This window comes from Halobacillus sp. A1-3 (assembly GCF_050971765.1).
Lineage (GTDB): Bacteria > Bacillota > Bacilli > Bacillales > Halobacillaceae > Halobacillus > Halobacillus mangrovi_B.
The window spans coordinates 172,735-230,405 of sequence record NZ_JBPCEO010000007.1 but is presented as its reverse complement, the minus strand read 5'-3'; the positions used below and the strand labels follow the sequence as shown (position 1 = coordinate 230,405).

At 40.8% G+C, this 57,671-nt stretch carries 58 protein-coding genes (2 of these 58 only partly in view); 10 read left to right on the top strand and 48 right to left on the bottom strand.

Annotated features, from left to right (window positions below):
- On the bottom strand, positions 1-1,566 hold the 5' portion of the coding sequence (locus ACRYKC_RS14055) for a M20/M25/M40 family metallo-hydrolase (RefSeq protein ID WP_433807396.1). Its footprint begins 51 nt before the window's first position; 1,566 of the gene's 1,617 nt are visible here — the first part of the coding sequence; it begins with the start codon at positions 1,564-1,566; its stop codon lies beyond the left edge, outside the window.
- A 71-nt stretch (positions 1,567-1,637) separates the two neighbouring features.
- Between ACRYKC_RS14055 and ACRYKC_RS14050 the strand changes: the two genes are divergently transcribed.
- From ACRYKC_RS14050 to ACRYKC_RS14030, 5 genes are all read left to right on the top strand, one after another.
- A complete protein-coding gene (locus tag ACRYKC_RS14050) occupies positions 1,638-2,378 on the top strand; it encodes a glycerophosphodiester phosphodiesterase (RefSeq protein WP_433807394.1) in 741 nt (246 codons plus the stop codon).
- A 26-nt stretch (positions 2,379-2,404) separates the two neighbouring features.
- Complete coding sequence (locus ACRYKC_RS14045; protein WP_433807392.1) at positions 2,405-3,559, top strand: glycosyltransferase family 2 protein; 1,155 nt, start codon at positions 2,405-2,407, stop codon at positions 3,557-3,559.
- Positions 3,560-3,561: 2 nt separating this feature from the next.
- A complete protein-coding gene (gene namA, locus ACRYKC_RS14040; protein ID WP_433807390.1) occupies positions 3,562-4,578 on the top strand; it encodes an NADPH dehydrogenase NamA in 1,017 nt (338 codons plus the stop codon).
- A 116-nt stretch (positions 4,579-4,694) separates the two neighbouring features.
- A complete protein-coding gene (rnz, locus tag ACRYKC_RS14035; protein WP_433807388.1) occupies positions 4,695-5,618 on the top strand; it encodes a ribonuclease Z in 924 nt (307 codons plus the stop codon).
- Positions 5,619-5,635: 17 nt separating this feature from the next.
- Positions 5,636-6,997 carry an aldehyde dehydrogenase gene (locus ACRYKC_RS14030; protein WP_433807386.1) on the top strand — a complete coding sequence of 454 codons (1,362 nt, stop codon included), beginning with the start codon at positions 5,636-5,638 and terminating at the stop codon, positions 6,995-6,997.
- 160 nt (positions 6,998-7,157) lie between these two features.
- On the opposite strand, the gene ACRYKC_RS14025 is transcribed toward ACRYKC_RS14030, so the two are convergent.
- The 11 genes from ACRYKC_RS14025 to ACRYKC_RS13975 form a co-directional block, all read right to left on the bottom strand.
- Positions 7,158-9,383, bottom strand: a complete 2,226-nt coding sequence (locus ACRYKC_RS14025) for an ABC transporter permease (RefSeq protein ID WP_433807384.1) — start codon at positions 9,381-9,383, stop codon at positions 7,158-7,160.
- 26 nt (positions 9,384-9,409) lie between these two features.
- Complete coding sequence (locus ACRYKC_RS14020; RefSeq protein ID WP_433807476.1) at positions 9,410-10,120, bottom strand: ABC transporter ATP-binding protein; 711 nt, start codon at positions 10,118-10,120, stop codon at positions 9,410-9,412.
- Between the two features lie 161 nt (positions 10,121-10,281).
- Positions 10,282-10,506, bottom strand: coding sequence for a DUF3892 domain-containing protein (locus ACRYKC_RS14015; protein ID WP_433807382.1), 225 nt, complete (start codon positions 10,504-10,506; stop codon positions 10,282-10,284).
- 50 nt (positions 10,507-10,556) lie between these two features.
- Positions 10,557-11,111 (bottom strand): DUF421 domain-containing protein, encoded by a 555-nt coding sequence (locus tag ACRYKC_RS14010; RefSeq protein WP_433807380.1) that lies wholly within the window; start codon positions 11,109-11,111, stop codon positions 10,557-10,559.
- 176 nt (positions 11,112-11,287) lie between these two features.
- The gene (locus ACRYKC_RS14005; RefSeq protein ID WP_433807378.1) at positions 11,288-11,440 is read right to left on the bottom strand and encodes a small acid-soluble spore protein P; all 153 of its coding nucleotides are present in this window, start codon (positions 11,438-11,440) and stop codon (positions 11,288-11,290) included.
- 22 nt (positions 11,441-11,462) lie between these two features.
- On the bottom strand, positions 11,463-11,591 hold the full coding sequence (locus ACRYKC_RS14000; protein WP_433807376.1) for a YpzI family protein: 129 nt from the start codon (positions 11,589-11,591) through the stop codon (positions 11,463-11,465).
- Between the two features lie 47 nt (positions 11,592-11,638).
- Positions 11,639-12,886 (bottom strand): DNA polymerase IV, encoded by a 1,248-nt coding sequence (locus ACRYKC_RS13995; protein ID WP_433807374.1) that lies wholly within the window; start codon positions 12,884-12,886, stop codon positions 11,639-11,641.
- Between the two features lie 120 nt (positions 12,887-13,006).
- The gene (locus ACRYKC_RS13990; RefSeq protein WP_433807372.1) at positions 13,007-14,131 is read right to left on the bottom strand and encodes a M20/M25/M40 family metallo-hydrolase; all 1,125 of its coding nucleotides are present in this window, start codon (positions 14,129-14,131) and stop codon (positions 13,007-13,009) included.
- Between the two features lie 68 nt (positions 14,132-14,199).
- Positions 14,200-15,747, bottom strand: a complete 1,548-nt coding sequence (locus tag ACRYKC_RS13985) for an acyl-CoA carboxylase subunit beta (protein WP_433807370.1) — start codon at positions 15,745-15,747, stop codon at positions 14,200-14,202.
- A 6-nt stretch (positions 15,748-15,753) separates the two neighbouring features.
- On the bottom strand, positions 15,754-16,566 hold the full coding sequence (gene mce, locus ACRYKC_RS13980) for a methylmalonyl-CoA epimerase (RefSeq protein ID WP_433807368.1): 813 nt from the start codon (positions 16,564-16,566) through the stop codon (positions 15,754-15,756).
- A gap of 17 nt (positions 16,567-16,583) precedes the next feature.
- Positions 16,584-18,239, bottom strand: coding sequence for an acyl-CoA mutase large subunit family protein (locus tag ACRYKC_RS13975; protein WP_433807366.1), 1,656 nt, complete (start codon positions 18,237-18,239; stop codon positions 16,584-16,586).
- A 175-nt stretch (positions 18,240-18,414) separates the two neighbouring features.
- On the opposite strand from ACRYKC_RS13975, the gene prli42 reads away from it, so the two are divergent.
- Positions 18,415-18,555 (top strand): stressosome-associated protein Prli42, encoded by a 141-nt coding sequence (gene prli42 / locus ACRYKC_RS13970; RefSeq protein ID WP_433807364.1) that lies wholly within the window; start codon positions 18,415-18,417, stop codon positions 18,553-18,555.
- A gap of 54 nt (positions 18,556-18,609) precedes the next feature.
- Here the strand turns inward: prli42 and ACRYKC_RS13965 are convergent, their stop codons facing one another.
- The 12 genes from ACRYKC_RS13965 to ACRYKC_RS13910 all read right to left on the bottom strand — a co-directional run bounded on the left by ACRYKC_RS13965 (position 18,610) and on the right by ACRYKC_RS13910 (position 31,468).
- Positions 18,610-19,131 carry a L,D-transpeptidase gene (locus ACRYKC_RS13965; protein WP_433807362.1) on the bottom strand — a complete coding sequence of 174 codons (522 nt, stop codon included), beginning with the start codon at positions 19,129-19,131 and terminating at the stop codon, positions 18,610-18,612.
- 44 nt (positions 19,132-19,175) lie between these two features.
- A complete protein-coding gene (locus tag ACRYKC_RS13960; protein WP_433807360.1) occupies positions 19,176-20,126 on the bottom strand; it encodes an aromatic acid exporter family protein in 951 nt (316 codons plus the stop codon).
- 89 nt (positions 20,127-20,215) lie between these two features.
- Positions 20,216-20,653 carry a BrxA/BrxB family bacilliredoxin gene (locus ACRYKC_RS13955; protein WP_085031918.1) on the bottom strand — a complete coding sequence of 146 codons (438 nt, stop codon included), beginning with the start codon at positions 20,651-20,653 and terminating at the stop codon, positions 20,216-20,218.
- Positions 20,654-21,061: 408 nt separating this feature from the next.
- Positions 21,062-21,217 (bottom strand): hypothetical protein, encoded by a 156-nt coding sequence (locus ACRYKC_RS13950; RefSeq protein ID WP_433807358.1) that lies wholly within the window; start codon positions 21,215-21,217, stop codon positions 21,062-21,064.
- Between the two features lie 182 nt (positions 21,218-21,399).
- On the bottom strand, positions 21,400-22,704 hold the full coding sequence (locus ACRYKC_RS13945) for a dihydrolipoamide acetyltransferase family protein (protein ID WP_433807356.1): 1,305 nt from the start codon (positions 22,702-22,704) through the stop codon (positions 21,400-21,402).
- Between the two features lie 17 nt (positions 22,705-22,721).
- Positions 22,722-23,705: an alpha-ketoacid dehydrogenase subunit beta gene (locus ACRYKC_RS13940; protein WP_085029594.1), complete on the bottom strand. Its 984-nt coding sequence runs from the start codon at positions 23,703-23,705 to the stop codon at positions 22,722-22,724.
- Between the two features lie 15 nt (positions 23,706-23,720).
- On the bottom strand, positions 23,721-24,713 hold the full coding sequence (locus ACRYKC_RS13935) for a thiamine pyrophosphate-dependent dehydrogenase E1 component subunit alpha (protein ID WP_433807354.1): 993 nt from the start codon (positions 24,711-24,713) through the stop codon (positions 23,721-23,723).
- 20 nt (positions 24,714-24,733) lie between these two features.
- Positions 24,734-26,155, bottom strand: coding sequence for a dihydrolipoyl dehydrogenase (gene lpdA, locus ACRYKC_RS13930; RefSeq protein WP_433807352.1), 1,422 nt, complete (start codon positions 26,153-26,155; stop codon positions 24,734-24,736).
- 16 nt (positions 26,156-26,171) lie between these two features.
- Positions 26,172-27,257: a butyrate kinase gene (gene buk, locus ACRYKC_RS13925; RefSeq protein WP_433807350.1), complete on the bottom strand. Its 1,086-nt coding sequence runs from the start codon at positions 27,255-27,257 to the stop codon at positions 26,172-26,174.
- Between the two features lie 23 nt (positions 27,258-27,280).
- Positions 27,281-28,375: a branched-chain amino acid dehydrogenase gene (gene bcd / locus ACRYKC_RS13920; RefSeq protein WP_433807348.1), complete on the bottom strand. Its 1,095-nt coding sequence runs from the start codon at positions 28,373-28,375 to the stop codon at positions 27,281-27,283.
- A 14-nt stretch (positions 28,376-28,389) separates the two neighbouring features.
- Entirely contained in the window at positions 28,390-29,289 is a 900-nt protein-coding gene (yqiS, locus tag ACRYKC_RS13915; RefSeq protein ID WP_433807346.1) for a phosphate butyryltransferase, read from the bottom strand.
- A 100-nt stretch (positions 29,290-29,389) separates the two neighbouring features.
- On the bottom strand, positions 29,390-31,468 hold the full coding sequence (locus ACRYKC_RS13910; protein ID WP_433807344.1) for a sigma-54 interaction domain-containing protein: 2,079 nt from the start codon (positions 31,466-31,468) through the stop codon (positions 29,390-29,392).
- A gap of 134 nt (positions 31,469-31,602) precedes the next feature.
- On the opposite strand from ACRYKC_RS13910, the gene ACRYKC_RS13905 reads away from it, so the two are divergent.
- The 3 genes from ACRYKC_RS13905 (at position 31,603) to ACRYKC_RS13895 (ending at position 34,519) form a co-directional block, all read left to right on the top strand.
- Entirely contained in the window at positions 31,603-31,836 is a 234-nt protein-coding gene (locus tag ACRYKC_RS13905) for a DUF2627 domain-containing protein (protein ID WP_085029587.1), read from the top strand.
- Between the two features lie 35 nt (positions 31,837-31,871).
- The gene (locus tag ACRYKC_RS13900; protein WP_433807342.1) at positions 31,872-33,779 is read left to right on the top strand and encodes a DUF294 nucleotidyltransferase-like domain-containing protein; all 1,908 of its coding nucleotides are present in this window, start codon (positions 31,872-31,874) and stop codon (positions 33,777-33,779) included.
- A gap of 77 nt (positions 33,780-33,856) precedes the next feature.
- Positions 33,857-34,519 carry a 3'-5' exonuclease gene (locus ACRYKC_RS13895; protein ID WP_433807340.1) on the top strand — a complete coding sequence of 221 codons (663 nt, stop codon included), beginning with the start codon at positions 33,857-33,859 and terminating at the stop codon, positions 34,517-34,519.
- Positions 34,520-34,642: 123 nt separating this feature from the next.
- On the opposite strand, the gene ACRYKC_RS13890 is transcribed toward ACRYKC_RS13895, so the two are convergent.
- The gene (locus ACRYKC_RS13890) at positions 34,643-36,031 is read right to left on the bottom strand and encodes an aspartate kinase (protein ID WP_433807338.1); all 1,389 of its coding nucleotides are present in this window, start codon (positions 36,029-36,031) and stop codon (positions 34,643-34,645) included.
- A 193-nt stretch (positions 36,032-36,224) separates the two neighbouring features.
- Between ACRYKC_RS13890 and ACRYKC_RS13885 the strand changes: the two genes are divergently transcribed.
- Entirely contained in the window at positions 36,225-36,491 is a 267-nt protein-coding gene (locus tag ACRYKC_RS13885) for a hypothetical protein (RefSeq protein WP_433807336.1), read from the top strand.
- A 4-nt stretch (positions 36,492-36,495) separates the two neighbouring features.
- Here ACRYKC_RS13885 and ACRYKC_RS13880 read toward each other — a convergent pair whose 3' ends face one another.
- The 23 genes from ACRYKC_RS13880 to spoIIIAE all read right to left on the bottom strand — a co-directional run.
- Complete coding sequence (locus tag ACRYKC_RS13880) at positions 36,496-36,993, bottom strand: hypothetical protein (RefSeq protein ID WP_433807334.1); 498 nt, start codon at positions 36,991-36,993, stop codon at positions 36,496-36,498.
- 697 nt (positions 36,994-37,690) lie between these two features.
- On the bottom strand, positions 37,691-38,119 hold the full coding sequence (locus ACRYKC_RS13875; protein ID WP_433807332.1) for an endonuclease domain-containing protein: 429 nt from the start codon (positions 38,117-38,119) through the stop codon (positions 37,691-37,693).
- Between the two features lie 692 nt (positions 38,120-38,811).
- Positions 38,812-39,591, bottom strand: a complete 780-nt coding sequence (gene spo0A / locus ACRYKC_RS13870) for a sporulation transcription factor Spo0A (RefSeq protein ID WP_433807330.1) — start codon at positions 39,589-39,591, stop codon at positions 38,812-38,814.
- A gap of 234 nt (positions 39,592-39,825) precedes the next feature.
- Entirely contained in the window at positions 39,826-40,689 is an 864-nt protein-coding gene (locus tag ACRYKC_RS13865; RefSeq protein ID WP_433807474.1) for an IS3 family transposase, read from the bottom strand.
- Positions 40,653-41,216, bottom strand: coding sequence for a helix-turn-helix domain-containing protein (locus tag ACRYKC_RS13860; RefSeq protein ID WP_433807328.1), 564 nt, complete (start codon positions 41,214-41,216; stop codon positions 40,653-40,655). Before ACRYKC_RS13860 ends, ACRYKC_RS13865 begins: the two co-directional genes overlap by 37 nt.
- Before the next feature lie 66 nt (positions 41,217-41,282).
- Positions 41,283-42,515 carry a SpoIVB peptidase gene (gene spoIVB / locus ACRYKC_RS13855; RefSeq protein ID WP_433807326.1) on the bottom strand — a complete coding sequence of 411 codons (1,233 nt, stop codon included), beginning with the start codon at positions 42,513-42,515 and terminating at the stop codon, positions 41,283-41,285.
- A 226-nt stretch (positions 42,516-42,741) separates the two neighbouring features.
- Positions 42,742-44,472: a DNA repair protein RecN gene (recN, locus tag ACRYKC_RS13850; protein ID WP_433807324.1), complete on the bottom strand. Its 1,731-nt coding sequence runs from the start codon at positions 44,470-44,472 to the stop codon at positions 42,742-42,744.
- A gap of 16 nt (positions 44,473-44,488) precedes the next feature.
- The gene (ahrC, locus tag ACRYKC_RS13845; protein ID WP_085029578.1) at positions 44,489-44,938 is read right to left on the bottom strand and encodes a transcriptional regulator AhrC/ArgR; all 450 of its coding nucleotides are present in this window, start codon (positions 44,936-44,938) and stop codon (positions 44,489-44,491) included.
- Positions 44,939-45,128: 190 nt separating this feature from the next.
- Positions 45,129-45,947, bottom strand: coding sequence for a TlyA family RNA methyltransferase (locus tag ACRYKC_RS13840; protein ID WP_433807322.1), 819 nt, complete (start codon positions 45,945-45,947; stop codon positions 45,129-45,131).
- A gap of 4 nt (positions 45,948-45,951) precedes the next feature.
- On the bottom strand, positions 45,952-47,841 hold the full coding sequence (dxs, locus tag ACRYKC_RS13835) for a 1-deoxy-D-xylulose-5-phosphate synthase (RefSeq protein ID WP_433807320.1): 1,890 nt from the start codon (positions 47,839-47,841) through the stop codon (positions 45,952-45,954).
- An 18-nt stretch (positions 47,842-47,859) separates the two neighbouring features.
- The gene (locus ACRYKC_RS13830) at positions 47,860-48,459 is read right to left on the bottom strand and encodes a hypothetical protein (protein ID WP_433807318.1); all 600 of its coding nucleotides are present in this window, start codon (positions 48,457-48,459) and stop codon (positions 47,860-47,862) included.
- 709 nt (positions 48,460-49,168) lie between these two features.
- On the bottom strand, positions 49,169-50,047 hold the full coding sequence (locus tag ACRYKC_RS13825; RefSeq protein WP_433807316.1) for a polyprenyl synthetase family protein: 879 nt from the start codon (positions 50,045-50,047) through the stop codon (positions 49,169-49,171).
- Positions 50,044-50,283 carry an exodeoxyribonuclease VII small subunit gene (locus ACRYKC_RS13820; RefSeq protein WP_433807314.1) on the bottom strand — a complete coding sequence of 80 codons (240 nt, stop codon included), beginning with the start codon at positions 50,281-50,283 and terminating at the stop codon, positions 50,044-50,046. Before ACRYKC_RS13820 ends, ACRYKC_RS13825 begins: the two co-directional genes overlap by 4 nt.
- On the bottom strand, positions 50,270-51,625 hold the full coding sequence (gene xseA / locus ACRYKC_RS13815; RefSeq protein ID WP_433807312.1) for an exodeoxyribonuclease VII large subunit: 1,356 nt from the start codon (positions 51,623-51,625) through the stop codon (positions 50,270-50,272). The genes ACRYKC_RS13820 and xseA overlap by 14 nt, the downstream gene beginning before the upstream one ends.
- A gap of 12 nt (positions 51,626-51,637) precedes the next feature.
- Complete coding sequence (gene folD / locus ACRYKC_RS13810) at positions 51,638-52,492, bottom strand: bifunctional methylenetetrahydrofolate dehydrogenase/methenyltetrahydrofolate cyclohydrolase FolD (RefSeq protein ID WP_433807310.1); 855 nt, start codon at positions 52,490-52,492, stop codon at positions 51,638-51,640.
- A gap of 23 nt (positions 52,493-52,515) precedes the next feature.
- Positions 52,516-52,893, bottom strand: a complete 378-nt coding sequence (nusB, locus tag ACRYKC_RS13805) for a transcription antitermination factor NusB (protein ID WP_433807308.1) — start codon at positions 52,891-52,893, stop codon at positions 52,516-52,518.
- A 140-nt stretch (positions 52,894-53,033) separates the two neighbouring features.
- A complete protein-coding gene (locus tag ACRYKC_RS13800) occupies positions 53,034-53,438 on the bottom strand; it encodes an Asp23/Gls24 family envelope stress response protein (RefSeq protein ID WP_433807306.1) in 405 nt (134 codons plus the stop codon).
- Between the two features lie 18 nt (positions 53,439-53,456).
- Positions 53,457-54,812 carry an acetyl-CoA carboxylase biotin carboxylase subunit gene (gene accC, locus ACRYKC_RS13795; RefSeq protein ID WP_433807304.1) on the bottom strand — a complete coding sequence of 452 codons (1,356 nt, stop codon included), beginning with the start codon at positions 54,810-54,812 and terminating at the stop codon, positions 53,457-53,459.
- 15 nt (positions 54,813-54,827) lie between these two features.
- Entirely contained in the window at positions 54,828-55,334 is a 507-nt protein-coding gene (accB, locus tag ACRYKC_RS13790; RefSeq protein ID WP_433807302.1) for an acetyl-CoA carboxylase biotin carboxyl carrier protein, read from the bottom strand.
- A gap of 184 nt (positions 55,335-55,518) precedes the next feature.
- Positions 55,519-56,079 (bottom strand): SpoIIIAH-like family protein, encoded by a 561-nt coding sequence (locus ACRYKC_RS13785; protein ID WP_433807300.1) that lies wholly within the window; start codon positions 56,077-56,079, stop codon positions 55,519-55,521.
- A 12-nt stretch (positions 56,080-56,091) separates the two neighbouring features.
- Complete coding sequence (spoIIIAG, locus tag ACRYKC_RS13780) at positions 56,092-56,709, bottom strand: stage III sporulation protein AG (protein WP_433807298.1); 618 nt, start codon at positions 56,707-56,709, stop codon at positions 56,092-56,094.
- Positions 56,702-57,304 carry a stage III sporulation protein AF gene (spoIIIAF, locus tag ACRYKC_RS13775; protein ID WP_433807296.1) on the bottom strand — a complete coding sequence of 201 codons (603 nt, stop codon included), beginning with the start codon at positions 57,302-57,304 and terminating at the stop codon, positions 56,702-56,704. Before spoIIIAF ends, spoIIIAG begins: the two co-directional genes overlap by 8 nt.
- A gap of 12 nt (positions 57,305-57,316) precedes the next feature.
- Positions 57,317-57,671: the final stretch of a stage III sporulation protein AE gene (spoIIIAE, locus tag ACRYKC_RS13770; protein WP_433807294.1), read on the bottom strand. It continues 821 nt past the right edge of the window; the window shows 355 of its 1,176 coding nt (coding positions 822-1,176); the start codon falls outside the window, past its right edge; its stop codon occupies positions 57,317-57,319.

The following is a 57,671-nucleotide window of genomic DNA, read 5'->3' as shown; positions in this document are numbered from 1 at the left end:
CTCAAAGCTATAGGTTAATTCAAGTCTCTCCGTCCATTGATGTGGATCTCTGCCGACGGGGCCGATATTGATAATCGGCATGGCAAGGGTTTCCATTACTTTAGTCGGCAGCTCGAATCCATTTCCCTGAAGCGGCATTTGCTTAAGCAAATCATCAATCGGGGACTTTGCTGATACGGGGCCGATAAAACTGAGATCTGATAAGCCTGGAAAGTACTCAACCTCTTCCAAATCCACATTATACTGTTGTTTTGCATAATCCATTGCTACTTTAGCTATTTCTTGAATCATCGGATCGTGATGAGAGGATACAGCTGGATAAAATGGAGGACTATAAAACAACACAATCATCGGACTGATGTCTTTACAAAGACTTGCTAAGCTTTGAACAAGTGTTGTAGAGAAGTCCCTATCTCCTTGGTCACGTTGATAAATCAGTCGATTCTGTCTTCGAGCCACCTCTTTCTCTCCATATCGTTTAACCGCCTCTTTGTACAATTGTTCGTAAGTGAAGATTCGAATGTCAGGAGAGTAAGTTGACGTTTGAGTCCCTTTTAAATAAAAAGAAGCCTGATGATGATAATGGTTAATAATTTTCGCCCGGGCGCGCTGAGCTGCATTTAACAGTTTTTCATTCAGTTCATCAATGGTTTGCTTCATATATAGGACGTTGTACATGGCAACGGCAGCTTGCGGAGTCTGCACAGAATATTCAAATTTTAAATCACGTTGCATCAAACTGCTTGGAGGAGGAGTTCTCTCATCATTCACTTGTTCGATAAAAGCTTCGTTCAGCTCCATTTCCTGTGCGAGATAACTCACCATTAAATTCGCATTAAGTCCGGAAAATGGTTCACCTGCGTGGGTCTCTTTTCCATAACATAAAAAACCTGGGAGAGTTTTGCCGATTGAACCTGTATATAAGTAATATGCAGGGTCACCAGGATACTTACTGAACATCGGCTCCCCGTTGAAAGCTGCCTTATAAGTGAGTTCGTGCTTATCTTTAATTTCTGATAGCGCAGGGAGAGCTGCGAGCATACCTTCAGAGTTTACTTCCTCATCCGGAACCGCTACGAGAAGCAAGTTTCCATCGAATTGACCTTCCATCGCTTTTTCAAGAAGTGATAGATGAATCGTAAGCCCAGCTTTCATATCCATTGTCCCTCTGCCGAAAAGCCAGTCTCCAGTTAAAAGATCCTTTGATGCTCCTCTTGGCAAATCGTCAATATTCTTATGAAGTTCCTGAGTAAGTTCTTTTGGATAAAAAGCCAGGTTCTCATAAGATCCATAATCCTCCACTCCGACTACATCTGCGTGGGCAATTAGCACGATAGTATCTTTTTTCGAATCCTTTTTCACTAATGCAGTCAATAGCTGCCGCCCATCCTCAAGAGGATAGAGATTCAAGTGTTCGGGGTGTTTTTTATAATAATTGCAGTCTTCTAAAATATAATATAAGTATTCCATGATCGCTATCTCAGCGTTACTGCCAGTAATACTAGGATATTCTACTAGCGAACATAATAAATCAGTCAGTTGATCTTTTGTCTGCCATTGACCCATGAGCCACACTCCTTATTGACTTTTTCTGTATTATCTAACACAATCAAACTCAAGTCCATATGGATTAAGAGGTGAATGTTTTGGGAAAAACTCTGATCTACGCCCACAGAGGCGCAAGCAAGCTGGCACCAGAAAATACAATGAACGCTTTTAAACTAGCTGCATCAGCAGGAGCCGAAGGAATTGAAACCGATGTTCAACTCACCAAAGATCAAGTCCCCGTACTTATTCATGATGAAAACTTAAGAAGAACTACAAATGGCACAGGATTTGTACAAGATTATACATACTCTGAACTGCGTCTTCTTGATGCCGGCAGCTGGTTTAATCCTAAGTTTTCTGATTCTTCTATTGTATCACTGGACGAATTTCTAGTGTGGTTTAGAGATCAGGGTATGTTTCTAAATGCAGAACTTAAAACGAACGTCATAGAGTATAAAGATATAGAAGCTATCGTATATGAATCTTTAAAAAGTAAGGGCGTTCTTGATCGTACTGTCATTTCCAGCTTCAATTCAAATAGCATTACTAGATTAAAAGACATCAACCCTTCCATCAAGACTGCATTTCTCACATCAACAAAAATAAGAAACCTCCCTGATTATGCAAAATCCATGGGGGCAGACGGCCTTCATGTCAAACATCGCCTGCTTGATAAAAAGCTCGTTAAAAAGTGCCGAAGAGAAAGACTGGATTTACGCATTTATACAGTAAATCGGCCATCCATGATGAAAAAGTGTTTCAAGCTCGAAATCGATGGACTGATTACCGATGTCCCTCATCAAGCCATAGAATATAGATCTTTATCATAAATAAACGGAGTAAAGGATAATCTTTTATGTTTTGGCTGTTATTCATTCTATCCATTTTTTGGTTCATTATCCTCCTTGATTTTATTAGAGGCTTTCGTAAAATCACTTCCATCGAAAATGTATTACCTGAACGTTCCAGCGAGGTTATATCTGTGATCCTAGCCGCAAAAGATGAAGAAGCTTCGATTCAACAAACGATAGAGTCCTTAGTCAATCAAAAGCAGGTGGAATTAGAAATTATCGCGGTTAATGATCGTTCTAATGACGATACAGGAACGATTCTTCAAAAACTTTCGAATAAATACAATCAAATGAATTGTATTCATATTGAAAGCTTACCGGAGGGATGGCTCGGAAAGACCCATGCCCTTTGGCAAGGAGCCAAAATCACGTCAGGGAACTATCTCCTTTTTACAGGTGCAGATATTCATTTTTCTCCTGACATAATTTCTAAGGCCATCACCTATATGAAAAAAGAAAAAGCGGATCACCTTACGGCTGCACCAAACCTTGAAGCCCAATCCGTCCCTTTAAAAGGGTTGATTTCCTTCTTCCTTTTTGGATTCGGATACCTTAAAAGACCCTGGACAGCAAACAATACGAAAAACAAAGGTGGAATGGGGATCGGTGCCTTCCAATTGATGACTAGAGAATGTTACCAAAGTGTAGGTGGTCATTACAGTATTCGGTTACGTCCAGATGACGACCTTGCTCTTGGGATGAGAGTAAAGAAAAGTGGGTATAACCAGCGACTTGTTACAGCTCTTAAAAGCCTATCCGTAGAATGGTATCCCAGTTTAGCTGCTGCTCTCAGGGGTTTTGAAAAAAATGCTTTTGCTGGATTAAATTATTCAATTCTGAGGGCTTTGACCGCCATGGCAGGGGTCATTATTTCGCAAGTCCTTCCCTTTTTGTTTCTCTTCAGTTCTTTTCCAAAAGTACAAATAATTAGCGCAGTGAACGTCATTTTGTTATTTTATTTATATGCTTTAACTACAAAATACCTTACTACCTACTCAAGATGGATAATTGTTGGATTACCCTTCTTCATTTTGTTATTTATCTATATGTTAGGAAGGGCCCTGATCCTTACTTGGGTTCGCGGAGGGATTATGTGGAGAGGTAGTCACTACTCTCTAAAAGAGCTGAAGCAGAACTTTAAAGACACCGAGGAGGACTGAACTTGAAACATAAACTCTTTTCACCTTATACAATTAAGAACATAACTTTAAAGAATCGCATTGTCATGTCGCCAATGTGCATGTACTCCTCCCATGAACAGGATGGCCATATTCAACCTTTCCATTTTGCTCATTATGAAAGCCGTGCAGCTGGACAGGTGGGCCTTATTATGACTGAAGCCACTTCTGTGCTTCCTGAGGGGCGTATTTCCCATGAGGACCTTGGTATCTGGGAGGATTCTCACGTGGAGGGTCTACTTAAAGTAACAGACGCTATTCATCGTCACGATGCAAAAGCGGCCATTCAATTAGTCCATGCTGGTCGGAAAGCAAATTTGCGTGATGAGATATTTGCCCCAAGTGCCCTTGCCTTTAATGAAGTATCTAAGGTCCCAACGGAAATGTCGGAAAGAGACATTTCTCAAACTGTCACTGCATTTAAGCATGCAGCGGAACGATCTAAACAAGCAGGATTCGATATCATCGAATTACATGCAGCTCATGGCTATCTTATCAATCAATTTCTATCCCCGTTGACCAACAAACGAAACGATAATTATGGGGGTTCCAGAGAAAACCGCTATCGATTCTTAAGGGAAACCATTGAAGCTGTATATGAAGTATGGGAGGGACCTTTGTTTGTCCGTATCTCAGGAGCGGAGTACAATGATGATGGGAATTCCATAGATGATTTCGTATATTTTGCACAAGAGATGAAAGCTCAAGGTGTAGATTTGATTGATGTAAGCTCTGGTGGTGTTGTACCCGCCGCAATTGAACCCTACCCCGGGTATCAAGTCAAATACGCAGAGCAAATCAAAGAAAGAGTTAATATTGCTACAGGAGCAGTAGGACTGATCACCAGCGGAAATCAAGCTGAAGAAATTTTACAAAATGATCGGGCAGATTTAGTATTTCTTGCTCGGGCTTTATTAAGAAATCCTTATTGGCCTAAGCAAGCTGCCGATGAACTTGGCTATGAACTGGAAGGACCAAGACAATACACAAGAGCCTGGTAATTGATAGGACCAATACATTAAAGATGAACTGTCGAGAAGAACTCGGCAGTTTTTTCTTATGAAGTGCCTTCAAAGCTGTCTGATGGTATGATGGGAATATTAGGAGGTTGTTCTTAATGGAACTGTTTTTTTTAGGCACTGGATCCGGTGTCCCTTCCAAAGAACGCAATGTTTCCTCCCTTGTACTCCGTATGCTGGAAGAGCGAGGTACAACATGGGTATTTGATTGCGGAGAAGGGACACAGCACCAAATATTAAATACAACAATTAGACCAAGACGAATCGAAGTTATTTTTATCACTCATTTACATGGGGATCACATTTATGGACTGCCCGGTTTGCTCAGCAGCCGGTCCTTTCAAGGTGGAGAATCACCCGTAACGGTTTATGGACCAAGAGGTTTGAAAGAATATATTGATATCAGCCTGCGGTTGAGCGGCACTCATTTACGATATCCTCTCTATGTGGAAGAAGTTGAAGAAGGTCTTCTCTTTGAAGATGAACAGTTCATTGTAGAGGCGGTTTCATTGAAACACGGCCTTGAAAGTTATGGATATATTCTTAAGGAAAAAGATAAACTTGGGGAGCTTCAACCTGAAAAATTGAAAGCGCTTGGAATTAAGCCAGGACCCATTTATCAAAAAATTAAAAATCAATCTCAAACTCGGCTTTCCGATGGACGAGTGATTCAGCGTGATGAAGTCATCGGACCTCCTAAAAAGGGACGAAAAATAGCCATTCTCGGAGATACACGCTACATATCAGCTTTAAAAGAACCTATATATGGAGCTGATGTTCTTGTCCATGAAGGTACTTTCGCAAGTGATGAAACGCAAATGGCTTACGATTATTACCACTCGACCGTCAAGCAGGCAGCTACGCTTGCAAAGGATGCAGAGGTAAAGGAATTAATTCTCACTCATATCTCATCAAGATATCAAGGAGAATCCATAAGACAACTAGAAGAAGAAGCTCGTGAAGTATTTGAAAACACAAAGATCGCACATGACTTTTTTCAATACCAAATTAAGCGCAACTAATTAAGGAGGTAAACATTGTGAATACTATCGTCCAGCAGCAAAAGGAATGGTTCAAGGAAGGTCATACTAGAAGCTATGAATTTAGAAAGGAGCAGTTGAAACGCCTTAAAAAAATGTTGACAACTTTTGAAAAACCGATCATCAATGCCCTTAAATTCGATCTTAATAAATCTGAATTCGAAGCTTACGTTGCGGAGATCGCCTTTCTTAAAACAGAAATTGATCACCATCTTAAGCATTTGAAACAATGGATGGCACCAAAAAAAGTAAAGACCCCTCTCACCCATACCGGCTCAAAGAATTATATTCAAAAAGAACCCTATGGAACGGTGCTTGTCATTGCTCCCTGGAACTATCCTATTCAATTAGCGCTCGCTCCTGTCATTGGAGCTCTAGCTGCTGGAAATACCGTAATTATCAAACCTTCTGAATTGACACCAACAGTTTCATGGGTACTCAAGAAAATGGTCGAACAGTACTTCTCTCCACACTATCTAGCTGTAATTGAAGGGGATAAAGAGGTGACCCAGGATTTGCTGGACCAGCCCCTCGATTACGTATTCTTTACAGGCAGTGTCCCAGTAGGAAAAATTATTATGGAAAAAGCGAGTAAACGACTGATCCCTGTTACCTTAGAGTTAGGCGGAAAGAGTCCTGCGATCGTTCATAAGGATGCCAATATAGATTTAGCGGCCAAACGAATCGTTTGGGGAAAATATACAAACGCCGGCCAGACATGTATTGCGCCTGACTATTTATTCGTGCACCACGAGGTTAAAGCCTCGTTGATAAAAAAAATGAAAGAATACATTCATCAATTTTATGGAGAATCTCCATTGGAGAACTCTGATTACGTAAAAATCGTTAACCGTCAACATTTCGATCGCGTTTCTGCTTACTTGGAAGATGGAACCGTCGTAGTTGGTGGAGGTCTGGATGAGAAAAAACTGATGATTGAACCAACCATCCTTGATCAAGTGTCCTGGTCAGACCCTGTCATGAAAGATGAGATTTTCGGTCCTATACTTCCCGTCCTTACCTATGACACCTTACATGAGGTCACCGAGCAAGTGAATCAACGTCCTAAGCCGCTTGCCCTGTATTACTTTGGGGAAAACGAACAAGACCAAAAGGAAATTACACAATCGATTTCTTATGGTGGGGGCTGTATCAATGACACCCTCTATCATATCATCAATCCCCATCTGCCATTCGGAGGTGTTGGGGAAAGCGGAATAGGAAGCTACCATGGAGAATCAAGCTTTTATACATTTACCCATGAGAAAAGTATTACTAAGCAAACAACAAAATTCGATCAGAACTTTCGTTACCCTGGCTCCTCCTTCGGACTTGCCATCATAAAAAGAGTCATTGGCTAAAGAACAAAAGTACAAATGCATCGAGGGAATGTAAGACAAGCAATGGAGTATAAATAGCTTTTTATAAACAAAGTCTCAGACACCACCATTAGTTTTCCAAACAAATCATTTACTAGACAATTAAGTAAGTCCCTATCACGAAAATGTGATAGGGACTTATTTAATCCTGTTGTTTTTTTAAGGCCTCTTGCAAAGACACTTGCTTCAGTTTACGTTTTGAAAAATATAGTGAAATCCAGTAGGTCAGAATAATGACTCCAAATCCTATTACCACCATCCACCATGTAATGTCCGTAGGCAATAAAAACCCCGTCTCTTCAACTAAGCTGTTCATGGTCTGCTCGAGGGCTAGACCACCAAGAGGAATGGATAGAAAATAAGAAATTAAAACAACTGGTGTGTAAATACTCAAAATGAGCCTTGAAACCTCTTTATCTTGGTACCCCATTACTTTGAATAAGGATATTGAAGGAGAGTTTTCTTCCACTATTAAATTGGTCAGTAATGTAAGTACTATGACACCGATCAAGATAGCAATGACGGACATTGCAATTACGGAATACCTCGTTGCACCTGAAGTCGATTCAAAACTTTCGATCACTTTCTGCTTATCTTCGATCATGAACACATTTTCACTTTCTTTCGGGGCTTTATCCTGCCACACGGCTGTATAGCTTCCTTGAGGAAATCCTAAAAATTCGTTTACCCTTTCTTTAGGCAAATACATACTGCTTCCAATGAATACATCAGCGATACCAGCAATTTCTGTCTCCATTTCTTTTTCATTTAGAGCGTTCGTTAAAACTAAACGGTCGCCTGACTCGACATTAAATACAGCTGCCAGCGGTTGAGAGATGATAGCCCCATCAGTCAATTGGCCATTTAGGAGCATTCCCTCATGATTAGAAAGCTGAAGCTGTTCGGTCTCTGGGACGATCCCATAAAGATTTATTTTCTCTTCTTTGTCCTCTTTAACAACCGTAACTTCATTCATTGTAAAAGGGCTGCCCTCTTCACTGGGCTGATCTGTTTGCAGAGCATTAAAGTGTACCGCATATTCATACGTTTGGATCTCTTTATAAGTTGTTTCTACTAAACGGTCCATCGAGTTAAAGGTGATTAAACCAAATAACAAAAGCACGGTTGAAAACATAACACCAAGGAAGATGTATAAGCTTCTCGCCTTGCTTCTTGCCATTAGGCGCAATTTAAATCTTCTGAAGAACCCTCCCTTAATAAACCATGGGATTCTCTCTATCCAGGACTTCTTACCGGTCGCTATTTCTTTGGGTCGAAGCAATGTCAATGGGTCTGTACTGAGTGAACGTGTGATAACAAGAGCGGTTAAGGTTAGAATAAGAGTAATAGGAATCAAGAAACCGATCACCAGTACCCAGGGATCAAAATCGAACATGGAAATCTGAGGCAAGTTAAAATAATTCGCATATAGGTTGGAAAGTGGAATGGATAATCCTCCCCCAGCAAGTATACCCAGTATCGTCCCTGTTAGGCCCGTTACCCAAGCATAACCTAAATAATGGCGCATCAATTCACCCTTTCGATATCCAAGGGCCATCAGCGTACCAATTTCTTTTCGTTGCATATCCATGCGTCTCTTTAACAGCATAAGTACCATTACTACAGAAAGGGCAAGGATGAATAAAGGAAGTGTAGTAATCATCGTCTTAGCGCCTTCAATTTCGCTCTCGACAAATTGGATTCTCGCATTTTCCTCACGACTGATGAACTTAAGAAGAGAAGTTTGTTTATTAATTCCCTTTCGAAGCCCTTCAGGTACTTTCCCGTCAGAGCTTATTCCAAGAACTTGAGATTGTTGGGATCCTTCCATTTCACCTAGCGTTTCTTTTGTAGACACTCCTATACCAAACTTCTCTGCATCGCTAAGGATATCTGTTTGCCGCTCAACCATATAAATGTAGTCCGGAAGATACACAAATCCTGATACCTCCGCATTCACTCCGTTAAGCTTAATTCGATCACCGATCTCATACCCATTCTTCTGAGCAAAAACTTTGGACAATGCTATCTCACCAAGCTGGTTTGGCATCGTGCCAGAGGAAATATAAGGGAGATTTACTTGATCGGTCGGTTCAAACAAACGAAGCGTCTTATCCCCATTGATCCTGACATCCTGATAGCTTCGCTTCTCTAGTGTTACTGTATAGTTTTCTTCCCATGTTTTTAATTGGGATTCAGATACATTCTCTCCCGTAACAAAATGAAAGGTCTCTTGTTTATACTTTTTTGAAAAGTGTTCATTACGTTCTTCCAGCGTACTAATTGCCATTGATAAAGATACATAAAGCATGACAGCTAACAATAAAAGAGTAATAACTCCTGCATATTGAAACTTCTTATCTTTCATTGTTCTTGATATGGATTTTCTGAGGATCATGCCCACGTCACCTGCTCTGGTTCGATCGGAAATTCATTATCATAAGTCTCCACAATTTCTCCACTGCTCATTTTAATAACACTATGAGCCATTTCTCCGATCCCCTGATTGTGGGTAATGATTAACACTGTTGTTCCATATGTTTCATTGACAAACTTGAGAAGGCTCAGGATTTTCTTTCCAGTATCTTCATCCAAGGCTCCTGTCGGTTCATCACATAATAAAAATTCCGGATTTTTAATTAAAGCTCTTGCAATCGCAACCCTTTGTTGCTCTCCACCACTTAGCTGGTATGGAAACTTATCTTTCTTGTCAAACATTCCTACTTTTTCTAATGTATCCTTCATGTCAAGCGGATTTTTGCTCAATTCACGTCCAACCTCAATGTTCTCTTCTACCGTCAAAGTTGGAATTAAATTATACTGCTGAAAAATAAATCCTGCATAATTTCTTCTGAATTCAGTAAGGGCGGAGTCTTTCATAGAGGATAATTCCTGACTTGATACTTGGATCGTACCAGATTCAAAGCGGTCAATTCCTCCAATTACATTCAGTAATGTTGACTTACCTGAGCCAGATGGTCCTAGTATGGTGACAAATTTATGGTCAGACACCTTTAGTGATGCATTTCTAAGTGCATGAATCGTTACCTCTCCACTAACATAAGTTTTGTTCACATCATTAACGATAATAGCCAATGAAATCATCTCCATTTGTAAGTTATGAAATAAAACAATTAATATATTTCATTTTAAGTTTACACCACCTCTTTATTTTCTTCAATCATTTTTTGAAATAAATTTATGATTTTATTTCATATTATATATCCTAGAAAATATAAAAACCCGGGAAATTCCCGGGTTAAAGGTTAGAAGGAAGGAAGGTTATCCAAGTTATTCGTAGGATCTCCATCCGGTACACTTCGCAGATGGAGTTCACCATCCTTGCCGTTGATCAACTGAACATGCTCTAATTGACCATTTTGAGCCATTTCATGGGCTTTGTGATAATCGACCACTTGGCCAGAAGACAACTTCATCTCTTTAATACTTCCTTGCCCGTTTTTTCGAACGGCAATAATACGGTCTGTCATAAGATCCCCTCCTCATTTTTAGTATGAGAAGAAATAAAAAAAGTATGAGTTTATTCGTCAGATGTAAAAGAAACAAGGTCTGTTTTAGTGTCAATATAGAAATTTCCCACGGGGTCCACTTGCGCAATCATGACATTCGATATATTATCAATCCCATTCTTTCGAAGGGTTCGAGTCAACCACCGCTTATCCTTCCCGATTACTTTTAGACTAAAATCAAGAATATTACCCTCAATGACTACAATTTGTGGATGTTCTCTTACAGATTTATCATTTAACGGATTTCTGAATGAAGAATGGGTAAGGTTAGTTTTTTTCATTACACTTAAACTCCCATCAGTCTCAAGAATCGCGCTCTCTACCTCACTCAAATGAAATACATCTTTCTTTCTCAACTGAGAAACAAGTTCATCTACATTGTAGCGTACTTTTCTCAATTCCTTTTCGAGGATTCGTCCATTGGTCATAATAATAACTGGTTCATTATTAATGAAATATCGTAATCGAAAGTACTTCACAGGACTCCCCTTCGTCTGAAGCACAACAAAGACGATATATAAAATGGTAACAAGCAAAATTAATCTATAGATAAGTTCATAGCTCATTGCCCTGCTCCTTTTATCCCAAATTCTGATCTACAGTAGTATGTGTCAAAAGAAGAAAAACATTCCATATCTTTTTGAGTGTAATCTGAACAAAAGTGTTCGCTATACGTCGATTAGCGTCACAACACAATAAAATTGTTCTAACAGAAAAAGAAGACGGCCAAGGCCGCCCTCAATTACATATCGTGAGAAGATTTTTGTTTGTCTCGTGAATGATTCGCTTGCTTTACTTTATGGGAACCTGCCATTGGATCCCCGTATTCTTGTTGAGGTCCCTTAGGCAAATTCGGGGATTTTTTCTGCTTTGGTCCCATTCGTCTTGAAGACATGGAATCTCTCCTCTATATAAATTTATCTGCGTTTTCTCGCTGGTTCGGGTCCTTCCATGGCAGTAGCACCATGGTGACTTAAGCTTTGGTCCCTATCAGACTGAACTTTTCCTGACCTTTTTAGCTTCTTCTCTTGACGATCTTTACCCATAAAAAAACTGCCTCCCTTCTTCTTTAGTATGAGAAAAAGAGAAGCAGCTATTCTTTTTTATAATCATCTAGGAAATCTTTTTGAAAACTGGTGGTCACGTTCCCTTCAGAGGGGACTGAAATTGCTTTAAATGGGTTTTCCCCATACTTATCAGTTAAGTCGTCAATTGCTTTATAAAGCTTTTCTTTATCCGCATGTTCTTTGTAATTGAATAAATCAAGCTGCTGGGTCACTTCCGATTGTTCGGCAAGGTCTGAAGCAGTGACTCCTAAAAGCCTTACTGGATCCTGGCTCCAATGCTGATCGAATAACTGAATGGCTGCAGTGAACAAGTCGTCGGAAGTGTGAATGAACTCTTTCAGTTGACGACTTCTAGTTACGGTTTTCCGGTCGTGATAGCGGATCATTAATTGTACATTTCTTGCTACTACTTTTTTATTTTTCATTCGAGCTTCCACTTTGTTCGAAAGCCTTCGTAACACCGCTCGTACTTCTGTGTCTTCAGTAGTGTCATGCGGAAGGGTCGTTGAAGTACCGATGCTTTTAAATTCATGAACAGCATCAGGATCAACAGGTCTTTGATCCAGTCCATTTGCTCGATTCTGTAGTCGCTCTCCGTTAATTCCAAGCAGCTGCTTTAGCTCAAGAACAGGGTGATTCGCTAAATCTCCAATGGTTTGAATATGAATTTTTTTAAGCTTGTCAGCTGTTTTTGAACCAACTCCATACATTTCTTCAATCGGCAGAGGCCAGAGCTTCTTCTCTATATCCCTTAATCTAAGAATGGTTATGCCCATCGGCTTTTTCATGTCTGATGCCATTTTAGCTAAAAATTTGTTTGGAGCAATTCCAATACTGCATGGAAGGTCAAGTTCTTCATAAATACGTTTTTGAATCTGCTCCGCAATGTCAGGGGGTGAACCTTGATTCTCACATTTTGTAATATCCATATACCCTTCATCAATGGAGACAGGCTGTACGTTAGAAGTCACATCTGATAAGATCTTAAACATTTCCTTAGATGCGGTTCGATACCTTTCAAAATTGGGCCTCATAACAATAAGGTCTGGACAAAGTCTTTTTGCTTCTCCCACGGGCATGGTTGTTTTTACACCGTATTTTCTTGCTTCGTAACTGCTTGTGACAACAATTCCTCTTCTTTCTTCAGGATTTCCTGCAATAGCTAGCGGTTTACCTTTTAAAGAGGGATCGAATGCCATTTCGACTGAAGCATAGAAACTATTCATATCAACATGAAAAATGACCCGACCATTTTTAGGATACCATCTTGACACAGCAATCCTTCCTTTTCTACGAACTCTTGTTCTTCTATTATACCATAATTTATAATATTTCTGTTTGGATAGAGCTGTAAAACCACGTAAAAACGCCTCCGATTTCGGAGGCGTTTTTAATTATTCAGCTACTTCTTTTATAATGGCTGTCACGAGTTCTGCTACTTTTTCAAGCTCAGCAACTGGCATACGCTCATTCGTCGTATGAATATCCTCATAACCTACAGCCAAATTAACGGTCGGAATACCATAACCTGCGATAATGTTTGCATCGCTTCCGCCTCCGCTCGTCAATAGTTCACTGTCACGTCCTATTTTTTTAGCAGCAGATCTGGCAACTTCGACTACTTCGTCCCCAGCTTTTTGTTTAAACCCTGGATACATCACTTCCACATCAAGTTCAACTTCGCCGCCCATTTCTTCGGCTGTTTCGTAAAAAGCTTTCTTCATTTTTTCCACTTGATCTTCCATTTTTTCTGGAACAAGAGAGCGAGCTTCAGCTAAAATTTCTACATGGTCACAAACGATGTTTGTTTTTTGACCGCCTTCAAATCGACCGATATTTGCTGTGGTTTCATCATCGATCCGGCCTAGCGGCATCTTCGCGATTGCTTTAGATGCTAGTGTAATAGCAGAAATTCCTTTTTCCGGCGCAACGCCTGCATGTGCAGTCTTCCCTTTGACGACTGCATTCAATTTCGCTTGAGTTGGTGCAGCGACGATGATATTTCCTACTTTCCCATCACTATCAAGCGCATACCCAAATTTTGCCTTTAAAAGCGAGCTGTCGAGCGCCTTGGCTCCGACTAATCCGCTCTCTTCTCCAACCGTAATAATGAACTGTAAATCACCGTGGTCAACATCATTTTCTTTAATAGAACGGATAGCTTCAAGAATCGCAGCTAGTCCCGCTTTGTCATCGGCTCCTAGAATGGTGGAACCATTTGTTACGACATAACCGTCTTCCACACTTGGTTTCACCCCGTTACCTGGCACGACCGTGTCCATATGGGAGGTAAAATAAATTGTGTCGGCACCTTCTTTTGTACCTTTTAAATTACAGATTAAATTATTTGCTCCGTGCCCTGTGATAGACTTGGCGTCGTCCTCCAGCACTTCAAGGCCCAGGCTTTCAAACTTCTCTTTTAGTACCTCTGCAATTTTTTCTTCTTGAGTGGTTTCAGAGTCGACCTGAACCAATTCTAAAAATTCTTCTAATAAACGCTCTTTATTAATCGATCCCATTCGTGATCCTCCTTCATATGTAAACACATTCCCCTTAGTACGTTAGCGGAATGAGTCTGACGTGTCAATTAGAGAGGAATATTCCCATGCTTTTTATATGGCCTGTCTTCTTGCTTGTTTTTCAGCATATCTAACGCTTTAATTAACGTTGACCTTGTCTCCCGTGGATCAATGACATCGTCAACCATTCCTAAGCCCGCTGCTACATAAGGATTAGCAAAACGTTCTCTGTATTCATTAATCTTATGTTGACGAGTTTCTTCGGGGTTAGCACTCTCTTTAATCTCTTTTGCAAAAATAATATTGGCAGCCCCTTCTGGTCCCATAACAGCTATTTCAGCGTTAGGCCAGGCATAAACAAGATCAGCTCCAATAGACTTACTATTTAGAGCGACATAAGCTCCGCCGTAAGCTTTCCTTGTAATGATTGTAAGCTTTGGTACAGTTGCCTCAGAATATGCATAAAGGATTTTCGCGCCATGGCGTATAATACCTCCATGCTCTTGTTTGATCCCGGGGAAGAAACCTGTAACATCTTCAAACGTAATTAATGGAATATTGAAGGAGTCACAGAATCGAATAAACCTGGACGCTTTATCACTGGAATCTATATCCAGCCCTCCTGCCATATATTTCGGCTGGTTGCATACAAGTCCAATTGTTTTTCCTTTTAAACGCCCAAATCCAACAACAATGTTTTTAGCAAAATCTTTATGAATTTCAAAAAACGAGTCCTGATCGACTACCTCATCAATGATGACCCTTACATCATAAGGGCGAAGAGGATCAAAAGGAATTTTATCTGTAATGTCCGGTCTATAATCATCCTCTTCTTCCACTTCAATTTCGGGAGTTGGATCCATGTTACTTTGCGGAAGATAACTAACCAGGTCTTTTACGGCATCTAACGCAGACGCCTCATCTTCTGTCTTCAAATGGGCATTTCCACTTAACGTATTATGTACGTGTGCACCGCCAAGGTCCTCAGCAGAAATCTGTTCACCCGTCACTGTCTCAATCACCTTCGGCCCTGTGATGAACATTTGGGAGGTTTTCTCTACCATGATGACAAAATCCGTGATGGCAGGAGAGTAGACCGCTCCGCCTGCGCATGGCCCCATAATGACTGAAATCTGAGGAATAACCCCAGAATATATGGAATTCCGATAAAAGACTTGACCATAACCATCCAGCGAGGAAACACCTTCCTGGATTCTCGCACCGCCTGAATCATTCAATCCTATAAAAGGCGTTCTATTTTTAACCGCCAAATCCATAACAGCGGCAATTTTCTTCGCATGCATTTCCCCTAACGCTCCACCATAAACAGTAAAGTCCTGGGCAAATAAATAGATATCTCTTCCGCCAATTTTACCAAATCCAGTCACTACTCCTTCGCCTGGTGCCTGTTTGTCGTCCATCCCAAAGGCATCGTGACGATGTTCGATGAATGGATTCAACTCAATGAAGCTGTCCTCATCCACTAAATAATCGATGCGTTCACGGGCAGTCCACTTTCCTTTTTCATGCTGCTTGTCGATGCGTTCGTCCCCGCCTCCAAGTTCTACTTGACGACGTTTATCATAAAGTTCATTAATTTTATCAAAAATGTCCATATGCGATTACTCCTTTCCCTCAGGCTGACACAGTTCAAACAATACTCCATTGGCTGCCTTTGGATGTAAGAAGGCTATTTGACTGTTATGAGCTCCTGCCTTAGGTTCTTCATGGATCAGTCTTATCCCTTGTTGTTTATATTGCTCTAATCGGTGATGAATATCATCAACTTCTAGTGCAATATGGTGAATTCCTTCTCCTCTTTTACTTAAGAACGATTGAATTGGAGAAGCTTCACTAATAGGTTCTAATAATTCAAGCTTTGTTTCACCGATTTTCAAAAAGGCGACACGCACCTGTTCAGATTCAACAACCTCGACAGCTTCAAGCGATAACCCTAAGCTATGCTGGTAAAAGGGCAGGGTTTGATCGATATTTTCAACTGCGATGCCAATGTGAGCAATCTTCGCAGGGGCATCGATAGTTTCTTTATGAATTAACTGTTTAATGTAGACAGCGATGGCATCAGTCGGAGAACCACTCGTAAAAATTTTGGCAACTCCTTTTTCTTCAAGATAAGGGATATCTTCTGCAGGAATTACCCCTCCTCCGATTACAGGGATATCTCCTGCGCCTTGTTCTTGCAACGCTTCAACTACTTTTGGAAATAAGGATTTATGTGCACCAGATAATGAGGAAAGGCCGACGACATCTACGTCTTCTTGTATGGCAGCCCTTGCAATTTGAACAGCCGATTGACGTAAGCCTGTATAAATCACTTCCATCCCGTGGTCTCGCAATGCCTGGGCGATGATTAACGCTCCTCTGTCGTGTCCGTCTAATCCTGGCTTAGCTATGAGTACTCGTATTGGTTTCATCACTTTTCCATCCTTTCTTACATTCCGGTATATTCGCCAAATTCATCGCGTAATACATTCGCGATTTCACCGACGGTTGCATACACCTTCACAGCATCAACAATGTAAGGCATAACGTTTTCTGAAACACTTGCTGCTTGTTTCAATCGTTGTAAGGACTGGTTTACTCTATCTTGATCTCTTGCAGCTCTTACATTATTTGTTTGTTCGATCTGAGATTTTTCCAGTTCTTCATCGACTCGCAATAGATCTTCATTAATTTCTTCTTCGAGCTGATATTCATTTAAGCCAACGATGATATCCTCTTGTGATTCGATTCGTTTTTGGGCGTCATAGGCTGCTTTGTGGATTTCTCTTTGCATATACCCATCTTCCACTGCCTGGACCGCTCCACCCAGCTCTTTGATTCGTTCAATATATTGATTAGCTTCCTTTTCGATTTGATCGGTTAAAGATTCCACATAGTAGGACCCTGCTAACGGATCGATTGTGTCTGCGACTCCGCTTTCGTTTGCGATAATCTGCTGAGTCCGGAGGGCAATTCTTGCAGAGTCTTCTGTTGGTAACGCAAGTGCTTCATCTCTTGAATTTGTGTGAAGACTTTGAGTACCTCCCATAACTGCAGCAAGCGCTTGCAAAGTCACTCGTACAATATTATTATCCGGTTGTTGAGCGGTTAAGGTACTTCCTCCGGTCTGGGTATGGAATCGTAATTTCCAGCTTTTAGGATTCTCAGCCTGATAATGTTCCTTCATGATTTTCGCCCACATCCTTCTTGCAGCTCTGAATTTTGCCGCCTCCTCGAAGAATTGATTATGAGCATTAAAGAAGAAAGCTAGACGTGGAGCAAATTGGTCCACTTCAAGACCAGCTTCAAGTGCGGCATCGACATAAGCCATTCCATTGGCAATCGTAAACGCCACTTCCTGCACTGCCGTTGAACCAGCTTCTCTTATGTGATAACCAGAAATACTGATTGTATTAAATTTCGGTAAGTTTTCTTGGCAATAAGCAAAGATATCTGTAATAAGGCGCATCGAAGGTTTTGGAGGATAGATGTATGTGCCCCTGGCAATATATTCTTTTAAGATATCGTTCTGAATGGTACCAGTGAGTTTCTCAGGTGCCACTCCTTGTTTTTCACCGACAGCAATATACATCGCAAGCAAGATCGATGCAGGGGCATTTATAGTCATCGACGTACTCACCTGATCTAAAGGAATTTGATCAAAAAGCTGCTCCATATCTTTTAAAGAATCAATGGCAACACCGACTTTACCTACTTCCCCTTCAGCCATAGGATCATCTGAGTCGTAGCCAATCTGGGTTGGTAGATCAAAAGCAACCGATAGCCCTGTTTGCCCTTGTTTCAATAAATAGCGGAATCGTTTATTAGTCTCTTCAGCAGATCCAAATCCCGCATATTGACGCATTGTCCAATAACGGCTGCGATACATGGTCGGTTGAATCCCTCTTGTATATGGATATTGGCCTGGAAAACCAATTTCCTCTATGTAACTCTCATTGGTTTGATTCGGAGTATAAAGACGTTCTATGAAAAGGTCTGAGCTTGTAGTAAAAGCTTCTTTTCTTTCTGGAAAACGACGTGTGGCCTTTTCAACATCCTTTTCCCAATTTATTCTTGATTCGTCATAGTTAGATGAATGGCTCATGTGTAAAATGCCTCCTTCAGTATGGTCCCCTTCTAGCATACCAGAAATAAAGCGCTTACCTGTTGTAAAATTAGTAGAATTCACAATTATATTGTAATTGATTTTGCTCCCTTGTCCAAATGAAGTTTTTTCGATAGAATGTGAATAGGATTGACTGAGAAGGAGGTTTCTGACCTTGGCCGCAAATAAACAACAAAAACAACCTATGAAGAAGAAAAGATCTAAACGAGAGCGCCGTATGAAAGTAGTCATTTATTTAATGATCATTTCTATGGTCCTTTCCACACTCCTAGCTGGAGCAAGTTTCTTCTTATAAAAATAGCTTCAACTTCATGTAAAAAGCCGAGAGATCTTAGTCTCTCGGCTTTTTTTATGTGGAAGGAGAAAGTAATTCTTCCAACTTTTCTTTCTCCCACTGCTTATACAATTCTTCTATCGTTTGATTACTGCTCACAATTAGAACATCTGAACCTGAGGGAACAAGCTCAAAAAGCTTTTCCACATCACGATTTTTTAATCTTATGCATCCTGCTGAGACAGACTTGCCAATCGAATTCGGCTGATTTGTTCCATGTATACCGTAGATCCTGCCATCTGTACCTCTTGCATCAAAGCCGATCCATCGTGAGCCAAGAGGATTTTCCGGATCTCCTCCAGGGATATTTTTCTTTCTATAATAAGGATCCTTCGCTTTCACTTTAATACGGAATTGGCCCTCCGGAGTTAGCTCTCTTGTTTTTCCCACGGCTGCTTTAGCGTGAAAAACGATTTTTCCACTTTTTATCAGAGTAACTTCGTGAGTTGTCTTATTCACAAGAATGACGGGTTCACCTGCGACATGAGGGGTCATAAATGAGCCAACAATTAAAAACAGAAGTGTAAGGATTTTCATATGGAAAACTCCTTTTAGTGCAAGTTTCCCCTTTGAAAGTAAGCCTATACATCGCTTTTCTTGAAAGATCGTTTTATGATCAGGTACTGTTCGATTTCATTCAACAAATGAAAGAGACTTGCTCTCACTTCAAACTCTTCCCGAGACTGAGGGAGTCTGGTTTGACGAAACTCTTCTTTTAATTCTTTTAGCTTCTTTAAGTAAATAACTGCCGTATTCCCAGGATGGACAGCTCCTGCCAAATCATCAAAAAAGCTTGCTATTGAGTGTCTCTGCTCATAATCTGCAGTAATTCTGCTGACAAGGGGGAGCATACGCTCGAGCAGTTCAAATTGTTTCATCCTCATATGAAAATAATGATAATACCTGTTGTGAGTGCGGAGAAGATGGTTTTCAACATCTCTGAACGATAACGATTTTGCTTTTTCAAGTAAGTCTGAGGTATAAGTCAACTCCTGCCCCGTCCACGTATCGTTTCCTTCTCTCAAAAATTTAGCGAGCTCTTGTAAAATTACTGAGAAATTGTGCTCCACTTCCTGCTGGTACTCTTCAAGCTTATTTTCTAAACTTGGCATATATAAATTCAAGAGCAGTGCTGTACCAATACCAACAATAATAAGAAGGATTTCGTTCCATATCGTATCCCACCCGATGTTGCCTGAACCATACAGGTGTAAAATGATAACAGAACTTGTAACGATTCCAGGTGTAATTTTTAACCATACGGTAACCGGAATAAATGCAAATAACATTAATCCAATTGATAATGGGTTGTAGCCAAATAATTCGAAGAATACAAAAGAAAAAACCATGGCTACTAAGCAGGCAGAAAAACGGTGCCAGGCCGATAGGAAAGAGCGTTTTCTAGTGATTTGTATACATAGGATTGTCAGGATACCCGCGGAAGCAAAGTTATCCAACTGAAGCATTTGGGCAATCCAAATGGCAAAAGGCGTCCCTATTGCTGTTTTTATTGTTCGATATCCAATTTTCACGGCCTAATCACCTCACTATTCGTTTATCTATGATATTTAACGTAAAAAGGGACCTTTGCCTTAACAAAGATCCCCTGCATATCTAAGTACTAGACTTCTTCGCAATACTCTTCAAAACTGCGTTGAAGCTTCCCGATGACTTCCATTGGTTCGAACCCTTCAATGTCATGGCGTTCAACCATCGTTTTGATTTTCCCATCTTTTAAGAGGGCAAAGGATGGGGAAGAAGGTGGGTAACCTTCAAAGTATTCTCTGGCACGGTTTGTAGCCTCACGGTCTTGACCAGCGAAAACCGTAACTAAGTGATCTGGGCGCTTATCGTAATGAATTGCATGAGCAGCTGCCGGGCGTGCAATTCCACCTGCACAACCGCAAACGGAGTTGATCATAACAAGAGTTGTGCCTTCTTTATTCAAGGCTTCATCAACTTCTTCAGGCGTAGTAAGTTCTGTGTATCCCGCTTTGGAGATTTCATCGCGTGCTTGTGTGACAACATCATTCATGAAAATATTAAAATCCATCTGCATGGCTCCTTTACTTGATGTACTAATGAACATTTTACCAAGTTCTACAATGCCTTTCAAACGTTAACTTCGTTCTTCCTAAGTATTAAATTGCTAATATTCAACTATATAGCAGAATACTTGAATACTCGATTTCGAGATATTTTAGGTTTGTATTTGTAATAGGGTAAGGGATGGCTGGAAAATAACTCGCTTTCCTGTGGGTGAACTGCCGAGCCTCCTCGTTCGCTGCGCTCTCTGTGGGGTCTCGCCTAAGTCCTTCTCCCACGGGAGTCTCGTCATTTTCCAGCCATCCCACCTGTCATTAATCTCACAAACCCACCTAGTATCAGTAATTAGAGTGATGCTAATTGAAGTTCTATAATGAAAGCATCTTGAAGGCCATTAAAATCCTATTCTGACAGGATACTTTCAAAGTGAATCTCCAGAGACAGTTACTACTTTTGCATATGTTTCCGTTCCGCCAAAACTAGCAAGGTGAGAGGGGAAATGGTGAGACTCCTGCGGGAATGGAGTGGCTGGCAAGACCCCACAGAGAGCATAGCGAACGAGGAGGCTTGCCGTCATCCCCGCGGAAAGCGAGCCATTTCGCCGAACACCTTTCCTGGAACTAGAAAACGGAAACAATCTCACCAAAGTTTCAAAGTATTCTTAAAACTGAGTCTTTAGAATAAGGAGGCTTAATTGGAATAGGGAATAGTTTTATAAAAAAATGCTTCCCACGGTAGTGAGAAGCAGTGAAATTCTTATTAGTAAATGGATGTGTTCTCTTCTGACATTTTCTCAAGAATTTCTTTGACACGAGCAAGGAAATTCCCAGCGACAAGTCCATCAAGTACACGGTGGTCAAGCGAAAGACACAAGTTGACCATATCTCTTGCCCCAAACATTCCATTTTGGAACACAGGTTTTTTCACAATCGACTCCACTTGCAAAATAGCTGCTTGCGGATGGTTAATTACACCCATCGATTGGACAGAACCAAATGAACCGGTGTTGTTTACCGTAAAGGTACCGCCTTCCATATCCTGAGATGTCAGTTTGCCTTGACGAGCTTTATTGGCTAGCTCGGTGATATCTTTGGCAATTCCTTTAATACTTTTCTCGTCTGCATCACGTATTACTGGAACAAACAATTGATCTTCCTTAGCTACAGCAATGTTTAAGTTAATCGCTTTCTTCTGGATAATTTTATCCCCTGCCCACATACTGTTTAATTGAGGATATTCTTTTAACGCTTGGGCGACAGCTTTGACGAAGAATGCAAAATAAGTCAGGCTATAACCCTCTTGCTGTTTAAACTTGTTTTTCTTCGCGTTACGCAGTTCTACAAGATTGGTGACATCGACTTCAACCATCATCCACGCATGAGGAATCTCCGTTTTCGATTTCACCATATTTGCTGCAATTGCTTTACGTACACCAGTTACAGGAATTTCGACATCCCCTTCACCCGCTTGCACATTAGCTGAAGGTGCAGCTGTTTTATCAGCTGACGGTGCTGGTGTTTCTTGCTGTTGTGGTTCAGGTGCTGGAGCTTGATCTGCGGTAGGTATTTCTCCGCTTTCAATAATCTTCTCAATGTCTTTACGGGTGATACGGCCCCCGCGCCCAGAACCTTCTACTTGATTTAAGTCAATATCATGGTCCTGAGCAAGAGTCATAACTGCAGGTGAATAGCGTTTCTTGTTTCCTTTATCCTGCTTCGGTTTACTATCTTTTTCAGTTTTGGATGGCTCTTTTTCCTTCGTTGTTTCTTCCGGAGGTTCATGTTTCGGTGTCGGTGCTTCTGGCTTGGACTCTGAACCTGCTCCTTCAACCTCTATATGACACATTAAATCGCCAACTTCAATAGTATCGCCTTCCTGTGCAACTAGCTCTTTGATGACTCCAGTAAAGGAAGATGGGACTTCTGCATTTACTTTGTCGGTCATGACTTCAGCAATTGGATCATATTTGTTAACTTTGTCACCCGGCTGGACGAGCCATGTACTAATTGTTCCTTCAGTAACACTCTCACCAAGCTGGGGCATATTAATTTTTTCTAAACCCACTGGAACTCCTCCTTCAATTAAAATTCAGCGAGATCGCGCATCGCTTTTTCCACTTTATCTGGATTCATCATAAAGTATTTTTCCATTGTTGGAGCATAAGGCATGGATGGCACATCAGGGCCTGCCAAACGCTGAACGGGAGCATCTAAATCAAACAAGCAGTTTTCACTGATAATCGCTGAGACTTCAGAAATGATCCCGCCTTCTTTGTTATCTTCTGTTACCAGGAGAACCTTACCTGTTTTTGAAGCCGCTTCAATAATACCTTCTTTATCAAGCGGATAGACCGTTCTCAGATCAAGAATGTGCGCATCAATTCCTTCTTCCGCAAGTTTCTCTGCCGCTTGAAGAGCAAAGTGAACACATAATCCATAAGTAATGACCGTAATGTCAGACCCTTCACGTTTTACATCGGCCTTTCCGAGAGGCAGTGTATAATCTTCTTCAGGTACTTCTCCTTTAATCAAACGATAAGCGCGTTTGTGCTCAAAGAACAGAACGGGGTCATTATCCCGAATGGATGCTTTTAAAAGCCCCTTTACATCATACGGGGTAGAAGGCATGACAATTTTCAGGCCAGGCTGATTTGCAAAAACCGCTTCAACGGATTGAGAATGGTACAAAGCTCCATGGACTCCGCCACCGTATGGAGCACGAATAGTAATAGGAGCATTCCAGTCGTTGTTAGAACGGTAACGGATTTTTGCAGCCTCTGAAATAATTTGGTTTACAGCTGGCATAATAAAGTCTGCAAACTGCATTTCAGCAACCGGACGCATTCCGTACATAGCTGCGCCGATCCCCACACCTGCAATAGCCGATTCAGCAAGTGGTGTATCTAGCACACGATCTTCACCGAATTCATCATAGAGGCCGTCTGTGGCACGGAAGACACCTCCGCGTTTCCCAACATCTTCTCCTAGCACAAAAACTTTATCATCACGTTGCATTTCTTCCCTCAACGCCTGCGTTACAGCTTGAATATAAGATATTACAGCCATGTTATCTCCCCCTCCTTACTCTTCAAATACATAGTTCAATGCGGATTCAGCTTCAGCATAGGCTGCATTTTCAGCATAATCTGTCGCTTCATTGACTAGTTGATCAAGTTCTTTAATCATTTCTTCTTCTTTCTCTTCAGTCAAAATATTCTGTTCTCGTAAGTAGTTTGCAAACGTTACGATAGAATCCTTCTTCTTGGCTTCCTCTACTTCTTCTCTTTCTCGATATGTCCTGTCATCGTCATCACTGGAGTGCGGAGTCAATCGATAGGAGACGGTTTCGATCAGCGTAGGGCCTTCTCCGGTACGTCCACGGTCAGCCGCTGCTTTAACAGCTTCATATACTGCCAATGGATCATTTCCATCAACTGTATATCCAGGCATTCCATAACCAATGGCACGGTCGGATACTTTTTCACAAGCCAATTGCTTCGACACGGGAACAGAGATGGCATACTTGTTGTTCTCAACCATAAAAATGACCGGCAACTTGTGTACACCCGCGAAGTTTGCCCCTTCATGGAAATCACCCTGGTTAGATGAGCCTTCCCCAAAGGTTACAAGAGAAACGAAATCCTTTTTCTCCATTTTGCCAGCAAGTGCAATTCCAACAGCATGAGGAACTTGTGTGGTTACAGGGGAAGATCCTGTTACGATACGATTTTTCTTTTGCCCAAAGTGGCCTGGCATCTGGCGACCTCCAGAATTAGGATCTTCCGCTTTCGCAAATCCTGAAAGCATGAGATCCTGCGCAGTCATTCCAAACGAAAGCACGACTCCCATATCCCGGTAGTAAGGAAGCGCATAATCTTTCTCACGATCAAGAGCAAATGAAGCTCCAACTTGGGCTGCTTCTTGCCCCTGACAAGAAATGACGAACGGGATTTTACCTGCTCGGTTTAACAACCACATACGTTCATCGATTTTTCTTGCTAATAACATTGTTCTGAACATGTCCAATACTTCTTCATCACTCAATCCTAATGATTTATGGCGATTTTCAGCCATCTTATTCCCTCCTTTAATCCTTATCCGTGAATTTGGTTTCCATCTACTGCCATAGCAGCTTCGCCAATGGCTTCAGCCAATGTCGGGTGTGGATGAATACTTTCAGCAATCTCCCAAGGAGTTGCATCCAGTACTTTAGCAAGACCTGCTTCAGAAATCATGTCAGTGACGTGAGGACCTACCATATGGACACCTAATAAATCATCTGAGTCCTTATCTGCAATGATTTTGACAAACCCATCTGTTTCACCAAAAACAAGTGCTTTTCCAATTGCTTGGAATGGAAATTTCCCAACTTTGATTTCATAACCTTGATCTTTTGCCTGCTCTTCTGTTAAACCGACACTCGCCACTTCCGGGTTTGAATAGATACAAGTCGGCACTTGTTCAGGATTCATTGGATGAGGGTTTTGGTTGGCCATATGCTCAACAGCAATCATCCCTTCATGGGAAGCCACATGTGCAAGCTGCATGCCTCCAATGACATCTCCGATTGCATAAATGTGGGATTCTTTCGTTTGATAATATTTGTTCGTTTCGATCACGCCATTTTCGACTACAATATCGGTATTCTCTAGCCCTATGTTTGTTACGTTTGCTGAACGCCCCACAGATACGAGCATTTTCTCCGCTTCGTAAGTAACGGTTTCACTGTCCACTTCAGCTTGAATGGATACGCCTTCATTTCTATTAAGCGTGTCGGCCATCACTTTCGCACCTGTGATGATGTTGACTCCTTTTTTCTTCATTTGCTTCTGCATATCTTTAGACACTTCATGATCTTCGGTAGGCAAGATTTTTGGAAGGTATTCCAGTACAGTCACTTCTACTCCAAAATCAGCAAGCATGGATGCCCATTCGATACCAATGACACCACCACCTACAATGATAATAGACTTTGGAAGCTCCTCCATTTGGAGTGCATCATCAGAAGTCATTACAAAATCCCCATCCACTTCCAAACCTGGTAATGACTTTGGACTGGAACCTGTCGCGATTAGTACATTTTTAGGGATTAGCATTTCGTTTTCTTCTCCGTTGTTCATTTCCACCGAAATTGTCCCTGCCGTTGGGGAAAATATGGAAGGTCCCAGAATTCTGCCAAAACCTTCATAAACGTCAATTTTCCCTTTTTTCATAAGGCCTTGAACACCTTTATGTAATGTGTCCACAATCGACTGTTTTCGTTCTTGTACTTTTGTGAAATTGAGCGTTGGCTGTTCTGTCATTATTCCGTAATGGCCTGCTTCTTTCGTTTGGCGAAAAACTTCAGCACTTCGAAGCAAAGCTTTTGAAGGAATACAGCCTCTGTGCAAACATGTTCCTCCTAGCTCTCGCTTCTCAACCATTGCTACTTTCAATCCCAGCTTGGAGGCACGTATGGCTGCAACGTAACCGCCTGTCCCTCCACCGAGCACAACTAAATCGTATTCTTGAGCCATGTAAGGACTCTCCTTCCTATTCTGCGAAATTAGGATATTGTTTAGGAACTTCTTCATTGTTCAAGATGCGGAGTGTTCCTTCATTTAATGCTTCTAATTCATTTTCACCTGGATAAACAAGGACGTCAGCAATCCAGTGAACCCGCTTCGATATTTCTTCTACAAAAGCCTTTCCGTAAGCAAGGCCTCCAGTTAAAGCAATCGCATCGACTTTTCCTTGTAAAACAGCACTCATACTACCGATCTCTTTTGCAATTTGATAGGCCATAGCATCAAAGACAAGCTTTGCTTTCTTATCACCGTGTTCTACCATTTTTTCAACTTCCCGAGCATCATTCGTGTCAAGATAAGCCATTAATCCTCCTTGACCAACGAGCTTTTTCATCACTTCATCCCTGTAATACTGTCCTGAATAGCATAAGGAAACAAGATCCCCTGCAGGAACCGTCCCAGCTCTTTCTGGCGAAAAAGGACCATCCCCATGAAGACCATTATTTACATCAATGACACGTCCGTTTTCATGGGCACCGACCGTGATGCCACCTCCCATGTGAGTAACAATAAGTCGGGACTCTCGGTAACTCATGTGCAAATCCTTAGCTGCTCGTCTAGCCACTGCTTTTTGATTTAATGCGTGGAAGATACTTTTTCGCGGGATTTCAGGAACACCTGAAACTCTAGCTAAATCTTGGAGCTCATCGACAACAACAGGGTCGACGATGTATGCTCCTATATTTAACCCTTTGGCGATTTCATTAGCGATGATACCTCCTAAATTCGAGGCATGCTCACCATTATATCCGTTTTTCAAATCTTCTAGCATAGCGTCGTTAACTTCATAAGTTCCGCCCTCAATTGGACGAAGCAGACCGCCTCGTCCACACACCGCGCTGAGTTTGCTTATATTAATGCCTTCTTTATCTAATTCACTAAGAATGACATTTTTTCTAAATTCATATTGATCAATGATCCGCTTGTATTGATTAACTTCCTCAGGCTGATGCCTAATCGTTTTCTCAAAAACTACTTCTTCATCGTCAAAGACGCCGATCTTGGTTGAAGTGGATCCTGGATTGATCACTAGGATTCGATGTTTTTGCACAGCCTTTGACCTCCGATACTTGTTTATTTTCTACTTAGTATGTGGTGACCATTTTGAAGGAACTGACTGCGAGAGCGACGCAGGCGTTCGATACGTTCTTCTGCCATTCGATCTGCTGCTGCATAGGTTGGAATGTCATCGCGGCGTGAGATTTCGAAAACGCGAGACACATTATCATAGATCGTTTCCACTCGTTTCATTGCACGATCTTTGTTGTATCCATGAAGTTCATCCGCAACGTTTATAACACCACCTGCGTTGATGACGTAATCTGGAGTGTAAACGATGCCTTTTTCGTGCAGGATGTCACCATGAGTAGTGTTCTTCAGCTGATTGTTTGCTGCACCTGCAATGACTTTTGCTTTTAACTGAGGGATTGTTTCATCATTTATAGTAGCACCAAGCGCACAAGGAGCGTAAATATCACATTCAACACTGTAGATATCGTCAGGATCGACAGCTTTCGCACCGAACTCGTCTACTGCCCGCTGAACAGCTTCTTTATTGATATCCGTTACAATTAATTGAGCTCCTTCTTCATGCAAGTGGCGACATAAGTTGAAGGCCACATTTCCGACACCTTGGACTGCTACGGTTTTTCCTTCTAGAGAATCCGAACCGAACCCTTCTTTCGCTGCTGCTTTCATTCCTCGATAAACACCATAAGCCGTTACTGGGGAAGGGTTTCCTGAAGAACCGAAAGCGGGTGAAATCCCTGTTACGTAATCTGTTTCTTCATGAATCAGATCCATGTCTTGTACAGTAGTACCAACGTCTTCAGCAGTGATATAACGTCCATTTAACCCTTGAATGAAACGGCCGAACGCTCGGAACATTTCCTCATTTTTATCCTGTTTCGGATCTCCGATGATAACTGTTTTACCTCCACCAAGGTTAAGTCCAGCCGCTGCATTTTTATAGGTCATTCCTTTGGCCAGTCGAAGAGCATCTTCAATTGCGTCCTCTTCGGAAGCGTAAGTCCACATGCGAGTCCCGCCTAAAGCTGGTCCTAGTGTCGTATCATGGATAGCAATAATCGCTTTTAAACCAGACTGCTCATCTTGGCAAAACACTAATTGCTCGTAGTCATATTCTTTCATATAGTTGAAAATTTCCATTGTAATTCCTCCTGTTATTTGCTGGATTGTAGGGCAAGGGCCAGAGAATAAACTTTACTTTCAGCCGTATCTGCGCGCGAGGTCAACACGATCGGTGCTTTCGCTCCACTAATGACAGCGGCTACTTTAGCGTTAGCAAAATACATAAAAGATTTATATAAGGCATTAGCTACTTCAATCGTAGGAGCTACTAGAATATCGGCTTGTCCGGCAACTTCTGAATTGATTCCTTTCTGTCTGGCTGCATTTGAGTCCACTGCATTATCAAAAGCAAGCGGTCCATCTACTAGACAGTCCTTAATTTGACCTCTTCGATTCATCTGGCTTAAAACGGCTGCATCCTTTGTTGCTTCCATCGCTGGATTTACAACCTCTACAGCTGCCAGCGGAGCGACTTTAGGCTTTTTTAAACCGGCTTTCTTTGCTACCTCTACAGCGTTATTAATGATTGAAATTTTTTCTTCAAGGGTAGGGGCAATATTCATTGCCGCATCAGTCAAGAAAATGAGCTTATCTCTACCTGGTACCTCAAATAAGGCCACATGTGATAAAACACCCTTAGATCTTAGCCCAAATTGTTTATCTAAAACGGCTTTCAAAAGGGACTTTGTATCGATATGTCCTTTCATAACCACATGAGCTTCCCCTTCATGAACAGTTTTGACTGCCATTTGAGCCGCATCTTCTGGAGGACAATTCATTATTTTTATACCATCTTGATTAAGATCCAGCCCAGCCTCCTTGGCTAAATTAGATAGCGATTCTCCCTCACCTACTAATACAAAGTGAGCAATTCCAAGTTCATAAGCTTTTTTTACCGCTCTCAGAACCTCTGCATCAGCTGCCTGGGCAACTGCAACCGTTTTGGGTTGATCTCTATCCACCTGTTCCAGCATTTCGTCTAATGATTTCATGATGTCACCTCTTCTACTCTATACAATGCAAAAATCATGCCAAGTCCCCTATCCTTATACAAACGTTTATGGAGCATTTTCTCACATGCAAATTCTTTCATTATGAAAATCTTTGCATGCTATTTTTATCTAAATTGTATTTATCTAGTTTATAGTATAAATTTCGGATAGAAATTCCTAATGCCTTTGCCGTTTGAGTTTTGTTAAAATCATGGGCGCGAAAAGCATCTGCCAGAAGTCTTTTCTCATATTCATCAACAGCTTGCTGCAGCGTTTCTCCAAGCCAGGCATTTTCACTTTCCGTAGAACGTATGGAATTTGAAGACTGCTTACTCAGAGTAGGAATATGTTCAGGTCGTATCTCTTCTTCAAGATTTTCCATATAGATCATAGCTCTGCCAATAATATTCTCTAATTCACGGACATTCCCTGGCCAATCGTATTCTTCCAATCTTTTAAAAGCTTTTTCTTCTATTGAGGTCACATGCCTTCCATAATCCTCGTTTAACTTCTGTATCAGATGGTCCGTCAATTGAGGCAAATCTTCTTTTCGTTCTCTTAATGGAGGAATGTAAATAGGCAATCGATTTAATCTGTAATAGAGGTCTTCCCTAAATGTTTTATTCATGATTGCTTTTTCAAGATTGACATTAGTGGCTGCAATAACACGGACGTCGACATGAACAGGCTTCGTTCCTCCTACCCTAAGGATTTCATTCTCCTGGAGTACCCTTAGCAGTTTTGCTTGCATAGGTAAAGTCAATTCTCCGATCTCATCCAAAAAGATACTTCCATAATTCGCTTCTTCAAACAGTCCTTTTTTTCCACCTCGTTTTGCTCCTGAGAAAGCTCCATCTTCATATCCGAATAGTTCGCTCTCCAATAGAGATTCTGCAATAGCCGCACAATTCACACGGATAAACTTATTATGGCGCCGCTTACTCTCATTATGAATGGCGTGAGCAAAAAGTTCTTTACCAGTCCCTGATTCTCCCCTAAGCAATACTGTAGCAGGCGTTCTCGCACCAACTTTCGCTTGCTCCAGGGCAAGGGTCATTTCAGGTGATTCCCCAATGATGTCATCAAATGTATATTTAGCTTCCAAGCTTCGGATGATTTGTCTTGCCCTTTTCAATTCGCTAGTCAAAGATTGGATCTCAGAGACATCATGAAGTACTCCAACACTACCTTTCAACTTACCGTCTACGATAACAGGGGCAACATTGACAAGAACATCTTTATCACTAGGGCCGACTTTCATACGAACACTTCTGACAGGCCTCCTCGTTCTCAGCACTTTCATGTGCATGCTTTCCCCTTCAGAAATGTCTACAGTAGCAGGTTTCCCAACGATATCATTCTCTGTTAGTCCAGTAATTCTTGTATAGGCAGGGTTAATCATTAAACCGTTTCCATTTTCGTCTACGACAGAAATCGCTTCATCTGAAGAATGGATAATCGCCTCTAACATCGTTTTTACTTCCTTCAGGTCTGTGACCTCTTCAGCTAAATGAACAACTTCTGTTATATCTTGAAATACAGCGTAGGCACCAATTGCTTTACCATCAGGCCCGATCATCGGAATCCGTGTTGTAATCACTTTTTTTCCATTATCAAGTTCGAGCTTTTGATTTACTTCTTTCTTCTTAGAGCTCAACACTTTCGGGAGCCTCGAGTCAGGGATAATGGTTTTTACAGGTTTTCCTACTACGTCTTTTCGATTTACATTCACGATTCGTTCAGCACTTCGATTAATAAAAGAAACATCCCCATCCACGTTGATAACAATCATTCCATCATGAATGCTGTTTAGAATAAGGTGTTGGTTCTCAGTCTGCTGTTTCAATTCTTTGACGAGTGCTTCCTTCTCTTCTAAGAGTTCTGACGTTATATAGGCAACGGACCCAGGAATGACCACTGTTGACCGCTGGCGTTTGGTTCTGATCGCGTTAAAGACTTCTTCTTCTCCTGTTGCTTCAATAACAATATCGATTTCTTTATGTATCCAATCTTCCCAGGACCTACCTGTAGGAATATCATAGGATTTTGCCAGCTTCAACCCCTGAGCTTCGGGGTTGGGATCTGTTACAGCAACAATTTTCATTCGATCAGTTTCGTTTAGTAACTTCAACAGGGCTGTACCACCTTTGCCTGCTCCGACAATTAACACTCTTTTCATTTCATCACACCCTGCAAAAATTTGCGCATCTTTATCCTACATTATTCTGCATGATTTAGCAAGCGCGATTGTATTCCCACAACTAGCAGCTTTTGATATACTAGACGAGGACTGAATAAAAGGAGTTTTTAACAATGCGTTTAATTGCATTATTACTTTTAGTAACCCCAGGACTCATTGCCATGTACGGCATTAAACTAATAAGAGATGCGCTATTTGGAGAATTTCATCCGATCTTTATGCATATCGCTGTCCAAGGCCTGCTCGGAGTCATTTTTGTTGTTGGCGGGATAGCCTTTATTGGTGGGTTTATACTACACAGAGATCGAAAAAGAAACCTTACTAAGGGACGTTTCAAAAACAACTAATAGAACTGCACAATATAAAGAAGGAGTTTTGCTCTGTGACAGAGTTCGAGTTATTCAAGAAGCAATACCCTTTTGATTTACTTACAGAAGAGGAATTTCAAGAGGTTTTCGGAAAAGCAGTAGTAAAGGAATATAGTACAAATGAATTTATTATCCATGAAGATCAGTCGGATGACACGATCGATATTCACTTCTTAGTATCTGGCTTAGCCAATAATATCATGCACCGTTCTAACGGACGTCAGCTTTCCGTCCGTTTTTATTATCCAGGTGACCTTGTTGGCGTCATGATTCTTCTGACTAGTGGAGAGATGAGATTTTCCGTACAAGCTCTGGAGCCTGTTAAAACATTATGCTTTGAACGTGAAGCGTTTTTAAAGGTTATGTCAAATAATACACAGTTTTCCAAGGTTGTAATGGACGGCATCAGCCACTTGATGAAAAGCCTTTATGATGAAATTAAGTATAAGAGCTCGACGACAGATGAACAGGATGATCGTGAACTTTACAAAAAGCGTGCTGATGCTTTTATGGAACCACCTACCTTCATTCATCCCGAAGCTTCGATAGAGAAAGCAGCACGGATGCTGGAGCAGCAAAAAATCGAAGCCCTAATTGTAAGTGAAGACCAAAAAACAATGCTCGGTATGATTGGATATGCAGAGATTCTAAGAGCGTACTTTGAAAATGACCATCGCAATCCAGTCAAAGCTTACATGGGAGAAGAATCTTATGAAATCAATCAGCAGGAATTCATTTATGATGCACTGAGCTATTTGAAACATCACCCCACAGAGATAATCCCTGTACTCCATAAAGGGTTTGTTGTAGGTATTCTGAGGCAGTCTTCATTTTTTACAATAAAGAACTCTGTGTACTTTGATTTGACTTACAGAATCTCCAATGCAACAAATCCGGAAGAGATAAAAAAGCTGTCCCCAGTCTACAACGAACGTTTTCAGCAATTCGTCTCAAGCCTAATCAACGAAAATATGTTTGCCTATGATATTGCCGAATTGATTACGAATTATAATGACCGGATTCATAAGCAAATTGTACAAATTGCTGAGGATCAGATGATTGCTGAAGGATTCGGTCCTCCTCCGATTAATTATTGCTTTTTAGTCATGGGCAGTGAAGGAAGGAAAGAGCAGGCATTCTCTACTGACCAGGACAATGGTATGATCCTATCTGATTACAGTCACTCGAAGCATAAGGCACGTATAGACGAGTATTTTTTAATCTTTGCTAAAAAGATAAATCGCATGCTCGATGAGTGCGGCTTTCCTTACTGTAATGGCGGAATAATGGCAAAAGAAGAAAAATGGAGAAAACAAAAAAGCGAATGGCATGAAGTAGTTAATTCATGGATTGAAAAAATGGATGCGGAAGAAATAAGGGACTTCACTATTTTCATGGACTTTCGCCCAATCTTCGGAGATTACTCCCTTGCTTACGACTTAAAAAAATACGTGACAAAAAGAGTTCAAAAATCATTGAATCTTCATCAATTACTTATGAAGGACACGCTTCGCTTCAGAGTACCTGTTCAACCATTTGGACGGATTTCCGGAGTGGGTAAAAAAAGGACATTAAATCTGAAAAAATCAGCGATCATGCAAATCGTCAATGCGATCCGAATATACAGCATGAAATATGGCATTGAAGAAATCAATACTGTGAACCGTCTGGAAGCACTAGCAGAACAGGAGCGGTTTCACCCAAGAGATGTGGAGAATGCAAAGACAGCCCTGCATCGATTAATGTTATTTAGGCTAAAAGAGAACCTGAAACAATTAAAAGAGAATGAAACTTTGTCTAACGATCTCAAACTTACTCAAATGAAAAAGGACGAGCGACGATCACTTAGAGAAGCTCTGATCATCGCTAAGCGTCTGCAACAAGTTCTTGAATTGAGTTATAACCGAAATCGGGTGGTTTAATGTTACCAATTGACTTACAAATATTAAAATATATTTTTTTTGAGAAGCCCATTTATCATTTCAAAATAAAACCTTATTTGAAATGGAATACGTACCGCCAACTCGAAGAAAAATTAGAAACTTCCAATAAGAGCTTCGGAAGTAACCCTTTAAAAGATCTCGATTACACCATCTTCGACTTAGAAACGACCGGGTTTCTTCCAGAAATCGGTCATGAAATCATCTCTATCGGTGCTATAAGACTTCAAGGGCTTGATGCTTGTCATCGTAAAACCTTTCACCAGGTTATTCGACCGATTCGCCCTGTGAATAACCAAACATTAAGTTTAACAGGATTAACCAGGGATCGCTTAAGAAATGCCAGCCCTTTTATAGAAGGATTCCAAAATTTTATGGAGTTTAGTGAAGGTTCCGTCCTTGTGGCTCATCCGGCAAAATTTGATATGCGTTTTCTTCAAACCATGTTAAAACGATGGAAGCTTCCTTCTTATCATCCGCCGGTGATTGATTCGCAGCTTTTGGCTCAGTGGCTTCTTCCCTCGGTTAAACATCAACTCGATCCTTTATTAAAACAGTTTGGCATTGAGAAAAGGGCACGTCACCATGCGCTGAATGATGCCATAATGACAGCGGAATTGTTCAGTGAACTTCTTTCCATAACACTTGAGAAAGAAATCTCGACACTGGACGAGCTGACCCATATCCTTGAGAAACAAAAAAAAGCGAAGCAGCAAAAGTAAATGCTGGCTTCGCTCTTTTTTTATCTAATGGTAGTATAGAAAAAAAGGTACTACATGTTCAAAGAAAGTTTATGTTCCCCGCGCATTTCTCTTAGTGTTAAACAATTCCTCTCAGAAACAAAATCATAAGTCTTCATGAACTGGATCTTTAGTTATAGACGCACTCTCAAAAAATGTCTTATATAAAGACTGGACTGCTGTAGATAGGTTTTGGGACTTCACACCAAACATCATAGAGACTTCAGATGAACCTTGGTTAATCATCTCTATATTTACACCAGCTTCTCTAAAAGCCCTGGCCGCATTACTAGCGATACCTACCGTCTGGTTCATTCCTTCTCCGACAATCATAATCATTGCCATTTCTCTCTCAATCATAACCATATCTACTTTAAGCTCGTCTTTTATTCGTTGTACAACAACTTCTTCCTTCTTTTTCGGAAGTTGGTTTTCTCTTAAGACTACTGACATATCATCAATTCCAGAAGGAGCATGTTCGAATGAAACTCCTTCATCTTCAAGGATTTGTAATAAGCGTCTTCCAAAGCCAATTTCTCTGTTCATTAAATACTTACTAACATATAAGTTCAAAAATCCAGTATCACTAGCTATACCTACGACATGTCCTTCTCTTTGCGGAAGTTCAGCAACAATCATAGTACCAGGTGCAGATGGATTATTCGTATTTTTGATGCACACAGGAATCTTTTCCTTAAAAGCAGGGATAAGAGCTTCATCATGAAACACAGAAAACCCTGCATAGGAAAGCTCGCGCATTTCTCGATATGTTAGTGACGTAAGCTGCTTCGGATTTTCAACAATCATTGGGTTAACGCAATATACCGAATCTACGTCCGTAAAGTTTTCATATAACTCAGCCTTTAATCCTGCTGCGACAATAGACCCTGTAATGTCAGAGCCACCCCTAGAAAAAGTAACTAGCTTACCCTCTGGTGTAAAACCGAAAAAGCCAGGGATGACCAAAGTTTCTTCTCGACCCCTTAATTCAAAAAGCTTTTCAAAGCTCTCGTCTAATACAATGGCACCACCTGGTTGGTCTCTTACAAGAATTCCTGCTTCTTTCGGATTAACATAGGAAGCTGAAGTCCCTTTGTGTTGCAAATAAGCACTAACTAACAGCGCAGATCCATCTTCACCACAAGACTTCAAAGCATCTATACCTTGCTTGTCTCCTTGCTTAATTAAATCAATAGATCCATCAATTTTTTCTTTTATCTTGCTCCATACATCGCCAGAAAGGCCTAATTCAGCAATCATTGACTGAAATCGGTCAGAGATCTGACCATATATATCTTCGCTTGCTTTATTTTGTTCAATCGATTCCCCAAGATTTATTAATAAATCGGTTATCTTCGTATCTTCTTTATACCGCTTCCCTGGAGCTGAAACGACAATCACCTTTCTGCTTGGATCAGATTCAATGATATTTGTTATTTTGTGGATTTGATCTGCATTTGCGACAGAGCTGCCGCCAAATTTAACTACCTTCATATGTAAACACCCCATCAATTGACTAAAGAGATTAATAATTAAGAATTGTATCACAAATAGTGCTTGTAAATGAACCGAAAAGTCAAAAAAGTTTAATTTGGAAAAATAAAACCATTCTTTTATAAAATTACCACTCATTCATGTATAATGAATACAGCTTTAAATTCATAGTTGGAAAGGAGGTCTACTCGTAATGATTTACAGGCGAGATGGAATGGGTGGTTATAGATACTATCCAGAACAAAGTGAACTTATGGTTTATTGCACCTTTGTTGATATGGGACATCGTTACATTATCATCCAGTACCTGGACCTCCCTTTTTGTTTTCGAGTAGTAAAAAGAGAAGGTATAGAATTCTTGGATGAGCAAACACATAACCGCTTACTACCCTTTATCGATTTGATTGATCAAGGAAAGTTTGATAATCGAGAAAACGCAAAGTTAATATATGATTTTTAGGATTTCATCTCATTAGAGCTTGTAGTTTGTTCTTTTCTTGTACAATTCTAATCATGTCATGCATTTCAACTATATTTTTACTTGCTTGAATATAAGCATCATATGCTTTTTCCCACTCTCGCATTGAGTAGGTTGAGGCCTTACTCACATAACCTTTTGTTTCATGAATCCAAGTCATAAGGGTATCATACTCGTTTACATAAGGTTTAATCTCTTTTAATTGAGATCCAATTTTCTCAAGTTCTTTTTTCAGTAAGTCATATCCACGACCTGTCTTGTCACTTGAATTAAAATTTTCAATATAATCTCTCATGTAGTTACGATCACGCACTGTTATTTCTTCAACTTCATCTACACGGTTACCTCGAATCGTCTGAAATCCACCCATATCTCTCAAGACAAATGTCATAAATTTACTAAGATTGAGTGCTCCTTTTATATCCGAAGGGACTATGAGCTTCTTATACTGATACAGGACTATTTTTGATAGAGCATCAACCACTAGACCATTCTCATAAGCAATCGCATCTTCATTTTTGGTACCCTTAAAGATTTCCTGTTTGGATTTCCCCTTTAACCTTCCCTTCTCAGGCAGCTCAAAAGTATATAATAATTCTTCTGTTTTCCTTATTTTTTCTTCCCTTGTTATAATGTAATGATGTTTATCCTTCTCACAAACATAAATTTCGAAAATAAATCTTTATACTAACAGTAAACTTAAAAGGGAACACGTAACAAAGCGAAAAGGACCGATTAAGCCCCGAGGTTAAAAAGGTATAGCGCAAAATTTTTAGCGCCCAAGTTTGCGAAATAGTTCTCGCATTCTGAATTTACTCGGATGCGAACCTCCGGACTAACCTTGCCCCTGGCATATTTCTCGGCCACTGGCGCCTGTATAAATACGCATAACCTCGCATATCCAATGTAACAAAAGCATGTTCTGACACGTTCACTCACGAACGTTATAACTGAGGTAAAGAAGGCTTTCGATTATGTATCCGTTTATGCAACTGGTCGCCCCGCATTGTTACGTAGGTAAAGCGTAATGGCGGAATTATAAGTACGTGCATAAACGGTTGACTACGGCATAGTGTCGGTATGATAAAACCCCGAGATTTCGAGACAGGCGTTCTGCAGGCTATCGTGGCTGGTAAAACTCATGCGTATACTGACAATATCAACAAATATGTTACGAATTGTTACTTGCTTTCTCGTCCATTTAGTTCCTGAGTAATCTCACCAATCACTCTCGACAATTCACGGTTTATCATCGATCCACTGAAACGAAGCACCGTCCATCCTTGCGATCTAAGATAACGATCCTTTTTCCGGTCATGGGCCTTCTGAGCAGGTGAAGAGTGGAACGCCTTTCCATCGCATTCAATCGCTATTTTTGATTCAGGAAATGAAAGGTCTATACGATAGTTCCTGCCAGCCTCAAATTGAGCACGAGGGATCATTCCGCACTTTACTAAGCCGTTGTATAAACGTTTTTCAATATAGGACTCACACCTCGCACCTTCCTCTTTTATCGGATCATAGTTTGAGAAAAAGCGTATAGCTAGTGCAATAGGTAGAATTAACAATAAAAAGAATACAGCATACTCGATTAATTGTATTTTATCCATATTTACAACACCCCTAATATTATAAAAACTTCTTATCACTCTTTAAAACTAAATCATATACCAAGGTTATTGAGCGTTGAAATGTCGTTGATACTTACGGTTTACCTCTTAGTCTTTAAAGTCTAAATACGATTGCTGAGTTACCTCTACGTTAGAATGGCCAAGGATCCAACTGAGAGTCGCCCAGTCTCCGCCATTAACCAAATAATAAATATCGAAGTTATTCCGAGCTGGCGCGGTTGTACTTCTACGCTAACTAATCGGCCATGCTTATGAAAAGCATTTTCGATGTTCCGGACGTCCACTTATTACCACGTAACTACTTAAATACATACGGTGAATCTGTTTAACGATCTCGGTACTCTAGAGGAAATCGCGTGAGAGCGAAATACCTCGAATATGTTCTGTTTTCACTGTCCACGGCTCTATTACGCCATGCTGCTCGTTAAGATAACGGAGAAATTATCGTAATGTTAGGTTGTAACTTCGCATAGTCTTTCGATAATTTTTGACTCTGGCAGTCACTCATGTAACGGTCTACCTCAATTAATAACGTATTCAAAAATAAAACGCCCTTTCTTTATCGGACGGACCGATGAACAAGGACGTAAATAGACTTACATAACTTCGTTTATAGGTTTGCGGGACAAGTTTATCGCTATGTTTGTGTTATGGAACGGGTCAAAATCGCGTCAGCTCGCTTTGTGCTCTAAACGTAACCGATCGGCAACCATGGCAATAAATTCACTGTTCGTCGGTTTAGCTTTCGTATTTGAAATCGTGTACCCAAATAAAGAAGAAATAGCGTCGATGTTACCTCGGTTCCAAGCAACTTCAATGGCATGACGGATAGCTCGTTCAACTCTTGAGGCAGTCGTGTTATACTTAGTTGCTATATCAGGGTAAAGAACTTTAGTGATTGAGCCAAGTAGTTCTAGATCGTTATAAACCATTGTAATTGCTTCACGTAGATACTGATATCCTTTAATATGCGCTGGAACACCTACTTCATGGATAATGTGCGTAATGCTTGTATCCAGATCAGGTTTTTTACTCTTCGTTGAACTATAGCTGCTGCCGATTGCTCGATTAATCGGATCGCCGGAATGTTTGATTTGACGTACCTGTTCACCAAGATGGTCAAGATCAAATGGCTTCATCATGAAATAAGCAGCACCTAGCTCTACAGCCTTTTTAGTTACTTCTTCTTGCCCAAAAGCAGTCAACATAATGACTTCAGGGGCTTTTTCAAATTCTCTCAGCTTATTCAAGACAGCCAGTCCATCTAAATGGGGCATGATGATATCAAGAATTAAGACATCAGGTTGCTTTTCTTCCACCATTGACAGGCAATCTTTTCCGTTATACGATTCCCCGACAACTTCAATATCGTTAGTATCTTCAAAGTATTCCTCAAGAAGCTTTACAAGTTCACGATTATCATCAGCCAAACAAACTTTGATCTTTTCCATTTAATTTCCTCCTTATAAGATCCTCGTTCCCTTTTATGTCCTATTCGACATGCGGGAATATATCCCTTTTTTATTATAACAAAAAAAATATTAAAATTGAGAATATCTTCAAAATGCTTAAAAATACTTTAATAAACGCAGTTTTTCGACATAATTTAATTTTATTTGTCGATGAATGTCGAACCAAAAAAAAGAGCCCACTATGGTAGTGACCCCTAAAAGTTAGAGTTTTTATTATGAAGCTGATTGGCTGGTTTGAGTCCGGTATTGGATGGGACTTAAACCAGCCAATTTTGCTTTTATGCGTTCATAATTGTAGTAGTCCATGTATGCTTCTAGTTTTCTTTTAAGCTCTTCATAAGAAACCAGTTCTTCTCCATAATACATTTCCTGTTTCAGAATCCCGAAAAAATTCTCCATGGCCGCATTATCTGCGCAGTTCGCTTTCCTGGACATACTTTGGAAGATGCGATGTTTCTTTAAGGTTTTCACCCACTTGTTGTGTTGGTAATGCCAGCCTTGATCAGAGTGGATGGTTGTCCGGTATTTGGCTTCCGTTTGGATAGTTTCCAATACTTCATTCAACGGCTTCAGAACAAAGTCCAGGGTTGGTCGTTTGGAAATGCCAAAAGAGATGATTTCTCCATTGAATACGTCCATGATCGGACTCAAATAAAGTTTCTCATTTCCTGCACATTTGAATTCCGTTACATCCGTGACTAATTTTTGGAGGCGGATGGGCGTATGGAACCTGCGTTTTAATCGGTTTTCAGCCACTTTCCCAACCGTACCTTTGTACGATTTATACCGGGATTTCCGGGTGAATTTTTCGCATTTCAAGCCTAACTCACTCATGATCCGTTGCACTTTTTTATGGTTGATGATATGACCCTGGTTTCTGAGTTCGAAGAAAATGCGGCGATAGCCATAGGTCCCGCCGTGCTCATGGAAGAGTTTCGTAATCATTTCTTTCCACTCTTTATTCGGATCTTCTTTCTGTAACTGCTTTCTCTGGTAATGGTACGTGGCTTCAGGAATGCCCACTCTCCGTAAAGCATCTTTTACTTTGAATCCTTCTTGTTTGAGTTCGAATACCAGCGCTGCTTGTGCTTTTCGAGATAGGCATTCGGATTCTCTTGAAAAGCTTTTAACTTTTTTAGATAAGAATTCTCTAAACGTAGGAGTTCATTTTCACGTTCTAATTGTTCTTCCCGAGTTGATGCTTTTTCTGTTTTGGGTGACTTTTTCTTAGGATTTTTTGACATAGAGGGCCGTCCTTTCGCTTTTTCCTGGAGGCCTTCGATCCCTTCCTTCTGAAATGTGTTAAACCAGCTCGCAATTAACGCAGGGTTGTTCAGTTGAAAAGCAATCGCAGTCTCCTGAAGAGAAGCTCCTGTCTGTTTCCTAAAGTTTAATACATCCATCTTGAATTGGACAGGGTAGACTTTTTTAGAATGCTTCCTTTTTAACCCTTCTTCTCCGAATGCTTGATAAGCATGAACCCAACGTAAAATTTGAGTATCACTAGGGATCGAGTACTTTTTAGCTAATAAAAGGTACCCTTGATGTCCTTGGAGATATTCCCTTACCACCTTCAATTTAAATTCCTTACTATACTTTGCCATACAAAACACCCCGGAAGTTAGATTTTTTACTCTAACTTCCGGGGTGCACTACCTATGAGCTCTTTTTTAACCTGCTTTTTGACCTTCTTCATATATTTCTATACCGGCTTCTTGTAGCATCCACTCAATGTGTACGCCATATCCACTAGTCGGATCATTGACGAATACGTGAGTGACTGCACCAATTATTTTTCCATTTTGTATAATGGGACTACCGCTCATTCCTTGAACGATTCCGCCCGTTTTATCAAGTAGATCAGGATCGGTTATTTTAACGATCATACCTTTGGTTACGGGGCTTTTCTTAGGCATGTTGCTGACTATTTCTACATCAAACGATTGCATCTTATCTCCGTTCAATACAGTTAAAATTTCAGCAGGGCCTTCCTCCACCTGATTTGAAAATCCAATGGGTAGACCTTTTGGATAGGCAGTGTTGCTCATTTTGCCATCCAGTTTACCGAAGATTCCAAACGGTGTATTTTTAGTAATCGTTCCTAATCGGTCATCCTTTAATGAGAACCGTGCTTTTTTCTCTCCAGGTATTCCTTGACTTCCTTTTTCAATGGAAGTGACGTGGGATTTAACAATGGTTCCCTCGTGTATCTCAATAGGTTTTTTCGTATCCATATCTGATATAACATGACCTAGTGCTCCATATTTTTTACTTTCAGGATGATAAAAGGTCATTGTTCCTATTCCTGCAGCAGAATCACGGATATACAAACCTACTTGGTATTCCTTCTCTTCATTGTTATAAGATGGTGTCAATGAAGTCTTCATTATTTCTTTTCCTCTTTTAATGGTTAGCTTTATGGCCTTCCCATCTTCGCCTGATTTTTTGACCAGGGAGGATAAATCCTCCATACTATTGAGTTCTTGGTCATTTCCTTTTAGCAAAATGTCCCCAACTTGTACATTTGCATCTTCACCAGGTGAAGATTTCCTTTCTCCGTTTCCTTTGACTAGGTGATGCCCTACAACTAAAACTCCTTTAGTATGGAGTTCTACACCAACCGATTGACCGCCAGGAATCAGACGAATATCCTTCATGGTCTGAAGATCGGTTTTCTTTAATGGAACACCTGCAAATTCATAAAAAATCTGGTTGTCATTGGAAGAAGAGAAAGCAGTCATGGCTTCATTTTTGAAAACCGGTGTAGCGTCTTCTGAAGCAGTGACTTTCACTTCCGTAGGAATGGACAAATAATTTTGTATGGGACTTAATAAAGGTAAACTAAGCATCAACAGCAGGAGAACAGAACCACAGATATATCTTATCTTTGTCTTTTGATTCAAGGGTTCAACACTCCTTATCACTCCAGTACCAACTCAATGGCTTACTTATAATGTGGTCTTTGAAGTGATATTTTAAACGAGCATAATCACAGTAATTATAGTACCGATTACCTTGGAAAGAAACATTCTCCAATGTATATTTTTATGAATAACGAAGACTCTATAATTAGTCCACAAATAAAAAACGTACAGAACAAAATTCTGTACGTTTAGCATTTGCTATTCTTTATAATTGATGATGCTTATGCTTTTCAGCAAGTTTTAACAGTTCTCGTGCATGTTCAAGCGTTGTTTCTGTTAATTCAGCACCTGTCATCATCCGCGATAGTTCATCAGCTTTTTCTTCATATTTTAGTTCTGTAACGCCAGTGAAGGTTCTGTCATTATCAACACGTTTTTCAATGCGAAGATGCGTATCAGCCATAGCAGCAACTTGAGGAAGATGGGAAATACATAATACCTGTGAACCAACGGATATCCCATGGATCTTTTCAGCAATCGATTGAGCGACTCGACCGCTTACTCCAGTGTCTACTTCGTCGAATATGACACTGGTCACTCCTTGATGTCTGCTGAAGATCGTTTTTAGGGCAAGCATAATACGAGACATTTCACCGCCAGAAGCTATTTTATGTATTTCTTTTAAAGGCTCGCCAGGATTTGTTGTAATTAGAAATTTAACGATGTCAAACCCATTAGATTGAAGATGTACAGGAATACCGTCAATTTCAGGATCGTTAGAGCGTCCCTCTTTAAGTTGGATATCCACCGCAAAAGAAGCTTTCTCCAAATAAAGACCTTTCAGTTCCTCATGAATGTACTCGGAAAGAATATCAGAAGCTCTTGAACGGATATCATGAATATTTTTAGCTTCAACTACAGCATCTTGCCCTAATTCGTTCATTTGTTTTTCCATTTTACTCAAATGGGAGTCTTTGTTTTGAATCTCATCGATCTCTTCTTCAATTCGAGAAGCATACTCAAGCATTTCCTCTACAGATGCACCATATTTTTTCATTAAACGGTTCAACTCATTGAGCCGGGATTCTATTTGATTCAAGCGCTCTGGATCAAATTCAAGTTCTGCCATTTGACTGCTTAGTTCAAATGTCATTTCTTCGATCACGTAATAAGAATTAGACAGTTCCTCAGACATTTTAGAAAGTCTGTCATCATAATCAGAAATACTCTCAACAGAGGTCATGGCATGACTCAACCAGTCCAGTCCTTTCTGTTCACCATACAGGGAGTTGTAAGCATCGTTTATACCCTGATAAATCTTTTCGTAATTCATTAACTTATTTCTTTCTTCAGTTAATTCTTCATCTTCTTTGGGCTTAAGTTCTGCAGCCTGCAATTCACGGAGCTGGAACTCCAACAGATCTAAACGTTGAGCCATTTCTTGCTCATTTTCACTCAGTTCTTTATAACGTTTTAGTAAAGACCTATAGTTTTCAAAAACTGATCGATATTCGTTCATAGAAGTTTCCAGATCAGAGGAGGCAAACAGATCTAAGAGCTCAATGTGTCTATCCGGGTCCATTAGAGACTGAGTCTCATGTTGACTATGGATATCAATAAGAGTGTGTCCAAACTCCTTAAGTATGCCTAAAGTAACTAACTTTCCGTTTACACGGCAGATACTTTTACCTTGATGAGTAATGGTTCGATGAAGAACAACCATTCCATCATCAGTGATGTCTACACCAAACTGATTTCCTTTCTGGTGGACAGGGTGATCTGATTCAACAGTGAACAATCCTTCAATTTCAGCTTTTTTCATCCCATGGCGCACATATTCCACTGAACCTCGCCCGCCTGACAAAAGTTGAATCGCATCAATAATAATCGATTTACCAGCTCCTGTTTCTCCGGTCAGAACAGTTAATCCTTCTTTAAAATTGATGGATATTTGATCAATAATAGCAAAGTCGCGTATAGATAATTCAGTTAACATGAACGATCCACCTCAGTTATAGCATATTTAGCAATTGGTCACTTATCGTTTCCGTCTGCTCTTCACTCCTGCAAATAATTAAACAAGTATCATCCCCGCATATCGTCCCCATAATTTCTTCCCAGTCCAGATTATCAATTAGGGCTCCTACAGCATTTGCATTACCTGGGAGCGTTTTTAAGATGATGAAATGACCTGCACGATCAATGCTCACAAAAGCGTCCATCATTAATCTCTTTAATTTTTCAAAAGGATTGAAGCGCTGGTCTGCAGGCAAACTATATTTGTATCTTCCGTCCATCATTGGAACCTTCACAAGATGAAGCTCTTTAATGTCTCTGGAAACAGTTGCTTGAGTGACATTGTAACCCATCCCTTTTAGCCGATCGACTAATTCATCTTGCGTTTCAATATCATCATTAGTTATCAATTCTCTAATCTTTATATGTCGCTGACCTTTATTCATGTAAATCCTCCGTTTCAAAACTTGAAGCCTAAGAAAGCAAGCCTATATTAGAGATGATTATTATTTTGAATATTTAGGGAATGTCTCAAAGACGATAAAAAAGGGCTTTATACAGCCCCTTTAAAGTTTGAATAACCACAAAGTATTCGAATAATTTCTCGTTGCACTTATTAGAGCAATTTTATAGAGACTATCTGCTATGGTTAGCATGGGCTTGTTCAATAACATTACCTATTTCGACATCCGTTAGATTTTCCCCTTCTTTTTCACTTTCTAACCCTAAGTGTACGAGAAACTCGATATTACCGTCTCCTCCGGTAATAGGGGAATAAGTCAAGCCAGCTACAGAATAATTGTGCTCTACGGCGAAATCAAGAATGTTCCTTATAACCTGAGCATGAATTTTAGGGTCCTTTACAATCCCCTTTTTTCCGACTTGCTCTCTCCCAGCTTCGAATTGAGGCTTAATCAAGGCAACGACCTCACCCTTCTCGGCCAACAGATTCGCAAGCACAGGAAGGATAATTTTTAACGAAATGAATGATACATCAATCGATGCAAATTGTGGTGTACCTTCCTTTAAATCCTCTTTTGTGACATAACGGAAGTTAGTTCTTTCCATTACTACAACCTGAGGATGGTTTCGAAGTGTCCAATCAAGCTGATTGTAACCCACATCAATGGCGTAGCTCATCTTCACACCATTTTGAAGACCGCAATCTGTAAATCCCCCCGTGGAGGACCCAATATCGATCATAATCTTATTACTTAAATCAATATCGAATTCTTTTAATGCTTTTTCCAGCTTAAGTCCTCCCCGACTCACATAGGGAATGGCTTTCCCTTTAACTGTGATCGGAGCATCTTCGTCTATTTTTTGACCGGGCTTATCCAGCCGCATTTGATCAGAAAAAACTAGACCTGCCATAATTGTTCTCTTTGCTTTTTCACGAGTTTCTATATACCCTTTTTCCACTAATAATACATCTAAACGTACTTTTCTACCCATATATTTAAGCCCTTTGTTTTTTTGTTGGAATCATTTCTTTTAAGTTCTTACTAATATTCTCTGGTGTTAGACCAATCTCTTCCCATAACTTCTTAACACTTCCATGTTCAATAAATCGATCTGGCACTCCCATACGCTTTATCCAAGGAGTGTAGCCATTCTCTTCAGCAAATTCGAGAACACTCGATCCGAAACCGCCTTTAAGAACAGCTTCCTCAATGGTTATCACTGGGATCTCCTCTTTGAACAGATCATGGAGCATGGCATTATCAAGAGGCTTAATAAACCGAGCATTGATGACTCTGATCGACAAACCATCTTCTTCTAAGTGTTGAGCTGCTTCTAAAGCCATATCAATGGTTGTACCAAATGTAAGGATGGAAGCATCTTTACCTTCCTTCAATACTTCCCAGCTTCCTATAGGAATCGTTTGTAATTCTTTATCAGTGTTCACGCCCTTTGCGTTACCTCGAGGATAACGGATAGCAAAAGGTCCGTCATCATACTCAACGGCTGTGTGTACGAGGTGTTGAGCTTCATTTTCATCTTTTGGCATACTAATGATCATATTAGGAACTGAACGAAGGAAAGCCACATCAAAAACACCCTGGTGGGTTTCTCCATCTGCTCCTACGAGTCCAGATCGGTCTATACCGAAGATAACATTTAAATTCTGCCTCGCTACATCATGGATAACTTGATCATATCCCCGCTGCAGGAACGTAGAGTAAATAGCCAAAAATGGTTTCATTCCCTGGGTAGCCAGGCCGGCAGATAGGGTTGTAGCATGCTGCTCTGCAATTCCTACATCATATAAACGGTCCGGAAATTCCTCGCCGAACTTATCAAGTTTTGACCCGAGAATCATGGCAGGAGTCACAGCTACGATTCGCTTGTCCTTACGTGCTTCTACGCGTAAAGCTTCGCTGATGACAGAACTCCATGCCGGTGGAGCATCTGTAGGTTTGATCTTTTCTCCTGATTCAATTTTATATGGCCCTACTCCATGCCACTTGTCTTTTACATCTGTTTCTGCAGGGTGATACCCTTTTCCTTTTTGTGTCATAACATGAACGATGACAGGTCCGTTTGTCTTTTTAGCATAGTTTAGATTTTCCAAAAGGTCGTCAAAATCATGACCGTCAACAGGGCCATAATAAGTGAAGCCTAGTTCTTCAAAAAACATGCCTGGCACAACAAAGTATTTCATACTATCTTTCAACCGTTCTGCTGCTTGTGCAATCTTTCCTCCGACTGCTGGAATCTTTTTGAGGAGCCATTCCAAATCGTCTTTTGCACGGTTGTACTTTCCAGCACTTCTCATACGTCCTAAAGCACCATGAAGCGCACCTACGTTTTTGGCAATCGACATTTCATTATCATTGAGGATAACGGTTACATTCTTTTTCTCATGACCAATATGGTTCAAGGCCTCTAAAGCCATTCCGCCCGTCAATGCCCCATCACCAATAATAGGAAGGATAGAATGTTTTTCATTTTTCAAATCACGTGCAATCGCCATTCCCATTGCTGCGGATAATGATGTTGAACTGTGGCCAGTCTCCCAAATATCATGTTCACTTTCATTACGTTTTGGGAAACCGCATAACCCTTGATACTGTCGGAGAGTTTCGAATTGTCCGCCTCTTCCTGTAAGAATCTTATGAATGTAGGATTGATGCCCAACGTCCCATAGTAAACGATCAGTCGGGCTCTTATAAACTTTGTGCAAGGCAAGGGTCAGTTCCACCACCCCTAGATTCGCACCTAAATGCCCTCCCGTTACAGAAAGATTTTCTATTAAGAATTGGCGTACGTCTTCAGCCATTTCTTCCAACTGGTTTTTATTCATATCCTTCAAAATTGAAGGGTCAGTAATTTTGCACAGATCCATTGAAGGACCCCCTTGTATTTATCTTGTTTTTTTATTGGAAGTTGTCGCATTTGATAACAGTCTAACCTTCAGCTTTTTTTCTAACCATCCGATCACTCGAGCGGCAAAAAAGATGATTTTTGTTGAAGAGTGGATGGCAAAGAATTTTCCTAAAGCCTTTCCCCCGACGGTCAAAGCTGCTACCACACTTGTTAATACGACAGAAATAGTAATTTGCACTGTAGAGCCTTCGGAGTAGCCAAAAGTATTAGCAAGCTGTATGACAACTACAGCGGAAGCCGTCCCACTAACTATACCTGATATATCCCCTATAACATCGTTGCAGAAACTAGCGAATCTGTCTGCATTTCTTACGATTACAATCGCTTCTTTCGCTCCAGCAACTTTCTCAGAGGCCATAGCATGGAAGGGAGTTTCTTCTGCTGCTGTTGCCGCAATCCCTAACATATCAAAGATAACACCGATGAACACGATAATGAAAACAATAACTAAGCCGATAATCCAAATGACTCCGCTTAGAACTGAAGACGATATAACTGAAAAAATAGCCGCTAACACAAATGTGATAACGGCAATACTTAAACTGAATTTTAAGGATTTTCTAAATTTATTGTCCATTCTCAACCTCAATATTAACCATAATTTGAAACTTATGTAGCGAAAGGAATGGTCACGAAACAGGTAAAAATTGCGGCTTAGGTCTAGTAGGTTTTCCCAATCGAACACCGAGTGTCACCACTCTGGCGGTTCCCCTTTAAGTTCGACTCAGCTCCGTTTCCGAAAGCTGGACTAGATTGCCACTTAGTCCGCACTATAATTCCTGAATCATGTCCTGAATGTGAACAGCCTAGGGGATTTCCCCGACAGCCTTTAGCCGTTCCTTAGCCTCTTTTGCAGTTATGATTTCATACAGTTAACACATCTACGCTTCAGTGGCCATCTGAAGTTGGTTGATGCTCACATGACTGTAATCCCCTCAAAACCACTCAAGGCAGGCTACGCTGCGCATATAGATGTTACTCCATATACTGCAGGTTCATACCCCATTCCATAAGAACATCTGGCTCAGACATTCTTACAGTAATGGGCCTCCGCGGAAGCAGGGTCAACGCCCACATGCCTTTGTGGATCGCCCTGCGACCTTAACTCCCAGCATCGACCCAAGGCTGGGCGCCTCAAGCCAACACAAGGAACTTCATCGATGTGCCCTTTGGCGGATTTTTAGGCCCGCCTTCAGGAACGGAGGGCCGACTAGGATACTGCACCATTCCTTTTCTAATCTTAATATATCACATTCAAGCTAAGCACTCAATCTAAAACAATTGAATCAATGATCACGGCTGCTTAAATAGTCAATTAACTCTGATAACACTGTCTGGTCGACACCTGCCTTGGTCAATGCTTTTTTCGCGGTCATCACATAATGCTCTTTTTGGGATTTAGCGCCTTCAAGCCCCAGTAAACTAGGATAAGTACTTTTATTGTTTCCTTCATCACTTCCAATAGGCTTGCCCATGACTGCTGCATCACCAGTGACATCTAAAATATCATCCTGAATTTGAAAAATTAGACCGAGCGCATTCCCCATTTTTTTCATTTCACTTAAGCTAGTTTCACTGGCCTCACCAAGGAAGGCTCCAGCAATGATGGAAAACGTAAGCAACTGCCCTGTTTTATTCTTATGGATGTGTTCAAGGTCTTTTAAAGAGATTTTTTTATCTTCACTGAGCATGTCCATCATTTGCCCTTCAACCATCCCCCTTGGACCACTCGCTTTAGAAAGTTCGCGAACAAGATATACTTTTTCGTTATCTTTAAGGTGTACATCTTCCACAATAATTTGTGAACTTAAAGTCAGAAGAGCATCACCTGCTAAAATGGCCGTTGCTTCATCAAAACGACGGTGGTTGGTAGGCAATCCACGTCTAACATCGTCATCATCCATTGCTGGAAGATCATCATGGATAAGGGAATATGTGTGAATCATTTCAAGACTGCAAGCCACGGCGATTGCTTTTTCTTCTGCCGCTCCAAAGGCTTTGGCTGTAGCTAATAGCAAGATGGGTCTTAGCCGTTTTCCTCCTGCATCGATAGAGTACAGCATGGCATCTTGAAGCCTACCAGGAGTTGAATAATCCCTGACATAGAGCTTTAATTGTTCATTAATAAGCTCACGTTTCTCGGCCAAATAATCAGTCAAGCTCACGAGTCTTCCTCCTGAATGGAAAATGGTTCGAATTCTCCATGCTCATTCATTATTTGCTGCATCTGTTTTTCGACATTCCCAAGTTTTTCATTGCAGATCTTAGAAAGCTTCATGCCTTCCTGATAATATTGAATCGCTTTTTCAAGTGGAACCTCACCCGTCTCTAGCTTTTCAACGAGGGCTTCTAGTTGATCCATAGCTTGTTCAAAGCTTAGTTCTTCCTTATTCTCTGTCATATTCATCCTCCTCTACATCCAACACCCTACAGTCTACTGATCCCCCATGCATTTTCAAAGAAAAGTTACTGCCTTTCTTAACCTGACTCACTTGTTTCAAGACTTCTCCATCTTCAGAAAAAGGGATGGCGTATCCCCGTTTCATTATTTCTAAAGGGTTCAGTAAAGACAATTTCTCCAAGTTCACTCTGAATTGCTCCTGTTTTTTATTCCAAACATCTTCAAATCTTGCTTGAAGCTGTTTTGTATTGCTTTGCAGACGGTGACGGCCTTCTTTGATTTGAGCACCTGGTCCTTGAACAAATAAACGGTTCTGTAAATTGGACACTTTTTCTCTTCTTTGGTCGTGGTGGATGGCCATTTGCTTTGAAAGTCTTTCAAGGAGGCGGTCCAGGTCCTGTTCTTTTTGTTTCATCAGTTGTTCGGGGTATTTAAAGGCATAGGATTTCTCAAGGCGAGAGAGCCTTTGCCTTCCATTGGTTTGTTTTGTTTCCATCGCCCGCATAATCCTATGCTTTAACGCCTGAATTTGCTCATTGAGTTCAATGATGGAAGGGACCGCAAGCTCAGCAGCACCAGATGGTGTAGCAGCCCTTATATCTGCAACAAAATCGCTGATTGTCGTGTCTGTTTCGTGCCCGACAGCTGAGATGACAGGGATTTTAGAATTGGCAATCGCTCTAGCCACAATTTCCTCGTTGAATGCCCATAAGTCTTCGATTGAACCTCCACCCCTGCCGACGATTAACACATCCACATCTAACTTTTCATTCGCATACTCAATAGCTCTCACAATCGATAACGGTGCCCTGTCTCCCTGCACTAAAACCGGTAGAATTGAGACAGGTACAATTGGATATCTCCTATTGATTGTGGTCAATATATCTCGGACTGCCGCTCCTGTCGGTGATGTGATCACTGCAATGTGATTAGGGTATGTAGGAATCGCTTTTTTTCGCTCTACAGAAAATATTCCTTCTTTGCCAAGCTTCTCCTTAAGCTGCTCGAAAGCAAGGTAAAGGGCTCCTATTCCATCAGGCTGCATATCTTGAATATACAGTTGATATTGCCCCATTGGTTCATAAACGTTGATCTCTCCTCTCACTAAGACGTTCATACCGTTTTCAGGAGAGAATTTGAGGCTACGATTATTGCCAGCAAACATCACAGCTTGAATGCGTGCTTGCTCATCCTTTAAAGAGAGATACATATGCCCGCGGCTATGATGCTTAAAATTAGAAATTTCCCCTCTAAGCCAAACATTTTTTAAATGTTGATCGCTCGAGAGTTTTCGTTTTATATATTTAGTTAACGCTGTAACCGTAAGATATTGATCGTTCACACAAAAATCTCCTTATTGATGATTGTGGATCCGTTTCGCTGCTTTAATCGTGTTATGAAGAAGCATTGTAATCGTCATCGGCCCTACTCCCTTTGGAACAGGTGTAATATGGGAAGCTTTTTCGCAGGCAGAGTCAAAGTCTACATCTCCGGTTAATTTTCCATCCACACGGTTGACACCTACATCAATTACGACTGTACCTTCTTCAATGTCATCACCTGTAATCAAACCAGCCTTCCCTGCCGCTACAATTAAGATATCTGCTTGTTTAGTATGGTCACGAAGATTTTTCGTTCTTGAGTGACAATGAGTAACCGTTGCATTTTCATTTAGCAATAATTGTCCAACAGGCTTGCCAACTAAATTACTTCGCCCGACAATGACAACATGCTTTCCTTCAATAGTGATATTCGCGCGTTTTAGCATAACCATAATCCCGTATGGTGTACAAGGATAAAACGTTTCTTGTCCTGTCAGCAAACGCCCGACATTAATTGGGTGGAACCCATCCACATCTTTTTCAGGGGTAATCGCTTCAATCACTTTTTGATCTTCAATATGATCCGGCAGTGGCAATTGAACGAGAATACCATGAACAGTCTGATCCTCATTTAGTTGATCAATCAAGTCTAGAAGTTCTTTTTCTGAAGTTGATTCTGGAAGCTCAATTAATTCAGAATCTAACCCTATCTTCTCAGAAGCTCGCTGCTTTCCCTTAACGTAAGACATAGACGCAGGGTCTTCTCCGATAATAACGACAACTAACTTCGGATGAATGTTATGGTTGTGAAGCTCGCTGACTTCCTCTTTCATCTCTTGACGCAATTCTTCGGCTAACTGTTTTCCATAAATAACTTCAGCTGACATTCTCTAGTTCCCCCTCTGAATTTTTATACCATTTTTGATAAGACACCATTGACGAATTTGCCTGAATCTTCTTCGCCAAAGATTTTCGCAAGCTCTACAGCTTCATTGATAGCCACCTGTGCTGGCACATCCTCTTTATACTTCATTTCATAAGCAGCCATACGCAGTACTGTTTTCTCAACCTTAGGAAGCCGGTTAAACGACCAATTATCAAGGTTGCTCGAAATCCGATCGTCAATTTCAGACCGATGATTCATTACCCCGTGGACAAGGTCATGTAGAAAAGCATCTACGACCGGTTCTTCTACTACATGCTGGATAGCTTCATCCGTATCAATATCGCTATTATTGATTTGAAATAAGGCTTGGAAAGCTTTTTCTCGGGCTGTGCGTCGTTTCATGTACATTCTCCTTTAAGGTAATATCCGTTAGCATAATAACATTTTACTATAATAAAAGCTATTCCCAACTAATTTGTCGCATTAGTAAGACAAGACTTCATAGAAAAAAGCCAGAAAGGGTTTCCCCTCTCCGGCTTATTTTATTGATAGTCTTGTGTTTCGATTTCTTCTTCCTTAGAATCCATTTTCACACCGACCACATGAACGTTGATTTCGTTAATCTCAAGTGCGGTCATGTTTTTTAGAGCCTGCCTTGTATTATCTTGGATTTTTTGTGCCGTATCCGGAATAGAAATTCCATAGTCCACGACAACATAAGCATCGATTAAGATACCGTCTTCAGTCAACTCGACCTTTACACCTTTTCCATGATCTTTTTTTCCTAAGCGCTCTGCGACACCGGAAGCAAAGTTGCCTCTCATTGAAGCGACACCAGCAACTTCAGAAACGGCAATGCCCGCGATCACTTCAATTACTTCAGGAGCAATCTCAATATTGCCTAGTGTAGACCCATCTGTCACATTCAACAATTGCTTCTCGTTCACAACGACCACTCCTTTTCCTTATTCGTCTTTCATTATAGTATACTTCTCTAGAAATTTCGTATTAAAGTCTCCGCCAACAAAGATTTCATGTTCCATCATGCGCTGATGAAATGGAATGGTGGTATGAATACCTTCAATAACAAATTCGTCTAGAGCTCGTCTCATTCGACGGATCGCTTCGTCACGATCTCTACCGTAAGTAATCAACTTAGCGACCATGGAATCATAATAAGGTGGAATCATATATCCTGGATAAGCAGCTGAATCTACTCGTACGCCAAGGCCGCCTGGCGGTAAATACATATCTATTTTTCCTGCAGAAGGCATAAAATCTTTGAAGGGATCTTCTGCGTTTATTCGGCATTCAATAGACCAGCCTTCAAATTCAATTTCTTCTTGATTGAAGGAAAGTTTCTCATTGTTTGCGACTAAAAGCATTTCTTTAATCAAATCAACACCAGTCACCATTTCTGTAACGGGGTGTTCTACTTGAATTCTTGTATTCATTTCCATGAAGTAAAACTTGTCTTCCTCTTTATCGAAAATGAACTCAACCGTCCCTGCACCAGAATAGTTAACAGCGAGAGCTGCTTTTACAGCAGCATCCCCCATTTTTTCACGCATATCTTCGGATATCGCTGGAGATGGGGTCTCCTCGATTAACTTTTGCAAACGGCGCTGGATTGTACAATCACGCTCTCCAAGGTGAACAGCATTACCATGATTGTCAGCGAGCACTTGTATCTCGACATGGCGGAAGTTCTCGATAAACTTCTCTATATATACCCCAGGGTTTCCGAATGCCGTTTCAGCTTCTTGCTGAGTCATACGAATACCTTTTTTAAGGTCTTCTTCATCGCGGGCTACGCGGATACCTTTACCTCCGCCTCCAGCTGTCGCTTTAATAATAACCGGATAGCCAATCTCTTCTGCTACTTGAAGCCCTTCTTTCTCGTCTTTAATAATTCCTTCAGAACCAGGGACGATCGGGACACCTGCTTCCCTCATAGTTTCTCTGGCCACATCTTTTGTACCCATTTTTTGAATCGCATAAGAGGATGGTCCAACAAAAGTGATATTGCATTCCTCGCACATTTCAGCAAACTCTGCATTTTCAGAAAGAAATCCATATCCAGGATGGATCGCATCTGCCTCAGTAAGTGTGGCAAGACTCATGATGTTTGTATAGTTCAAGTAACTATCCTTACTCAATTTAGGTCCTACACAGTAGGCCTCGTCCGCAAGCTGCACATGTAGTGCTTCTTTATCTGCTTCAGAATAAACCGCTACAGTCGCAATCCCCATCTCTTTACAGGCACGGATAATGCGAACAGCGATCTCTCCTCTGTTTGCAATTAAAACTTTTTTAATCAAAAAACTCATCCCCCGTTATTTAGACTTTACGCGGAACAACGGTTGGCCGTATTCGACTAACTCACCGTCTTTGACAAGAATTTCGACGATTTCACCAGATACTTCCGCTTCAATTTCATTGAATAATTTCATCGCTTCTACAATACATACGACTGAGTCTTCTTTCACCTGATCGCCTTCTTGAACGTAAGGACCTTCTTCAGGTGACGGAGATTGATAAAATGTACCGACCATCGGTGAAGTAATCTCTTGGTCATAATCACTGCTACCTTGCTCTGTTTCAGGTGATTCCTGCTTCTGAGCTGGCTCTTCTTTTTGCTGGACAGGTTCTTTTGCTGTCGGCTCCTGTTGTGGAGCCGGCTGTGGCTTAGCTGTCTCCTGGACTTGTACAGGTTCTGTGACGACTTGCCCCTGCTGTTTCTTCATAGAAACCTTTGTTCCATCAGATTCATAACAGAATTCATCAATATTTGATTTGTCGATTAACTTAATAATTTCACGAATTTCTTGTACCTTTAACATGTCTGGCACCCCTTTATGTATAATTACTTTTATAACTGGTACTAAAAACTCCTCTTAATATTCTACGACATAATGGTACCTGACTGCAACTTGGTTATGGGAAAGCGTTTTAATTAGGAATGATTGCTAATTAATTTTTGAACAAAAAAAATCCCCCTGACCATTCAGATCAGAAGGGTAAACCTTAACTTGCAGGCTGAAATTGAACTTGAACTTCTTTTTGACCAAACTCATCCGAAACCATTTGGATAATCTGATTAGTTTCTGTTTTTGAAAGCTCATCCGACATCACTGTGACGTGGACCGTATCCTCTTCAGCTCTTACTAATACATCCTCATAAGCGGCACTTGCACGGATTGTATTTTCTAATATGGATTCTTTCGATTGAGTCTCTTTCAACGTTTCAATCTTTTCTAGCGCCTCATTTTTTTCTTGTGTTGTGAAATTACTGGACGCTACAATGTCAGATAGCTGTTCTTGTAATTGATCTCGTTCATTTTTCATATCGAGGCGAATGGCTGCAAATAATTCATCCGTCGACACTTGTGAAATCACAGTACCATCTCCTGTTGTCTCGACCCCGTCCATTCCTTCTGCTCCACTCTTTTCTTCCGTCATTTCAGCGAATTCATCCTCTTGTATGAAAGCCATTTCTCCATTATCAGGAGACGTCATATAATATACACTCAAAACGATCAAAAGACTTAACATTGTGAGTAACCATACGGTTTGTTTTTTTACCAAGAGAAACCCTCCTTATTGTTTAGGCAATACTGAAATTCTGTGGCTCGGGACATCAAGCACCCTGGACACTGCTTCGACCACCCACCCCTTCACTTTCATTTGGTCAACCCCTTTAGCTGTGACAAATACACCGCTAACAGCTGGTTTTTGAGTTTTGGTCAATAAAGGAACTTCACGATCCCCCTGACGGACAAGGACTAATTGCTCTTCCTTTGAATAATCCTCAATCTCCCTCTCCCCTCCATTCTTATCTGTTTCCTGTGTGGTTTGTTTACTTATAATTAAATTTTTGTCATACACTTTTTCATGTGTGGCTGATAAATTAATCATTATATCCACCGCACTAACCCCTTCGATATTTTCCAAAAGAGGCTTAAGCTGTTTTTCATATTCTGATTCCAGCAAAGAGATGGAGTCTGTCATTTCAGGAGATTCTGCTTCTGCTTTTTGTTCAGATGAAGTTTGAGATGGCATTTCCGGCTCTGGTTGTCCTGAAGATTGGAACCAATTGCTTGTTAAGATAAACAGCACCCCAATCAGACCTAACCCAATCACATATTTAGGCTTGCTTATTTTACTGCCTTCTTTCCCAGACAAAGGTTGCAAAAGTTTATTCCACCATTTACTCATCCTCTTCCTCCCAGCGGATCTCGATTTGATCTTTGTTTAAGTCCAAGTGATCAGCTATCCAATCTCGAACCTCTTCATCTTCTTTGTTTTCCTCAGAGCTGGGCTTATCCATGATCGAAATATTCACTTCATCAACCGGTGCTTTCTCCTTTACCGGTGAAAGTGTCACCACCAGCTTGTCCAGTGTCTCCATTTGATAGGGTTTGTTCAGAAAGCTCATATCAAGGTTGACCAGCTGCAGGTGGAGGTCTTGTTTAAGCGGTTCTTCCATTTCTTTCGCTAAAGCTTGGGTAACCTGTTCTAATTTATATGCGTCTTGTCCCTCAACTATTTCATTTTTCTTCTTTTCTATACTTTCATCTAAAGCTAAAGTGTCTACTTGTTGATCCATAGAATATTCAGCTGATTTCAACAGTTGATTCGGATCGACTTTAAGTACTTGGAGGAGCGGCCCTAAAAAAATGAGCAGCAGTAAAATGGACATGACAAGCCGGGCGTATTTCTTCATCAGGCCTGATGGAAGAAGAGCATCGGCCACCATAGCTAATAAAAGAAAAAGTACGATCCTCGTAATCCATTCTGTAAATACATTCATCACTATGCCCTCTCACCTCACCATCATTGTGATATTGCTAGCTGCGACCATAATGACGATGACAAGAAAAAACATCATCGATACCATAAGTAAAGCCGCAAACACATACATGATATGGCGGCTGACAACAGACATTGCTTCTATAATTGGACCATCACCAAGCGGTTGCAGCAGGGCGGCTGCCAATTTATATATAATAGCTATAGCAAACACTTTTAATGCAGGGAATATGGCTATGCCCAAAAGTATGACGACCCCGGCAATACCTAATGTATTTTTTAAGACGAGGGATGCCCCTAGGATAGTGTCGGTAGCATCCGTGAACAAACGCCCCACTACAGGAACAAAATTCCCTGTGACAAACCGG

Bases quoted from the DNA above. Each gene is read 5' to 3' on its own strand.
- yqiS (WP_433807346.1), bottom strand. From the start codon at position 29,289: ATGAAATCATTAGACGAAATGCTGGAACAGGTGGATAGAGATCAACCC.
- ACRYKC_RS13820 (WP_433807314.1), bottom strand. From the start codon at position 50,283: ATGACAGAGAATAAGGAAGAACTAAGCTTTGAACAAGCTATGGATCAA.
- spoIIIAF (WP_433807296.1), bottom strand. From the start codon at position 57,304: ATGAATGTATTTACAGAATGGATTACGAGGATCGTACTTTTTCTTTTA.
- ACRYKC_RS13860 (WP_433807328.1), bottom strand. From the start codon at position 41,216: ATGGCAAAGTATAGTAAGGAATTTAAATTGAAGGTGGTAAGGGAATAT.
- bcd (WP_433807348.1), bottom strand. From the start codon at position 28,375: ATGGAAATTTTCAACTATATGAAAGAATATGACTACGAGCAATTAGTG.
- ACRYKC_RS13830 (WP_433807318.1), bottom strand. From the start codon at position 48,459: ATGGACAATAAATTTAGAAAATCCTTAAAATTCAGTTTAAGTATTGCC.
- spo0A (WP_433807330.1), bottom strand. From the start codon at position 39,591: ATGGAAAAGATCAAAGTTTGTTTGGCTGATGATAATCGTGAACTTGTA.
- ACRYKC_RS13950 (WP_433807358.1), bottom strand. From the start codon at position 21,217: ATGACGGCAAGCCTCCTCGTTCGCTATGCTCTCTGTGGGGTCTTGCCA.
- ACRYKC_RS14025 (WP_433807384.1), bottom strand. From the start codon at position 9,383: ATGAAAGATAAGAAGTTTCAATATGCAGGAGTTATTACTCTTTTATTG.
- ahrC (WP_085029578.1), bottom strand. From the start codon at position 44,938: ATGAATAAAGGTCAGCGACATATAAAGATTAGAGAATTGATAACTAAT.
- ACRYKC_RS13990 (WP_433807372.1), bottom strand. From the start codon at position 14,131: ATGGGATCGATTAATAAAGAGCGTTTATTAGAAGAATTTTTAGAATTG.
- nusB (WP_433807308.1), bottom strand. From the start codon at position 52,893: ATGAAACGACGCACAGCCCGAGAAAAAGCTTTCCAAGCCTTATTTCAA.
- ACRYKC_RS13875 (WP_433807332.1), bottom strand. From the start codon at position 38,119: ATGGATAAAATACAATTAATCGAGTATGCTGTATTCTTTTTATTGTTA.
- ACRYKC_RS13840 (WP_433807322.1), bottom strand. From the start codon at position 45,947: ATGGGTAGAAAAGTACGTTTAGATGTATTATTAGTGGAAAAAGGGTAT.
- ACRYKC_RS13910 (WP_433807344.1), bottom strand. From the start codon at position 31,468: ATGAAAAGAGTGTTAATTGTCGGAGCAGGCAAAGGTGGTACAGCCCTG.
- ACRYKC_RS13935 (WP_433807354.1), bottom strand. From the start codon at position 24,713: ATGGCTGAAAATCGCCATAAATCATTAGGATTGAGTGATGAAGAAGTA.
- ACRYKC_RS14000 (WP_433807376.1), bottom strand. From the start codon at position 11,591: ATGGGTAAAGATCGTCAAGAGAAGAAGCTAAAAAGGTCAGGAAAAGTT.
- ACRYKC_RS13985 (WP_433807370.1), bottom strand. From the start codon at position 15,747: ATGGACATTTTTGATAAAATTAATGAACTTTATGATAAACGTCGTCAA.
- ACRYKC_RS13890 (WP_433807338.1), bottom strand. From the start codon at position 36,031: ATGAAGGTAGTTAAATTTGGCGGCAGCTCTGTCGCAAATGCAGATCAA.
- lpdA (WP_433807352.1), bottom strand. From the start codon at position 26,155: ATGGCTCAAGAATACGATTTAGTTGTGCTCGGTGGAGGGACAGGCGGT.
- recN (WP_433807324.1), bottom strand. From the start codon at position 44,472: ATGTTAACTGAATTATCTATACGCGACTTTGCTATTATTGATCAAATA.
- rnz (WP_433807388.1), top strand. From the start codon at position 4,695: ATGGAACTGTTTTTTTTAGGCACTGGATCCGGTGTCCCTTCCAAAGAA.
- folD (WP_433807310.1), bottom strand. From the start codon at position 52,492: ATGTCAGCTGAAGTTATTTATGGAAAACAGTTAGCCGAAGAATTGCGT.
- ACRYKC_RS13940 (WP_085029594.1), bottom strand. From the start codon at position 23,705: ATGGCTGTAATATCTTATATTCAAGCTGTAACGCAGGCGTTGAGGGAA.
- dxs (WP_433807320.1), bottom strand. From the start codon at position 47,841: ATGGATCTGTGCAAAATTACTGACCCTTCAATTTTGAAGGATATGAAT.
- ACRYKC_RS14045 (WP_433807392.1), top strand. From the start codon at position 2,405: ATGTTTTGGCTGTTATTCATTCTATCCATTTTTTGGTTCATTATCCTC.
- ACRYKC_RS13885 (WP_433807336.1), top strand. From the start codon at position 36,225: ATGATTTACAGGCGAGATGGAATGGGTGGTTATAGATACTATCCAGAA.
- accB (WP_433807302.1), bottom strand. From the start codon at position 55,334: ATGTTAAAGGTACAAGAAATTCGTGAAATTATTAAGTTAATCGACAAA.
- ACRYKC_RS14010 (WP_433807380.1), bottom strand. From the start codon at position 11,111: ATGAGCTATGAACTTATCTATAGATTAATTTTGCTTGTTACCATTTTA.
- ACRYKC_RS13975 (WP_433807366.1), bottom strand. From the start codon at position 18,239: ATGAGCCATTCATCTAACTATGACGAATCAAGAATAAATTGGGAAAAG.
- ACRYKC_RS14015 (WP_433807382.1), bottom strand. From the start codon at position 10,506: ATGACAGACCGTATTATTGCCGTTCGAAAAAACGGGCAAGGAAGTATT.
- ACRYKC_RS14005 (WP_433807378.1), bottom strand. From the start codon at position 11,440: ATGTCTTCAAGACGAATGGGACCAAAGCAGAAAAAATCCCCGAATTTG.
- ACRYKC_RS13965 (WP_433807362.1), bottom strand. From the start codon at position 19,131: ATGAAAATCCTTACACTTCTGTTTTTAATTGTTGGCTCATTTATGACC.
- ACRYKC_RS13905 (WP_085029587.1), top strand. From the start codon at position 31,603: ATGCGTTTAATTGCATTATTACTTTTAGTAACCCCAGGACTCATTGCC.
- ACRYKC_RS14020 (WP_433807476.1), bottom strand. From the start codon at position 10,120: ATGATTTCATTGGCTATTATCGTTAATGATGTGAACAAAACTTATGTT.
- ACRYKC_RS13955 (WP_085031918.1), bottom strand. From the start codon at position 20,653: ATGCAGATGGATTTTAATATTTTCATGAATGATGTTGTCACACAAGCA.
- spoIIIAG (WP_433807298.1), bottom strand. From the start codon at position 56,709: ATGAGTAAATGGTGGAATAAACTTTTGCAACCTTTGTCTGGGAAAGAA.
- mce (WP_433807368.1), bottom strand. From the start codon at position 16,566: ATGAAACCAATACGAGTACTCATAGCTAAGCCAGGATTAGACGGACAC.